Source organism: Streptomyces sp. NPDC048255 (assembly GCF_040652415.1).
In the GTDB taxonomy this organism is placed as follows: domain Bacteria; phylum Actinomycetota; class Actinomycetes; order Streptomycetales; family Streptomycetaceae; genus Streptomyces.
The window spans coordinates 54531-110549 of the sequence record NZ_JBEZMA010000013.1 but is presented as its reverse complement, the minus strand read 5'-3'; the positions used below and the strand labels follow the sequence as shown (position 1 = coordinate 110549).

Here is a 56019-nt window from a genome sequence, read left to right as displayed (position 1 = left end):
CGGGCCCAGTCGCCCTCGGGCAACTCCCCTACCAGCCAGTCGAGTTCCCGCCCCTCCTCACGCAGATCGACGAAGACGGCAGCGGCGTCGGTGGCATCGGAAGCAACGGCATCGACTGCGGACGGATCGGGCACGGGTGCGCTCCCCTCTCGGCGTGAGGGGAAGAGTGGCAGCCTCCACCAAAACAATCAAGCACGCTTGCATGATTTGGCGGGGATCCGGCGCGTTCCCGCCACCGCCACCAACACCCGTACGGCAAAACCGACTTGGGGCGACGCACGACGACCGCAGGTCCCGCCCCACTCCGTCCACCCGGTACGGAGGGGGCGATTCAGGCCGTAACGGCGAAACTCGCGATACGTCACCGGATGTCCCGTCGATACTGGACGTTCCGCTCCGGGCCCGGGCGAGCACACCACGTTCATGTCACTCGACACAGAGGATGAACCGACGTGACCGCAGCCGGACGAACCCCCTCCTCCCTCTACCCCGAACTCGACTCGACCGCCCTCGGCGCCTTCGTCGGCGCCCTGGAGAGCGGCGACGTCACCGGCCTCTCCCCCGCCCGCGCCGCCGAGGTCGCCGAGTCCCGCGCCGGCGTCGTCTTCACCCGCGGCAAGGTGACCGGCGCCGACGGCGACCTCCTCGACGCCGCGCTGTGGCGGCACACCGGGGTCCAGCCGCGGCCGGTGATCATCATGCCCTCGCCGTGGACCGACCTGGGCTGGCTGGCGTACGCCGTCCAGGCCACCCTCTTCGCGATCCGCGGCTACGACGTCCTCGCCTACTCCGCTCGCGGCTTCGCCGGCTCCCAGGGCCAGGTCGACGTGGCGGGCCCGCTCGACGTCGCCGACGGCAGCCGCGCCCTGGACCACCTCGTCGAGCGCAGCGCCGGCCCGGTGACGAAGATCGGCTTCCTCGGGGACTCGTACGGCTCCGGCATCAGCCAGCTGGTCGCCGCGCACGACACCCGCGTCGACGCGGTGGTCGCGCTGAGCAGCTGGGGCGACCTCGGAGAGGCGTTCTACGAGAACTCCACGCGCCACGTCGCGGCCGTACGGGCCCTGCTCGCCGCCGCCGCGAAGGCCCGGCTGAGCCCGCAGACGCAGAGCGTCTTCGACAACGTGCTGGCCGACCGCGACATCCGCGGCACCCTGCGCTGGGCGGAGCCGCGCTCGCCCTTCACCCACATCAAGGAGCTCAACCGCCGCCAGGTCCCGGTCTTCTACTCGCACGCCTGGCACGAGACGCTCTTCCCGTCCAACCAGACCCTGAAGGTGTTCAACGAGCTGACCGGCCCCAAACGCCTCGCCCTCTCCATAGGCGACCACTCCGGCCCCGAGGCCTCGGGCATGCTCGGCCTGCCGAACCGGATCTGGACGGACGCCCACCGCTGGTTCGACCGCCACCTCAAGGGGATCGACAACGGCATCGAAGCCGAGGGCCAGGTGCTGAACGAGGTCATGTGGAACAAGACCCTGGAACCCCGCCCCACCTGGCACTCCGTCACCGAGGAGGTCCGCAGGCTGCACCTGGCGGACGGCGGCGAGCTGACCGAGGAGCCGGAGGCCGGCTGGACGGCGGGCGTGCTGTGCGGGATGGACACCCCGGCCACCGTCGCCGACTCGGTCGTCACCTCCGGCTACCCGGAGATGGCCGGCCGCCCGAAGGTCTACCCGACCGCTGACATCGACCGCTCCGTCGCCGCGGTGTGGGCCTCGGCCCCGGGCCGCGAGACCACCCGGCTACGGGGCACGCCCCGGCTGCGCGTCACCTACCGGGCGGCGAACCCGGGCTCCACCTTCGTCGCGTACCTGCTGGACGTGGCACCCGACAACACCGCCCACATCGTCACGCACGCCCCGTACACCGACCTAGACTCCCCGCCGGACAGCCTGATCAGCGCGGACATCGACCTCCAGGCGACGGCGTACGACGTCCCGCGCGACCACCGCCTGATGCTGGTGATCGACGCCCGCGACCCCTTCTACGGCGACGCCAACCTCCCCCGCGCGACGCTGGCGTTCACCTCGCCGGAGGCGACGCCTTCGTACCTGGACCTGCCGCTCGGATAGGCCGGACAAGTCGAACAGGCCGAACAGATCGGACAGTCGGACAGAGGTCGTACGCCCGCCCTGCCGGACCCCCGTGCCGGCGGGGCGGGCGTACGTGCGTGGGTCACCTCAGGGGCGAGGGCGGAAGTCCATCGTCCAGTTGTGGATCCAGGTGTCACCCGCGTCGGCGGAGAAGAACTGCTCCCAGCGGGGAGAGCCGGTCTCGATGTCCGACCACACGAACCGCACCCGGACCGCTTTCCCGTCGTGCGTGTCCGCGCCCTCGAACACTCCGCGGTGGCCGTCGAACCGGCCGACGACGGGCGGGAAGAGGACGCCGGTGCGGCGGCTCGACCAGTACAGCGACCACTCCTCGCGCTCGGGGTCGTAGAGACGCAGCGTCAGACCGCCGAAGCCCTTCGTCGGGAAGTCGATCTCGTCGAAGCTGGCGCCGCCGTCGAAGTGACGGGAGGCGCGGGAGACGGCCGGGAACTCCTCCCACGCGCTGTCGGAGTCGAGGAAGTCGGTGCGCCAGCGGTTGGTTACGTCCCAGCTGCCGACGAGGAAGTCGAAATCGTTCATGGAAGGACGGTAGGAGCACTCCACTGACACCATGTGTCAGTGAAGTCGAGCCGCTTGCTGTCGATCCTGCTCCTCCTCCAGACCCGGGGGCGGATGACCGCCGCCGAGCTCGCGGGCGAGCTGGAGGTGTCCGTCCGTACGGTCTACCGCGACGCGGAGGCGCTGGCCGCGGCGGGCGTCCCGCTGTACGGGGACGCCGGGCACAGCGGGGGCTACCAGCTGCTCGCCGGCTACCGGACCCGGCTGACGGGGCTCAGCACGGGCGAGGCGGAGGCCCTGTTCCTGACCGGGATGCCGGGGGCGGCGGCGGAACTGGGCCTCGGACGGGCCCTGTCGGCGGCCCAGCTGAAGCTGCGGGCGGCGCTGCCGCCGGAGCTGCGCGCGCAGGCGGACCGGATGCGGCTGCGGTTCCACCTGGACGCGCCGGGCTGGTACGCGGAGCACGAGGAGACCCCGTACCTCGCGCAGGTCGCCGACGCCGTGTGGCGGGGCCGGGTGGTCGAGGTGCGCTACCGCAGGTGGAAGGAGCCGCGGGAGGTCGAGCGGCGCCTCGCCCCGTACGGTCTGGTCCTGAAGGCGGGCCGCTGGTACCTGGTGGCGGGCCCGGACGGGGCCCGGACGTACCGGGTCGACCAGATCCTGTCGGTGACGGAGACGACGGAGACCGCGGACCTCCCGGAGGGTTTCGACCTGGCGGCGCACTGGCGCCGGTCCCAGGAGGACTTCCACGCGCGGCTGTACCCGGAGGAGGCGGTGGTACGCCTCTCCGCGCGGGCGGCGGACCGGCTGACGGGCCCCCAGGCCCGCGCCCTGGCGGCCACCGGCCGCCCGGACCCGGAGGCTCCCGGCTGGACCCGCGCGACCCTCCCGATCGAGTCGGCGGACCAAGCGGAGGCCCAGTTCCTGGCCCTGGCCGCGGACGCGGAGGTCCTCTCCTCGCCCGCCCTCCGCGCCCGCATCAGGGCCGCACTGGCCGCCATGACGGCCGTGTACGACGACCGCTAGGCCCTGGCCCTCGTCCTGGTCCTGGTCCTGGTCCTGGTCCTGGTCCTCGTCCTGGTCCTGGTCCTGGTCCTGGTCCTGGTCCTGGTCCTGGTCCTGGTCCTGGTCCTGGTCCTGGTCCTGGTCAGCAGACCTTGCCCGGCTCGGCCTGAGCCGTGGCGCGGAGGAGGTCGCGCAGGAGGGTGAAGTCGACCCTGGCGGGGTTGCGGAAGCGGAGGCAGGCTTTGCCCATGTCGTGTGCGGCCAGGCGGTCCGCGAAGGCGTCGCGGATGTCCGTACGCATCAAGTAGAAGGAGATGTACTGCTTCTGGTTCGCCCAGGCGATCTCCCCGGCCTCGGCCCCCGGCCGGACGTACGCGGGCATGCCGTAGGCGATGTGCTCCTCGAAGCCCGTCAGCTCCGACAGGCACAGCTCCCGCAGCCGGGTGAGGGCCTCGCGGCGCTCGTCGGGGACTCCGGAGAGGTACGTGGTCACAGGGTCAACGGGGTCCATCAGGCAGCCTCCGCCTTCTTGCCGATCTGGGAGCGGACCGCGCCCATGCTGGCCGCGATCACGAGGGCGATGGCCAGGGCGTCCAGGGCGGACATGGCCTGGTTCAGGACGAGGAAGCCCGCGGTGGCCGCGATGGCCGGTTCCAGGCTCATCAGGACGGCGAAGGTCGGGGAGGGCATCCGTCGCAGGGCGAGCAGTTCCAGGGTGTAGGGCAGTACGGAGGACAGTACGGCCACGCCCACGCCCAGGGCGAGGGTGCTCGGGACCAGCAGGTCGGAGCCGGCTTCGACGATGCCCAGCGGGAGCGAGAGCACCGCGGCCACCGCCATGGCCAGGGCCAGGCCGTCCGCCTGCGGGAAGCGGCGGCCGGTCCGCGCGCTGAAGACGATGTACGCGGCCCACATCGCGCCCGCGCCGAGCGCGAAGGCCGCGCCCAGCAGGTCGAGGCCGCCGAAGCCGCCCCCGCCGTGGCTGGACAGCAGCACGACCCCGGCCAGGGCCAGGCCCGCCCACAGCAGGTTCACCAGGCGCCGGGAGACGATGACCGACAGGGCCAGCGGGCCGAGGACCTCCAGGGTGACGGCCGGACCGAGCGGGATCCGGTCCACGGCCTGGTAGAAGAGGCCGTTCATGCCGGCCATGGTGAGGCCGAAGACGACGACCGTGCCCCAGTCGGCGCGGGAGTAGCCGCGCACCTTGGGCCGGCACAGGAGGAGCAGGACGAGCGCGGCGGCCGCGAGGCGCAGCGTGACCACGCCCGCCGCGCCGGCCCGCGGCATGATCATGACCGCGAGGGCGGCGCCGAACTGCACCGAGATGCCCGCCGAGATCACCAGCGCGACCGGCCCGAGTCCGCGGCCGCGGACTCGGCCGCCGCCGAGGTCAGCGGCGGGGCTGCCCACGGGGAGCGGAACGGAGGCTTCCGCGGAAGGGGCGGCGGTCGTCGAGGGCGAGGAGGGTGCGGGCATTTATCCAGATTACGGGGTGGGTAAGGGCCGTACTCCCGTGTTTTGCCTTACATGTTCGCTACGGCTGCGTGTCGGCCCCGCCCTCCGCCCCCGCGTCGAGTGCCTGATCCAGCCCCTCCGCCAGCAGTTCCGCCAGGTGCCGGGGCCGGTGGCCGCCGCCGCCCAGCTGGGTGATCTGGGTCCGGCAGGAGAACCCGTCCGCCTGGACCAGGGCGTCCGGCGGGGCCGCCCGCAAGGACGGGAGCAGCTGTTCCTCCGCGCAGGCCACCGAGACCTCGTGGTGGCCCGGCTCGAAGCCGAAGTTGCCCGCCAGGCCGCAGCAGCCGCCGCTGAGCTCGCCCACCAGCCCGGCGCGCTCGCGCAGCCGCCGGTCGGCGCCGTCGCCGAGGACGGCGTGCTGGTGGCAGTGGGTCTGGCCGACGACCGCCCGGTCCAGGCGCGGTGGCCGCCAGGCCGGGGCGTACTCCTCCAGGGTCTCGGCGAAGGTCCGCACGGCGGCCGCGAGGCGGGGTGCGCGGGGGTCGTCGGGGAGCAGGGCGGGGAGGTCGCCGCGCAGGGCCGCGGCGCAGCTGGGTTCCAGGACCAGCACGGGCCCGCGGGTCCCGCCCGGGGCGTTCGGCCCGGCCGGCGCGTCCAGTTCGTCCAGCGCGTCCAGGGTGCGGCGCAGGACCTTGCGGGCGCGGTCGAGGCGGCCGGTGGACACGTAGGTCAGGCCGCAGCACACCCGGCCCGGGGGGACCGCTACGCGGAGTCCGGCCGCCTGGAGTACGCGTACCGCTGCGCGGCCGGTGGCGGGGCTGAGGTACTCCGTGAAGGTGTCGGGCCACAGGGTGACGGTTGCCTCGCCCCTGCGGGGAGCCTGGCCCGTGGGCGGAGCCTCGCCCCTGCGGGGAGCCTGACCGTTGGGCGGAGCCTCGCCCTCGGGCGGAGCCTGGTCCCTGCGGGGCGCCTCGCCCGGCCTCATCTGGCCCTGCGGGCGGCTCCCGGGCTCTGCCCGGACCCGCGCCTCAAACGCCGGCGGGGCTGGGTTCGGCCCTGGCTCCGCCCCCGGCTCAGGCCGTACCGGCGGGGCTGGGTTCGGCCCTGGCTCCGCCCCCCTTCGCCACCACGTGCTGAACGTCTGGTCCGCCAGGGGCGGGAGGGTGCGGGGCGGGGTGCGGGTCAGGCCCGGGACGGGGAGGTGGCGGGCCAGGGCGTTGGCCGCGCGCGGCCCGCGGAGGGCGGTGATCAGGCGCAGCCAGGCCGGGAGGCCGCCGAGGGTGTAGTGGGACAGCGGGCGGATCCGGCCGGCCCAGTGGTGGTGCAGGAACTCCGCCTTGTACGCGGCCATGTCCACGCCCACCGGGCAGTCGCTGCGGCATCCTTTGCAGCCCAGGCACAGGTCCAGCGCCTCGGCCACCTCCGCCGAGCGCCAGCCGTCGGTGACGACCTCCCCGGCCAGCATCTCGTGCAGCAGCCGGGCCCGGCCGCGCGTGGAGTGCTGTTCCTCGCCGGTGGCCCGGTAGGAGGGGCACATCACCCCCGGCCCGCCCGGCTCGGCCGTACGGCACTTCGCGACCCCCACGCACCGCGCGACCTCCCGGGCGAAGGGCGTCGGCGGGAGCACGGCGAAGCGCAGGTTCTCGTCGAGGCGCCCCGGCCGGACCAGCATGCCGGGGTTCATGCCGCCCGCCGGGTCCCACACGTCCTTGTAGGCGGCGAAGAGCCCGACCACCTCCGCCCCGTACATCCTCGGCAGGAGTTCCGCGCGGGCCTGCCCGTCCCCGTGCTCCCCCGACAGCGAGCCGCCGTGGGAGATCACCAGGTCGGTCAGCTCCTCCGAGAACGTCCGGAAGCGGGCCACCCCGCCCGCCGACACCAGGTCGAAGTCGATCCGTACGTGCACGCAGCCCTCGCCGAAGTGCCCGTACGGGGATCCGCGCAGCCCGTGGGCCGCCAACAGACCCCGGAACTCGCGCAGGTACGCCCCCAGCCGGGCCGGCGGCACGGCGCAGTCCTCCCATCCCGGCCAGGCCATCGAGCCGTCGGGCATACGGGTCGCCGTGCCGGCGGCGTCCTCGCGGATCCGCCACAGCGCCCGCTGCCCCGCCGGGTCGGTGACGACCACCGCGTCGAGCGCGTCCGCGGCCCGTACGAGTGACCTCGCCGCGCCCTCGTCCCGCATCTCCACGAACAGCCAGGCCCCGCCCCTCGGCAGCCCCGCGGCCCCGCGCACCAGATCCTGCGCCATCCCCTCGACCGTCAGCGGGCCGAAGGGCAGCAGCCCCGCCGCCGCGTCCGCCGCCGCGCTCTCGTCGGCGTACCCGAGCACCGCGAGCACCGGCGCGCGCGGCGCCTCCACCAGGCGCACCACGGCCTCGGTCACCACCCCGAGCGTGCCCTCGCTCCCGCAGAACGCCCGGGCCGTCTGCACGCCCCGCTCGGGCAGCAGGGCGTCGAGGCCGCCGTAGCCGGAGATCCGCCGCGAGAAGCCGCCTCCCATTCCGGTCCGGAGCACCGCCAGGTTCCCCGCGACCAGCTCCCGCAGCCCCGCCGGGGTCCCGGCCCAGCCGGTGGAGATCCGGTGCGAGGAGCCCCCGTACGCGGTCACCGCGAGCTCGGCCACGTTGTCGGCTGTGGTGCCCCAGGCCACCGAGTGGGCCCCGCACGCGTTGTTGCCGATCATGCCGCCGAGGGTGCAGCGGGAGTGCGTGGAGGGGTCGGGCCCGAAGGTCAGCCCGTACGGGCGCACCGCGTCCCGCAGCCGGTCGAGGACCAGACCCGGCTGGACGACCGCGGTGCGGGCCGCCGGGTCCACGGAGACCAGGGCGTTCATGTGCCGGGTGAGGTCGAGGACCACGCCCAGGCCCGTGGCCTGGCCCGCGATGGAGGTGCCGCCGCCGCGCGGGACGACCGGGACCCCGGCCTCGGCGCACACCCGGAGCGCGGCCGCCACGTCCTCCGCGTCCCGCGGGGCGACCACGCCGACGGGGACCCGGCGGTAGTTCGAGGCGTCCATGGTCACCAGCGCCCGCGCGGCGGCGCCGAAGTCCACCTGCCCGCGCAGTTCCGCCCGCAAGGTCCGTTCGAGTTCACCGGGTGACGTCACGGTGCAAGCCTCCCACCGCGGCCGTTCGTCTCATCGGGTGGACGCGCCTCCGGAGCCCGGTCCGCGACCGGCTACGCTCCGCTCGTGGCCGAGATCCAGATTCCCGCTGACATCAAGCCCGCCGACGGACGCTTCGGCGCGGGCCCCTCCAAGGTGCGGACCGAGGCGCTGGACGCCCTCGCCGCCACCGGAACCTCCCTGCTCGGAACCTCGCACCGCCAGGCCCCGGTCAAGAACCTGGTCGGCTCGGTGCGTCAGGGCATCCGGGACCTCTTCTCCCTGCCCGAGGGCTACGAGGTGATCCTGGGCAACGGCGGCTCCACCGCCTTCTGGGACATCGCGACGCACGGGCTGATCGAGCAGAAGTCCCAGCACCTCACCTTCGGTGAGTTCTCCTCCAAGTTCGCCAAGGCCGCCAAGCTCGCGCCGTGGCTGGACGCGCCCAGCGTGATCTCCTCCGAGCCGGGTACGCACCCCGAGCCGGTCGCCGAGGCGGGCGTGGACGTGTACGCGTACACCCACAACGAGACCTCGACGGGCGTCGCGGCGCCCGTCAAGCGCGTTGCGGGCGCGGACGCCGGGTCCCTCGTCCTGGTGGACGCGACCTCGGGCGCCGGCGGTCTGCCGGTGGACATCACCGAGACGGACGTCTACTACTTCGCCCCGCAGAAGTCCTTCGCCTCGGACGGCGGGCTGTGGCTGGCGGCGTTCTCCCCGGCCGCCCTGGAGCGCGCCGCGCGCGTGCACGGCTCCGGCCGGCACATCCCGGAGTTCTTCTCGCTGCCGACGGCGATCGACAACTCGCTGAAGAACCAGACGTACAACACCCCGGCGCTGTCCACCCTGTTCCTGCTGAACGAGCAGCTGGAGTGGATGAACAGCAAGGGCGGTCTGGAGTTCACGACCGGCCGTACGGCGGCCAGCGCGCGCAACCTGTACGGCTGGGCGGAGGCGTCGAAGTACGCGACCCCGTTCGTCGTGGACGCCGACAAGCGCTCCGCCGTCATCGGCACGATCGACTTCTCGGACGACGTCGACGCGGCGGCCGTGGCCAAGGTGCTGCGCGCCAACGGCATCGTGGACACCGAGCCGTACCGCAAGCTCGGCCGCAACCAGCTGCGCATCGCGATGTTCCCGGCGATCGACCCGGCGGACGTGCAGGCGCTCACCGCGTGCATCGACTACGTCATCGAGAAGCTCTAGCACTCATACTCGCGGCCCCCGGTGACGTGAGTCGCCGGGGGCTTCGGCTTGCCCGGCCCCCTTGCGGCGAGACGGTGCGTCCGCAGGTGGTGATCGCACGACTACGACACGCTGCCGGCCCTTGTCTTGGTATGCGTCAGTCTGACGTGAATCGGCCGGAACCTGGCTGCCGTTCGGCTCATCTCTGCGATGCTGGAGGCCGATCGAGAGGGGCCGCAGCGATGCAGTGGAAGATCCACGGGGAACGTCCGATCTACGAAAACAAGTGGGTGAACCTGTGGCTCACCGACATCGAAACGCCGGACGGCCACCGCTGGGAACACCACGTCGTCAAGCTCCGCCACCTGGCCGTGGCCGCCGTGCTCAATGACCGCCAAGAGGTCCTGATGATGTGGCGCCACCGCTTCATCACGGACGCGTGGGCCTGGGAGCTGCCCATGGGCCTGGTGGAAGCGGACGAGACCCCGGGCGAGGCTGCCGCCCGTGAAGTCCTCGAAGAGACCGGCTGGCGTCCGGGTCCGATGAAGCCTCTGATCTATGCCGAACCGGCGAACGGCATCACCGACTCCCAGCACCACCTGTTCCGCGCCGACGGTGCGACGTACGACGGGCCGCCGACAGAGAAGAACGAGTCGGACCGCGTCGAGTGGATCCCCCTGGCGGACATCCGGGGCATGATCGACCGCCGCGAGATCGTCAGCAGCGGCTCACTGGTCGGCCTCCTCTACGTCCTGATGGACGAAGGGGTTCGCTGACCCTGCGGGGGAAGCATCGCTCGTAGACGTGCCTCGAAGGCAACCGCGGCCGGCACCTCGCGATAGGGCGCAAGCTGCTCGTAGAACTCGCGAAGGTGCCCGGCCACCCGCTCGGACGACACCGCTGCGGCAGGCACCAGGGCCTCTATCGCCGTGTGGCACGCCTGGTCGAGCTTGCCCCGCTGGAGCTGCGTGCGGGCCAGCCAGAAGGCATGGAACGCCCGGCCGCGCTGGTTCGCGGGGTCCTCCCGCTCCAGCGCATCCGTGATCAGCGGTTCTGCAATCGCTGCCTCGCCAAGACGGCCGTGTGCAATGCCGGTGTCCACGATGAGCTTCGGCTCATCGAAGTACGTCACCCATGCCGGGTCCATGTCACCCTCGCGGATGCGCTCGAACTGACTGTGGGCCTCGGAGATCGCGTTATGCGTCGCCTTCCGGTCCCCCAAGGCCGCGTGGGCGAAGGCTTCGCGCATGGCCAGCATCGCCCGTACTCTCGGCGTCGCCCCGCTGGCGGCACGGGCCTGGTCCTGGGCAGCAGACACCAGTGCAAGCGCGTCCGCCGGCTTGTCCTGGTAGGTCGCTTGCAGACTCATGCAGGCCAGCACGTTGGCCATGAACGGATGGTCGTCAATCTCCCTGGCCAGTTGCAGAGCTTCCGAGAAGTACGCGCGGGCCTGCTGGTACTGCCGGGCGTCGAAGTACGTCCAACCCGTCAGCCGCGCCAGCTCCGCCGCGATGCCGTAGAGGCCGTTCTGTATCGGCGTCGGCCGCTGTCCCTTCAGCAGCCCTTCGACGTATCGCAGCTGGCCGACGACGGCCGGTCGAAGGGGCTCCCCGCCGTGCTCGTCGTCGCGTCGCCAGTAGTCCTCGATCGAGGACCGGAGCGCCTGGAGAGTGGAAGGGCTCGGCTTGGTCCCGGCAGCCAGGGCAAGGATGCTGTCCACCTCCACCCCGGGTAATGCTGCAAGCGGCCTGAGCCCGGCAGGTGGGTGCACCGACGCCGGTGGCTCTCGCTCTGCCACGGCAAGCGCGACCGGCGTTTCCCACTCCCGTCGGGCAAGCCCGAGCATGTGCCCCGGGATGCGCAGCCCGTCTGCAATCCGCTCGATCACGTCCATGTGGAGTAGCTGCCGCTGGCCCGCAATTACCTCCCCCACCCGGCTCGGCGTCAGCTCACACTGGCGCGCGATCATCGACGGGTAGATGCCTGCGCGTGCCTTGACCAGGCGAAAGACCCTCGCGAAGTCGCGCACACGGCACGCGTCGATCATCTCGGGATCGGTGAGCAGACTTGCCGGTAGTTCCTTCGTGCGACGTGACTCGGGCATCGGGCACGCTCCGGAGGAAGACTACGGATCGCTTCAAGGTCTCAACGGACTGTGATGTTACCCAAGTTGGGTAATCCGCTGGGCCTTTCTGGCCCGTCGTACTGATCGCGATGCTTCTGGACATGGCGAAGCGACCGAGGACGACCGCCTTGAACGATTCGGCGGGCACTCCTGACACAGAGCGAACGGCCCTCGAGAGATCCCCTGACCTGGGCATAGAACCCCGCGTCCTGATGAGCATCCGGGTATCGCGGGACTCAGGCCGGACGTGGTCGCCGAGCACGCGGGTCCTGGAAGGCGACCCGTTCGACCTCCTCTCCAACCCCGGCCGCTACCCCCCGTGCGAGTGCCCCCGCTGTGGCGGTACGTCGTCGTCGGCCGGTGCCCTTCGGCCGGCATCCAACCGGATTCCGGCACGAATCCGGAGTTCGCTCGATCCGTGGCCTCGCGCCACCTCCCGTCTCCTCACCGGCCCCGAACAACAGGGCTGGTGAGGCACGCCCCATCGGGGCTGGGCCGGCACCCGTCGGCCCTGGACTTCCAGGAAACGGAGACACACATGGCAGCGCAGAAGGAAGACCTGCTGATCGGCGTCGAGAGCCTGATCAAGGTCCAGGACCGCTTCACCGCTGCGGCGGCGGAGTCCGACTCCACCGGCACCTCCGCGGGCGACGACGGCGAGAACCGCGACGGCCTGAACCTCCCGCAGGAGTAGCACCACCAGCACGCCACAGCACCAACCGGGGGCTCGTCATCACGGCGGGCCCCCGACCCTCACGCCCATGACGCAGACCGGAGGAACACGTGGACCACCACTTCGTCACCGCGATGGAGAAAGCCCTTGGCTGGGACGGCCCCAGGGAACTCGGAGCCGCTTTCGCCCGGGGAACGATCGAGGATCTCGATCTGCTCGATCGCCTGCTCAACCCCAAGAAGCTGCTGGACCTGGTGATGCGCCGCAGCGTCACCACCCCCCAGTTCCGCATCTTCCAGGACGGCGCCGAACTGCACCCTGGCCGCTACATCCACCCCTCCGTCACCCGGCGGGGGCAGGCCATCCCCATGGCCGACATGCACCAGGTCGGCACGCTGATGCGCGAGGGCTGCACCATGGTTCTGGACGAGGTCGACTTCTTCGACCCGGTCATGGAAGCCACATGCCGCGCGCTCCAGTGGTGGGCCCGTGAGCTGGTGCAGGTGAACGCCTACCTGACCACCCAGGACGCCAGCGGCTTCAATCTCCACTGGGACGACCACGACGTCGTGATCGTCCAGCTATCCGGCCACAAGAGTTGGGAAGTCCGCGGCGCCTCCCGCAAGGCTCCGATGTACCGCGACTCCGCCCCCAACTCCGAGCCCAGCGACGAGATCGTGTGGCAGGGCGTCATGGAGCCCGGCGACGTGATGCACATCCCCCGCGGCTACTGGCACCAGGCCACCCGGGACGACCAGGGCGACGGCTACAGCCTGCACGCCACCTTCGGCATCGTGAAGCGCGTCGGAGTGAACTGGCTGGCCTGGCTCGCCGACCAAGCCCGCACGCAGGAGCTATTCCGGTACGACCTGGACCGATGGAACTCGCCTGGCCAGTGGGAGAGGCAGCAGCGGCTCCTGGCCGACGCCGTCGCCGGGCTGCCTGCGAAGCTGACTCCGCAGGACTTCTTCGATGCCCGCGAGCGGGAACGCCTAGCCGCCCGGCATGTCCCGGCCACCGGCCTGTTCGGCAAGCCCGCGGCCGTCGTGTGCGTCACCGACTTCGAGCCCGCGATCGAGCGGCACACCGAAACCGTGGACGTCCTGGCGGCAGGCAAGAAGCTCTCCTTCTCCGGCAAGGCGTACCCCGCGCTCACCCTGCTGCTGAGCGGCCACCCCGTCGACATCGCCGACGCTGCCGAGAAGACCGGCCTGGACGTGGAGCAGCTCGCCGAGATCTTGTTGAAGGAGGAATTGTGCACGGAGCTGACCCCCGCCTTGTCCTCGGCTTACACCGGTCTCGTCACCACCGCGACATCCTGACGGCCGCACTCGACCTCGGCGTCACGGCTCTGGACACCGCGGCTGCCTACCTCGGCTTCCGCTCGCACGCGGTGCTGGCCGAGACGGCTGCTGATCTGCTGCCGAAGTTCGCCCTGTCCACGAAGGTGGGCTTCTTCCCGGGCGCCGGAGGTGCTGAGCACTCCCTCGATCCGAGCCGGCTACGCCTGGCCATCGAGAAGACGGCCCGGGAACTCGGCAGGGAACCTGACACCGTGCTCCTCCACAACCCCGAACAGAGCCTCGCGGGCATGTCCCCGGCCGACGGCCATGCCCTCCTCGGCAGCGCTTGCACCGCCCTGGTCGACGCGGCCCGCGACGGCCTGTGCCGCACTTGGGGTGTGTCTTCCTGGGACACACGGCCGCTCGGCATGGCCGGGGTGGAAGACCTGCCGTCTCCGGACGTCCTCATGGTCCGGGCCGGGTTCCTCGTAGGCATCGACCTCCTCGACACCATGGCCGTCCTGCGCAATGCCTGGCAGGCAGGCGAGACCTGGGGCATGAGCCCCTTCGGGGGCGGCAACGGGAAGGTCTGGGAGGACTTCGACCCTCGCCCGTTCCTCCGACCGCCCCACGATGGCTTGTCCCGCGTACAGGCAGCATTTCGTACGGCATTCCACCTGCCGAGCGCTGCCGCGGTGGCGGTCGGCACCGACGACCCCGCTCACCTGGCCCAGCTGCTCCAGGCCCTGGGCGCGGAGGTGGACACCACCGCCGTCAGTCAGTACCTGCGCGCCCTCCATGGGCTCCGTCAGAGCTGAAGCTCGGCCACCAGGCGCTCGGCCTCCTTCCGGGCCGGCACCAGCAGCGGATCCTCCTCGTACGCGTGGGGTCCGACGATCTTCGACAGGAAGAACAGCGACATCAGCTTGCCGTCCCGGCCCTCCAAGTCCGCACCTCGCTCCCGGTGGACGCGGTCCGCGAGCGCCGGGACGGCCAACGCATTACCCCACAGCGTCGCGGCGTCCAGGCCCCGGGGCGCCATGCCCCAGTCCTCCCAGTCGATGATGGAGAACTCCGGTCCCATCACGTTGGCCCAGGTCAGATCCGCATGAGCCGGCGCCCACCGCTCGATCCGCGTATCGGCAATCCCGGGGAAGACCTCGCCGAGTGTCTGCGTCACCTGCTCCTGGGTGATCGTCACCGTGTCCGGCGTCGCGATCCGCGGTGTCTGCTGTTCAGCGAGGGCGTCAAGCGAGGCGTTCAGCGCCTCCCACCACGCGTCCGGCAGCCCCGGGTCTTCGAGCACCAGGGCGCCCTTGGCGACAGACGGCGACGCAATCAGCTCCAGCTCATCCGCACGCCACATCACCGGCTCGCCCCGCTCACGCCACGCCACGCCCTGGTACCACTCGGGCATCGCGACCCCTTGCAGCACGGCGGCAGCCTCCGTCCCGTTCCAGCCCTGCGGGCCGATCCGCTCGAATCCCCGCCGCTCGATACGCACCCACGTATCCCGTTCTGTGCGGCCACCCAAGGAACGGCGCTTACGTACCAGCGCCTGCCTATCCAAACGCACGTGCAGGGCCTCTTCCACGCGCTCCAGCACGTCTTCGACCGGCTGACGACGCAGGTCCACTCGGGCAGCGGCAGGCAGGGAAACAGCCATCACGACCTCCTCGGCGAACGAAAGACCGTAGCAGCAGACGGCCCGGAGACTTGCCCGGTCCGCCAACACTGACCGCCCGGCAATGTCTGAGTCCGCGAGCGCAACGCCCCGCTGGGGCCGCCGAGCGGCCGCCCCGACGGGAGCTTCGACCCTCGCCTCCGGCTATTGGCCGGGCAACTCCGGGAAGGCGAACGACCCCCGGTCCGCGCGGCCGCCGCATCCTCCCTCGCACCGCCCGTCCCGGACCGCGGCAAGACCCCCGACATCGGCACCCCGGGCCGCCACCGGGACGCCCGCGTCGTCGTGTTCGTCCACCTCACGGGCAAGGCACGGGCCGTCACGCGATACCTTCAGGAGGTTCGGGGCAGGTTCGAGGGCCCGGCATTCTTGAAGGCGGCACAGCATGGAGGCAGCGGCGTGAGCGTGCGAGTGACGGCGGCCCAGAGCGGCGTGGACCCCTTCGGCACGGCCCGGCTGCGGCGCGGGGTGCTCGACGCCTGGGGCGCGGGCCCGGCCCGGTTCCGCGAGGACGCCAACGCCGAGGAGGACCTGGCGCTCGGCGGCTACCGGGACCGGCTCGTCGTCGAGCTGGCGCAGAACGCCGCCGACGCCGCGGCCCGCGCCAAGGTGCCCGGCCGGCTGCGGCTCACCCTGCACGCGGCAGGGGCCGGCCACGCGGTGCTGGCCGTCGCCAACACCGGTTCCCCGCTGGACGCGACGGGCGTGGAATCGCTGAGCACGCTGCGCGCCTCCGCCAAGCGCGAGCCCGCCGCGGCGGACGGCCCCGCGGGCGTGGGGCAGAGCGTCGGCCGGTTCGGCGTCGGGTTCGCCGCCGTCCTCGCCGTCTCCGACGAACCCGCCGTACTGGGCCGCCACGGCGGGGTCCGCTGGTCGCTGGCCGAGGCCCGGGAGCTGGCCCGCGGCGCCGCCGTCGGCAGCCCCGGCCTCGGCGACGAGCTGCGCCGCCGCGACGGCCACGTCCCGCTGCTGCGCCTCCCGTTGCCCGCCGAGGGCACCGCCCCCGACGGCTACGACACCGTCGTCGTGCTCCCGCTGCGCGACGCGGCCGCCGCGGACCTCGTCGAGCGGCTGCTGGCCGGCATCGACGACGCGCTGCTGCTCACCCTGCCCGGGCTGCGGGAGATCGTCGTGGAGACCCCCGCGGCACCCACCCGTACCCTGCTGCGCCGCGACGAGGGCCCGTACACCGTCGTCGAGGACTCCCTGACGGGCACGAACCGCTGGCGCACCGTCCGCCACGGCGGCCCCATCGAGAAGGCGCTGCTCGCCGACCGGCCGGTGGAGGAGCGGCTGCGGCCCGCCTGGGCGGTGTCCTGGGCCGTGCCCGTCGACACCGACGGCGCCCCGCTGCGCCCGGCCACCGCGCCCGTGGTGCACGCGCCGACGCCCACAGACGAACCGCTGGGCATCCCCGCCCTGCTCATCGCGACCCTGCCGCTGGACACCAGCCGCCGCCACCCGGCGCCCGGTCCGCTGACCGACTTCCTCGTGGAGCGCGCCGCCGACGCGTACGCCGAACTCCTCGGCGCCTGGGACCCGGTGACCACCGCGCTGGTGGACCTCGTCCCCGGCCCGCTCGGCAAGGGCGAGCTGGACGGGGCCCTGCGCGCCGCCGTGCTGCGCCGGCTTCCCCGTACGGCCTTCCTCGCCGCCGCGGCCCCGCCCGAGCACGCCGAGGAGCGGGCCGCGCTGCGCCCCTTCGAGGCCGAGGTGGTGGAGGGCGCGGGCGCCGACACCGTACGGGTCCTCGCCGAGGTCCTGCCGACGCTGCTCCCGGCGGGCCTGGAGCGCCGCCCCGAGCTGCGCACGCTGGGCGTGGGCCGGCTCCCGCTGGGTGACGCGATCGAGCGGATCGCGGGCATCGAGCGGACCCCCGATTGGTGGCACCGGCTCTACGACAGCCTCGCCGGGGTCGATCCCGACCGGCTGTCCGGGCTGCCCGTGCCGCTGGCCGACGGCCGCACCGCGATCGGCCCCCGCCACCTGCTGCTGCCCGACGCGGACCTGGCCGCGGCCGCCGGCACCGACCTGGCCCGGCTGGGCCTGAAGGTGGCGCACCCGGAGGCGGCGCACCCGCTGCTGGAGAAGCTCGGCGCCCTGCCCGCCACCCCGCGGGCGGTCCTGACGACCCCGCAGGTGCGGGCGGCCGTCGCGGCCTCGCTGGACGCGGGCGAGATCTGGGACGAGGACGCCCTCGACCCGGAGGAGCTGGCCGAGGTGGTGCTGGGGCTGGTCCGCGACGCCGAGCTGGCCCCCGGGGACGAGCCCTGGCTGGGCGCGCTGGCCCTGCCCGACGAGGACGGCGAACCGACCCCGGCGGGCGAACTGCTGCTGCCCGGCTCCCCGCTGGCCTCCGTTATCCGCGAGGACGAGGTCCCGCACGTGGACGCCGAGCTGGTCGAGCGCTGGGGCCCGGGCCCGCTGACCGCCTGCGGGGTGCTCGCGGAGTTCCAGCTGGTGCGCGCCACCGACCTGGTCCTGGACCCGGATGAACTGGAGCCCCGCGAGGGCGACTTCGCGGAGCCGGACGACGCGGGCCTGCTGGACGCGGTGGACGTGTGGTGCGAGGACGTACTGGACCAGCTGCCGGAGCTGCCCGTGCCGCCGGTGGCGACCGAGCTGGTGGCCGTACGCGACCTCGACCTGGTCGACGACGACTGCTGGCCGCAGGCGCTGGCGATGCTGGCGCAGCCCCCGCTGCGGGACGCGCTGACCCAGCCCGTGCGGATCCTGCTCCCGGACGGCACCACCCAGTCCGTGCGCCCGTACACCGCGTGGTGGCTGCGCGACCACCCGGTGCTCGACGGCCGCCGCCCGGCCGGCCTGCGCGCGGCGGGCGGCGACCCGCTGCTGGAGGGCCTGTACACCCCGGCGGACGCCACCGGCTTCGAGGACGAGCAGGTCCTGCGGGCGCTGGGCGTACGGACCACCGTGGCCGCCCTGCTGGAGGAGCCCGGCGGCGCGGCCGAGCTGCTGGGCCGGCTGGCCGACCCGGACCGGGAGGTGACGGGCCGCCAGCTGTACGGCCTGTACGGGGCGCTGGCCGACCTGGACCCCGAGCAGGTCACCCTGCCGGACGAGCTGCGGGCGGTGGTGGACGGCGAGGTCACCGTGGTGGACGCGGCCGACGCGGTGATCGCCGACGCCCCGGACCTGCTGCCGCTGACGGCGGGCCTGCCCCTGCTGCCGGTCACTCCGTCCCGCGCGGCGGACCTCGCGGAGCTGCTCCAGGTGCGGCGCCTGTCGGAGACGGTCCCGGCGGAGGTCACCACCCCGGGCGAGGAGCACGAGGTCCCGGAGCCGGTGCTCCTGCTGCTGGGCCCGTCGGCGCCGCTGACGTACGTCGAGCACGAGGAACTGATCGCGGGGGGCATCGAACTGGACTGGCGCCGCACCCCGGACGGCACCCTCCACGCCTCCACCCTGGAGGGTGTGGCGGCGGGTCTGGCCTGGTCGGCGGGCCAGTGGCCGCGCCGCTTCGAGGTCGCGGCCCTGCTGGAGGACCCGTCGCGCACGGCGGAACTGGCCCGCGACCGCTGGTTCGACTAGGAGGGCGGCGGGCGGCGGCGCGGGCGACTGCTCGCGGCGCCGAGGGGCGGCGGGGAGCGGCGAGGGGATACGGCTAATCCATGACGGCCGTGGCCTCGACCTCGACGAGGAGGTCCGGTTCCCCCAGCGCCGCGACGCCCAGCAGGGTGATCGGCTTGACCGGGTCGATCCCCAGCTTCGCCGCCGCCCGGCCCACTCCCTCACCGAGCAGCGGCATCTTCTCGGCGCTCCAGTCGACGACGTAGACGGTCAGCTTCGCCACGTCGTCGAACGAGCCACCGATCTCGGTCAGGGCGGTGTTGATGTTGAGGTAGCACTGTTCGACCTGTGCGGCGAGGTCCCCTTCCCCCACCGGCCGGCCGTCGGCGTCGCGGGCGACCTGTCCCGCGAGGAACACCAGCTTCGATCCGGTGGCGATCGACAGCTGCCGGTAGACATCGGGCTTCGGCAATCCCTCAGGATTGACCAGCGTCACGGACATGACTCCTCCTCGGCATCCAGGGCGACAAGATCAGCCGCTTAAGCATAGCGATGCTATGTAATATGGCGCCATGGCGAGGGCGAAAGATCCGAAGGTCCGTTCCCAACTGCTGGACCGGGCGGCGCAGATGCTCCGGACGCGGCAACCGGTCACGCTCCGCTCACTGGTCGCCGATACCGGTGTGTCGACGATGGCCGTCTACACCTACTTCGGCGGCATGGACGGCCTGTGGAAGGCGCTGCGGCAGGAAGGCTTCACCCGCCTCGCCGTCAGGCTCGCCGCCGTATCGATGTCCGCGGACCCGGTACGGGACCTCGCCGCCCTGGGAGCCGCCTACGTCTCCAACGCCCTGGAGAATCCCGACCTCTACCGCGTCATGTTCGACGCGGACTTCGAACTCGAAGACGCAGCCGCGGCGGACGAGTCCCTGCACTGCCTGGTCCGCGCCGTCGAACGGGCCAAGGAGAGCGGCCGCTTCCGCGAGGACGTCGACCCGTTGGAGCTCGCGACGCAGAGCTGGACGGTCGGCCACGGCCTCGCCTCGCTCGTCGCCACCGGCCCCTTGCCGCGCGAGGCGCTCTCGAACGGCGTCCCCGTGCTGACCGCCCTGTACATCAGCGCGGGAGACGGCCCCGACCGGTGCCACCGGTCGGTCGAGGACGGCTGGCGGCCGGGCACCCGGGCGAACCCGCCCTCCTAGGGCACCGCCACGGGGGTGAGGAGCGCGTCGGCGACGGCCGTCCGGGCGTAGAGCACCGAGCGGCCGTTGCGGTGCCCGGTGATCAGGCCCGCGTTCCGCAGGGCCGTGAGGTGCTGGGACACGGCGGCGGCGGACAGTCCGCAGTTGCGGGCCAGCTGCGTGGTCGAGGCCGGGGTGTCGAGTTCGGCGAGCAGCTGTGCGCGGGAGCGGCCGAGGACCCCGGCGACCGCTTCGGCGGCGGCCCCGGTCGTACGGGGCTCCCACAGGCCGCCGATGCCCCGTGCGGGGTAGGCGAGCTGGGGCGGGTCGGGCGCCACCGAGCGGGTCAGCACGCGGGGCCAGGCGAAGGCCGAGGGCACCAGCAGCATCCCGGAGCCCGTCTGGTCCCGGGTCAGCTCGCACTGCCGGCGGACCAGGCGCAGGGTGCCGTCGTCCCAGCTGACGGTGTCGTGCAGCTCGTTCAGGACGTACGCGGAACCGTGCTCGGCGACCTGCCGGGCGCGGTGGAACAGGTCGGCCTCCAGAAGCTGGCGGATCCGGGGCCAGTAGGGGGCGAGCGCGAGCTCCCAGTAGGTCTCGATCTCCTCCGCGACCTTCTCCAGCGCGGCCCGCGGCTCCTCGTGGAGCAGCCTGAGCCGGGGCGAGGGGCCGGAGGACTTGCGCCGGATCATGTCGAGGTCCGCGCGGACCTGTTCCGGGCTGCTGCGGCGGATGGCGTCCAGTTCGGCGGGGAGTTCGGGGAAGGGCCCGGCCGGGGCCGGGTTGAGGAAGTCCGCGAGGTAGCCGTTGCCCGGGATCAGCGCGGCCAGCCAGCCCCGGTCCAGGCCCGCCCGCAGCACGCGGGGCCGTACCTGGGCGGCCCAACGGCGGTGCAGGGGCGGGTCGGTGTCCTCCCTGAGCAGCCGGAAGCTGGTCACGACCTCCCACATCGGGGAGACCGCGAACCTGGTCTGCGCCAGGTCCGCCGCCGAGAATGTCAGTCCGTACTCCATGAAGAACGCCCCCCGGGATCTGCTGGATTCGGTCTGAGCTTAATCAATTCGGGGTCGGGGGTGGAGGGGCGCACGCTCCTCGCATGCCCTCCACCTTCCGCGGTCTCCCGCCCACCGTCTGGACCCTGTTCGCCGGCACGATCGTCAACCGGCTCGGCCACCTCGTCACCCCGTTCCTGGTGTTCCTGCTGGCCGACCGCGGTGTCAGCGGCACCGAGACCTCGTACGTCCTCGGCGCTCTGGGCGCCGGCAACCTGCTGGGCCCGGTGCTCGGCGGGGTGCTCGCCGACCGGATGGGCCGCCGCCCGACGATGCTGATCGGGCTGATCGGCGCCGCGGCGGCGCAGGGCGCCCTCTTCCTCGCGCCGGGGGTGTGGACGATGGCGGCGGCCGCGCTGCTGCTCAGCGCCGCCTCGGCAACGGTCGGTCCCGCCTCGTACGCGCTGATGGCCGACGCGGTGGACGGGGAGCGCCGCCAGCGGGCGTACGCGCTCTTCGGCTGGGGCGTGAACATCGGCACGGCCGTCGCCGGGGTGCTGGGCGGCTTCCTCGCCGCGCACGGGTACTGGCTGCTCTTCGCGGTCGACGCCGGGACCATGCTGGTCTACGCCGCCGTGGTGGCGGCCCGGCTGCGCGAGCCGGAGCGGGCTCCGGCCGCGCCGGGCGAGGACGCGGGCGTGGGCTACGGGGTCGTCCTGCGCGACCGGCTGATGCTCCTGCTGCTCCCGATCTTCGGCGTCCAGTTGTTCGTGTACTCGCTGACCGAGGTCGCGCTGCCGCTGGCGGTCCGTGACAGCGGGCTCTCGCCGGCCGTCTACGGTTCGCTGGCCGCGGTCAACGCGGTGCTGGTGGTGGGGCTCCAGCCGTTCGTGACGGCCCGCCTCGCGAAGCTGCCGAAGCTGCAGGTCCAGGCCGCGGGCAGCGCGCTGATCGCCGTCGGGGTGGCGCTGACGGGTCTGGCCGACGGGATCGCCGGCTACGTGGTGTCGGTGGCCGTCTGGTCGCTCGGCGAGGTCGTCGTGGCCGGGCTCGCGGCCACGGTGGTCGCGAACCTCGCCCCGGCGCATGCCCGCGGCCGCTACCAGGGCGCCTTCAGCTGGACCTGGGGCGTGGCCCGCTTCACCGCGCTCACCCTGGGCGTGACCGTCTACACCGGCCTCGGCGCGGCGGCCCTGTGGTGGATCGCCCTGGGCGCCGGCCTCGCCACGGCGGTGGCCACCCTGGCCCTGCGCAGCCGCGTGGCCGCCCGCGAGGAAGCGGACCACACCCTCGCCGCCTGACCACCATGCCGCCCGGGCCCTGCACAGGGGTCAGGGCCCGGGCGGCATGGTCACGAACAGGGGGCGGGCCGGGTGTCGGGCCGGGTGTCGGGCCGGGTGTCAGGCCGGGTGTCAGGCCGGGTGTCAGGCCGGGAACTTGCGGTCCACCCAGCGGAAGGTGAACTCGATCAGGGTCGCCGCGGCCGCCGCGACGGCCACCGCGATCCACGGCATGGTCGTGCCCTCCAGCTTGAGCTGGAAGAAGTCCTGGAGCCACGGCACGACCAGGACGATCAGGAAGGCTCCGCCCATCGCGCCGACGAGGCCCACCCGCCACCAGGTGTACGGGCGGGCGATGATCGCCAGGACCCACATCGAGGTCAGGAACAGCGCGAGCGTCGCCGCGCTGGTCTCGGCCTTCAGGGCGTCCGGGCCGGTGTAGTAGTGCCGGGCGACCAGGTACGTCACGAAGGTGGCCGTCGCCGCGATCACGCCGCCGGGGATCGCGTACCGCATCACCCGTTTCACGAAGTGCGGCCTGGCGCGTTCCTTGTTGGGGGCCAGCGCGAGGAAGAAGGCCGGGATGCCGATGGTCAGGGTGGACAGCAGCGTCAGGTGGCGGGGCAGGAAGGGGTACTCGACCTGCGAGCAGACCACCAGGATGGCCAGCAGCACCGAGTAGACCGTCTTCGTGAGGAAGAGCGTGGCCACCCGGGTGATGTTGCCGATGACGCGGCGGCCCTCGGCGACCACCGAGGGGAGGGTGGAGAAGCTGTTGTTGAGGAGGACGATCTGTGCGACCGCGCGGGTGGCCTCGGAGCCGGAGCCCATGCTCACGCCGATGTCCGCGTCCTTGAGGGCCAGGACGTCGTTGACGCCGTCACCGGTCATCGCAACGGTGTGGCCGTTGGACTGGAGGGCGCCGACCATGTCCCGCTTCTGCTGCGGGGTGACGCGGCCGAAGACGGAGTTCTCGTCGAGGACCTTCGCCATGTCGGCCCGGTCGGCCGGCAGCCGGCGGGCGTCGACGGTGTTCTCCGCGCCCGGCAGGCCCAGCTTGCCGGCGACCGCGCTGACGGAGATCGCGTTGTCGCCGGAGATGACCTTCGCCTTGACGTCCTGGTCCTCGAAGTAGCGCAGCGTGTCGGCGGCGTCGGGGCGCAGCCGCTGTTCGAGGACGACCAGGGCGGTGGGCCTGACCCCGGTGGCGACGGCGTCGTCGTCGAGCTCGCGGGCGGAGCGGGCCAGCAGGAGGACCCGTAGGCCCTGCTCGTTGAGGTCGTTGATCTCTTCGAGGGCCGGGTCCCCGGCCGGGAGGAGCACGTCGGGGGCTCCGAGCAGCCAGGTGTTGTTCTCGCCGTCGCCCTCGCTGAAGCTGGCGCCGCTGTATTTGCGGGCGGAGGAGAAGGGCAGGGACTCGGTGCAGCGCCACTCCGTGCTGTCCGGGTAGGCGTCGATGATGGCCTGGAGGCTGGCGTTGGGGCGGGGGTCGGACTCGCCGAGCGCGCCGAGCACCTTCTTGACGTACGCGGTGTCCGCGCCGCCGAGCGGGCGGAGCTCGGTGACGTCCATGCCGCCCTCGGTGAGGGTGCCGGTCTTGTCGAGGCAGACCACGTCGACGCGGGCGAGGCCTTCGATGGCGGGGAGTTCCTGGACCAGGCACTGCTTGCGGCCGAGCCGGATGACGCCGATCGCGAAGGCCACGGAGGTGAGGAGCACGAGCCCTTCGGGGATCATCGGGACGATGCCGCCGACGGTCCGGGCGATGGAGTCCTTGAGGTTGGTGTCCTTGACGATCAGCTGGCTGATGATGAGGCCGATCGAGGTCGGGATCATCATCCAGGTGACGTACTTGAGGATGGTGGAGATGCCGGAGCGCAGCTCGGAGTGGACGAGCGTGAAGCGGGAGGCCTCCTCGGCGAGCTGGGCGGCGTAGGCCTCGCGGCCGACCTTGGTGGCGGTGAAGGCGCCGCCGCCGGCCACCACGAAGGAGCCGGACATGACCTGGTCGCCGGGCTTCTTCAGGACGGGGTCGGCCTCGCCGGTGAGCAGGGACTCGTCGATCTCCAGGCCGTCGGCCTCGCCGACGGAGCCGTCGACGACGACCTTGTCGCCCGGGCCGAGTTCGATGACGTCGCCGAGGACGATCTCGGACGTGGAGATCTCGGCCGTCCTGCCGTCGCGGCGGACGCTGGGTTTGGCCTCGCCGATGACGGCGAGGCCGTCGAGGGTCTTCTTGGCGCGCAGTTCCTGGATGATGCCGATGCCGGTGTTGGCGATGATCACGAAGCCGAAGAGGCTGTCCTGGATCGGCGCGACGATCAGCATGATCACCCAGAGGACGCCGATGATGGCGTTGAACCGGGTGAAGACGTTGCCGCGGACGATGTCGGCGGTGGAGCGGCTGCTCCGGACGGGGACGTCGTTGACGTCGCCGCGGGCGACCCGTTCGGCGACTTCGGCGGTGGTCAGGCCGCCCGGCTTGAATTTCGGTGCGGGCGGCTGCACCGGGTGTACGGGGTCCAGCTCCGCCCCTGCGTCGATGGCGGTCGAGGCGGACCCGCCGCCCGGCTCCGGCCCATCGGATTCGGTCTTCGCCCGCTGCGTCATGCATCCGACGTTAAGCGGGGTTCGAACGGTTCACCCCCCGAGCGGTCGGAAGATCCGACTTCGGGATGACCCGGATCGTCCCCTGGTAGCCGTTCGCCGTTCGCCGGGTGCGGGGTGCGGGTGCGGGTCCGTTCCCGGGGCTCCGCCCCGGACCCCGCGCCTCGAACGCCGGCGGGGCTGGATGTCGCTACGCCTCGTCGGACCGCTCAGGCTGCTCCGCCTGCTCGGCGGCGTGCCGCTTCAGGGCCGCGTCGCGGCCGCGGACGTACCAGATGCCGATCAGCCCGAGGAAGCCGCCGGCCGCGCAGGTCCACACCCACCACAGCTGGCCGCGGTCGGCGAACCACCCGTAGAAGGGGAGCTGGACCAGGAAGAGGACGAACCAGATGATCGTGCCGCCGGTGATGGTCGCGACAACAGGGCCCTCAAGGGGCGCGGGCGCCTCGTGCTTCGCAGTCCATTTCGCCATGCGCCAAGTCTAGGCCCGCCATTTCGGGGTCTACGCGCGGAGATGGACGCCCCTTCGCTCATGTGTTCATACTGAAACGGTTTGGGCGAGGCCCACTTTCTTCGTATGAACCACCCAATGAGGACCGTATGAGCACCCCGGCCCCCGCCCCCACCGCCACCGCCCCGGAGCCCGCCCCCCGCGAGGCCTCCGCGGTGGACCGCTACTTCAAGATCTCCGAGCGCGGCTCCACCGTGGCCCGCGAGGTCCGCGGCGGGCTGGCGACCTTCTTCGCGATGGCGTACATCATCGTGCTGAACCCGATCATCCTGGGCAGCGCGAAGGACATGTACGGGCACCAGCTCGACGGCGGCCAGCTCGTCACCGCCACCGTCCTGACGGCCGCCTTCTCCACCCTCCTCATGGGTGTCATCGGCAACGTCCCGATCGCGCTGGCGGCCGGCCTCGGCGTCAACACCGTCGTCGCCCTCCAGCTCGCCCCGCGCATGAGCTGGGCCGACGCCATGGGCATGGTGGTCCTGGCCGGCTTCGTGGTGATGCTGCTCGTCGCCACCGGCCTGCGCGAGCGGGTCATGAACGCCGTCCCGGTGGGCCTGCGCAAGGGCATCGCCATCGGCATCGGCCTGTTCATCATGCTGATCGGCCTGGTCGACTCGGGCTTCGTCTCCCGCATCCCGGACGCCGCGCACACCACGGTCCCGCTCCAGCTCGGCGGCAACGGCCACCTGCACGGCTGGCCGGTCCTGATCTTCGTCGTCGGCGTGCTGCTGACCCTCGCCCTGCTGATCCGCAAGACGCCGGGCGCGATCCTGATCTCCATCGTGGTCATGACCGTCGTCGCGGTCGCCGTCCAGCTGATCACCGAGCTGCCGGGCGAGGCCTGGGGCCTGACCGTCCCCGAGTGGCCGGGCAACCCGGTGGCCGCGCCCGACTTCGGGCTCGTCGGCCAGGTCAGCCTGTTCGGCGGCTTCGAGAAGGTCGGGATGCTGACCGGCGCCCTGTTCGTCTTCACGGTGCTGCTGTCCTGCTTCTTCGACGCGATGGGCACCATCCTCGGCGTCGGTGACGAGGCCAAGCTGATCGACAAGAGCGGCAACTTCCCCGGCATCAACAAGGTCCTGCTGGTCGACGGCCTGGCCGTCGCCTCGGGCGGCGCGACCTCCTCCTCGGCCACCACCTGCTTCGTGGAGTCCACGGCCGGCGTCGGCGAGGGCGCCCGTACCGGCCTGGCGAACGTGGTGACGGGCGGCCTCTTCGCCGTGGCGCTGTTCCTCACCCCGCTCGCGACCATGGTCCCGTCCCAGGCGGCCACCCCGGCGCTCGTGGCGGTCGGCTTCCTGATCCTGGCGGGCTCGGTCAAGGACATCGACTGGAGCGACTTCACCATCGCCGTCCCGGCCTTCCTGGCCATGGTGATGATGCCCTTCACCTACTCGATCACCAACGGCATCGGCATCGGCTTCGTGAGCTTCTGCGCGCTGCGCCTGGCGACCGGCCGGGGCCGCGAGGTCCCGGTGGCCATGTACGTCGTATCGGCGGTGTTCGTCTTCTACTACGCGATGCCGGCGCTCGGCCTCACGTGACGATGCTCGCCCTCATGAATGGGGGCGATTCCCTTCAGCTCGCGTGGGCAGGCTTCGATGCTTCACGCATCCGCCTCCGGCCGGTGGCCGGGACTCGCACCCTGGGGATGCTGCGCGTGCTGTTGATGTCCGAGCCACCCGTCCGGCGGGCTCGGGCCTCGATCTCGACCGAGGCATTGTGGTCGGCATCGTCCTCGTGCCCGCAGCGGGTACAGGCGAACAACCGGCCGCATCCCTTGCGGGATTCGGGATCAACCTGGCCACATGCGGCGCAGGTCTGAGAGGTGTGGAACGGTGGCACCGAGACGAGTACGGACCCGTACATGCGGGCCTTGTACTCAAGCTGCCGCCGCCGCTCCCCAGGGGTGTTGTCGAGGATCGACCGGTTCAGCCCGGCCTTCTGGCGGACGTTCTTTCCGGGCTTCTCTGCGGTGCCCTTGGCGCACTTGGTCATGTTCTTCACGCGCAGGTCCTCGATACCGATCAGGCCGTGGTTTTTGGCTAGGTCGGTGGTGAGCTTGTGCGTAAAGTCATGGCGCCGGTTGGCCTGCCGGGTGCGAAGTCGGCCGATGGCGGCGATCGTCTTGCGCAGCCGGGTCCCGTACTTCCCTCCGTTGTATTTCTTCGCGTAGGTGACCTGGCGGGCCTTGCGCTGCTCCAGCGCCTTGAGACGCCTCTTCTCGTGGGCGGTGAGCGTCGGCCGCATGAGCCGGGGCGTGGTCTCGGTGGAGACGAATGCGGACGCGGCAACGCCGAAGTCCACCCCGCATGCGGGCTTCCCGTTCGGGGCGTCCGGCTTCCGCTCGGCGTGGACGCCGAAGGAGATGTGCCAGCCGTTGCCGTCCCGGGACACTGTGGCGTTGCGGATCGTGCCGCCGAGCGCGCGGGAGAGCCGGAAACGCAGCCATCCCAGCTTCGGCAGACGCACCTCGGCCCACTCGCGGTTCAGCTTGCGGACCTCCACCCACTGGCCGGGAAACGGGATCGACAGGCGGTTCCCGCGCTTCTTCCGTGCCGGATACCCCGCCGGATGCCCAGGGTTCCAGAAGTTGTCGTACGCCCGGTCAAGGGTGCGGAGGATCTGCTGCCCGGTCTGCGCGGGGAGTTCCCCGATCCAGTCCAGCTCTTTGCGGGCAGCGGTGAGCTGCTTGCACTGCTCGGCGGAGCGCAGGGTGTACCGGCGCTGCTCCCACAGGTACACGCGCTGTTCCAGAGCCACGTTCCACAGAGCACGCACCGTATGACCCCACCCGGTCAGGACCTGGTCCTGCCCTCTGGTGGGGTATGCACGGTACTTGCGCCCCGTGTCCGCCGTCACCCCAGGCGAGATCACCGGTAGAACTTCTCCGTCTCGTCGACGGCCGCCTTGAAGCGCTCGTCGAAGTCGTCGCGAATGAGCGTCCGGACCACATAGTCCTGGACGCTCATTCCGCGTTTGGCGGCATGAGTCCGGAGCCGTTCGAGGAGCTCCCCGTCTATGCGCATGCTCAGCACATGTGTCCCCATGCCGAAAGGGTCGGGGCAGCGGGTGCGGACGCGTGTCACTTTCCGGCGCCGACTCACCCGTACGAGTGACGAGATATATCGGTTGTTCTTTAGAGAGGGTAATGAGTTACTCTAAGGACATGCATGACCTCTCCCATGGCGACGACGCTGCCGCCGTGAACGACCTCCGCTCCGCCGTCATGCGACTGGGCAGGCGTCTGAAGCACCAGCGCGTCGACGAATCGCTGAGCCCGACCGAGATGTCGGTCCTCGGCACCCTCGCCCGGTGCGGCCAGGCCACCCCCGGTGAGCTGGCCCGGCGCGAGCACGTCCAGCCGCCGTCGATGACGCGCATCGTCGCACTGCTGGAGGCCAAGGGACTGGTCACGCTGGAACCGCACCCCGACGACCGCCGCCAGAAGGTGGTCCGCCAGACGGAGGAGGCCGAAGCGATGCTCGAAGAGAGCCGCCGCAAGCGCAACGCCTTCCTGGCCGGGCTCGCGGCCGAGCTGACCGAGGACGAATGGGCCAAGCTGCGCGCGGCCGCGCCCGTCCTGGAGAAGCTCGCCCACCTGTAGGAACGACGCCAGGAGGCGAACGCTTTTGAGTACGGGAAACGGAGCAGACTCCGCACCCGGCCACACATCCACCCCCTCTACCGCCGCACCCGCGGGCAAGAACTCGATGTTCAGCTCGCTGAAGATACGGAACTACCGGCTCTTCGCCACCGGCCAGGTCGTCTCCAACACGGGCACCTGGATGCAGCGCATCGCCCAGGACTGGCTGGTCCTCTCCCTGACCGGCTCCGCCTCCGCCGTCGGCATCACCATCGCCCTGCAGTTCCTGCCGATGCTGATGTTCGGCCTCTACGGAGGCGTACTCGCCGACCGGCTGCCCAAGCGGCCCCTGCTGATCGCCACCCAGAGCGCGATGGGCCTCACCGGCATCGCCCTCGCCGTACTCACCCTCGCGGGACACGTCCAGGTCTGGCACGTCTACCTCGCCGCCTTCCTGCTCGGCCTCGTCACCGTGGTCGACAACCCGGCCCGGCAGACCTTCGTCTCCGAGATGGTCGGCAAGGACCAGGTGGCCAACGCCGTCAGCCTGAACTCGGCGAACTTCCAGTCCGCGCGGCTGGTCGGCCCGGCCATCGCAGGCGTGCTGATCACCGCCGTCGGCTCCGGCTGGGCCTTCCTGCTGAACGGACTGTCCTTCGCCGCGCCCATCGCCGGCCTGCTGCTGATGCGCACGCACGAACTGCACCCGGTCGAACCGCAGCCCCGCGCCAAGGGGCAGCTGCGCGAGGGCCTGCGCTACGTCGCCGGCCGCCCGGAGCTGATCTGGCCGATCGCGCTGGTCGGCTTCATCGGCACCTTCGGGTTCAACTTCCCGATCTGGCTGTCGGCCTTCGTCAACGACGTCTTCCACGGCGACGCGGGCACCTACGGGCTGTTCAACACCCTGATCGCGGCAGGCTCCCTGGCGGGCGCCCTGCTCGCCGCCCGGCGCGGACACTCCCGCCTGCGGCTGCTGGTCGCCGCGGCCGTACTGTTCTCGGCCCTGCTGCTCGTGACCGCCTTCGCACCCGGCTTCTGGCTGTTCGCCGCGCTGCTCGTACCCATCGGAATCTTCGGCCTGACGGTCAACGTCACCGCCAACTCCAGCGTGCAGATGGCCACCGACCCCGAGATGCGGGGCCGGGTCATGGCCCTGTTCATGATGGTGTTCACCGGCGGCACCCCGCTGGGGGCTCCGCTGCTGGGCTGGATCACGGACACCTACGGCGCCCGCGTCGGCATGGCCGCGGGCGGGTTGGTTTCCTTGGTCGCCTCTGCGACGATCGCGGTGGTCCTGGCGCGTGTCGGGAACCTGAGGCTGAGCGTGAACCGCCATGGCGTCACTTTCGTCCCGGCGGTGCGCAGCCGCGAGCTGGTGGCCGCCGCCTGACCCTGCGGGGCCGCTTCCTGGGGCTCCGCCCCAGACCCCGCGCCTCAAACGCCGGCGAGGCTGGATTTGCCGCTGCGCGGCAACCAGCCCGCCGCGCGGCAGGCGCAAACGCAGCGCAGCAAAATCCAGCCCGCCGGCGTTTGAGGCGCGGCGGTCCGGGGGCAGGGCCCCCGGCAACGGCGCCGCACCCGGGCACCCCGGCTAGGCTCGGCGGCATGAGACTGTTCGCCGCCGTACTGCCGCCGGACAACGCCATCGCCGAACTGGCCGCAGCCGTACGCCCGCTGTACGACGACCGGCTGCGCTGGACCGCGGAAGCGGGCTGGCACTTCACGCTCGCCTTCATGGGCGAGGTACGCGACGAGGTGCTCCCGGACCTGTACGCCCGGCTGGCCCGGGCCGCCGCCCGCACCGCACCCTTCGCGCTGCGGCTGCACGGTGCCGGGCACTTCGGCGACCGCGCCCTGTGGACGGGCGTGGCCGGGGACCTCGACACGATGCGGCTGCTGGCCGAACGAGCCGACGCCGCCGCCCGGCGGGCCGGCGTACCCATGGAGCAGCACCGCCGCTACACCCCGCACCTCACCCTGGCCCGCAGCCGCGACGGCGCGGACCTGCGCCCGTACCTGGAGGGCCTCGGCTCCTACGAGGGCACTTCCTGGCAGGTCACCGAGCTCAGCCTGGTCCGCAGCAACCTGCCCGTGAGCGGGGTCCCCGGGGAGCAGCCGCGCTACGAGACCGTCGGGGCCTGGCCGCTGGAGGGCTGACGCGCGGAGCGGCCCGTCCTGCAGGGACGGGCCGCTCCTTCGTCGTGCGCCGGGACTACCAGCCGCCGGTGCCGATCTCCTTGCGGGCACCCAGCTGGCCCGCGCCGGTTCCCGGGTAGAGGAACAGCTTGCCGGTCGAGTTCTGGACCGCGATCAGGTCGTCCGACAGGCTGGAGTTCAGCAGGTCGCCGCCGATCAGGTCGGACATGCCGTTCCAGCCGCCCGAGCCGATCGTGATGCGCGGGCTCAGGTAGCCCTTGTCACCGGGGTACATGAACAGCTTGCCGGTGGACTTCTCCACGGCGACGAGGTCCTGGCGGCCGCTGTTGTTCAGGTCCATGCCGGTGAGGTTCGACATGCCGTTCCAGCCGCCCGAGCCGATCTCCTTGCGGGCGCCGACCTGGCCGCTGGTGGTGCCGGGGTAGAGGTAGAGCTTGCCGGTGGACTTCTCGACCGCCGCCAGGTCGGCGATCTTGTCGCCGTTCAGGTTGAGGCCGGTCAGGCTGGACATGCCGTTCCAGCCGCCGCTGCCGATCATGATCCGGGCCGCGAGGGTGGAGTTGTCCGCGCCCTTGTAGAGCCACAGCTTTCCGGTGGACTCCTCCACGGCGACGACGTCGTCCTTGCCGTCGCCGGTGAAGTCGCCGCCGGTCAGGTTGGACATGCCGTTCCAGCCGCCGCTGCCGATCATGACGCGGCCGGAGCCGCTCGCGATGGTCCCGTTCGAGCTGCCCTTGTACATCCACAGCTTGCCCGAGGAGGCCTCCACGCCCACCACGTCCATGACGTTGTCGCCGTTCAGGTCGGCCGAGGCCAGGTCGGTCATGCCGGCCTCGCCGCCGGTGCCGCCGCCGGGGCCCTCGGGCTTCGGGTCCGGGGTCGTGGTGGCGCAGTTCTTGCTGGTCAGCGACTTGGACCAGCGGCCGCTGCCGGAGAAGACGGTGTCGTTGAAGACCGTGCGCTGGTCGTCGCGGTTGTAGCGCTGCTCGTAGTGCAGGTGGGCGCCGGTGGAGTTGCCGGTGCTGCCCACGATGCCGATCTGCTGCCCGGCCTTGACCTGCGCGCCGTCGGAGATGTTGAAGCCGTTGAGGTGGGCGTAGACCGTGGACCAGCCGCCGCCGTGGTTGATGACCACGTACTTGCCGTAGCTGCGGCCGCCGAGGTCGGTGACCTTGGCCGTACCGGCGGCGCTCGCCACCACCGGGGAGTTGACCGTCGAGCCGCCCTGCGTCCAGTCGACGGCGTTCGGGCTCGGGCTGTGGCCGGAGCGGGAGGCGCCCTGCCAGACCTCGCCGCACTTGAACGGCATCTGGAAGTCGGGCCGGTTGTCGCCGGAGGCCATGGCCATCATGGTCGGCGCGCCGTCCTCGGGCAGGCCGAGCTCGGCGGCGGTCAGCTCGTGCAGGTCGCCGTGCGGGTCCTCCGGGGCGCCGTCGGCGTTCGCCCCTCCGGCGGAGAGGGCCACGGCGGCGACGGTGGCGCAGACCAGGCCGGTGGCGATGCGGACCCGGCGGGTCATGAAGCGGGAAACAGCGTAGGAGGACGAGGAAGAAGACATGGGGAAGCGTCCAAACCGGCACGGGGTGCCAAGAAGAGTTCAGGAAAGGGGAGTTGCGAAGGAACGCGGGGTACGGGCGGTGCCGGACGGGGCTACCAGCCGCCGGTGCCGATCTCCTTGCGCGCCCCCAGGCCCGTGCCGGTGCCCGGGTAGAGGTAGAGCTTTCCGGTGGACTTCTCGACGCCGACGAGGTCGTCGTTCGCGTTGGAGGTGAAGTCGCCGCCGGTGAGGTCGTTCATGCCGTTCCAGCCGCCCGAGCCGATCTCCGTACGGGAGTTCAGGCCGGCGCCGTTGCTCTTGTAGAGCCAGAGCTTGCCCGTCGAGGACTCCGCCCCGACGATGTCGGACTTGCCGTCGTTGTCGATGTCCATGCCGACCAGGTCGTGCATGCCGTTCCAGCCGCCGGTGCCGATCAGCACGCGGCTGCTGCCGCCGCCCACGGCGCCCGCGCCGTTGCCCTTGTAGAGCCAGAGCTTGCCGGTCGAGGTCTCGACCCCGGCGATGTCCGCCTTGCCGTCGCCGGTGAAGTCGCCGCCGACCACGTCGTGCATGCCGTTCCAGCCGCCCGAGCCGATCTCCTTGCGGCTGGCGAGGCCGCTGCCCGTGCCGGGGTAGAGGTAGAGCTTTCCGGTGGACTCCTGGACGGCGATGATGTCGTCCTTGCGGTCGCCGGTGAAGTCGCCGGCGGCGAGGTTGGACATGCCGTTCCAGCCGCCGGTGCCTATCTCGACGCGGGCCGCCCCGCCCGCGATGGTCCCGTTCGAACTGCCCTTGTACATCCACAGCTTGCCGGTGGAGGCCTCCACGCCGACCACGTCGTCCACCGCGTCGCCGTTGAGGTTGGCCGCGACCAGGTCGGTCATGCCGGAGGGGACGACCGGGGGCGTGACGACCGCGTCGTCGGCGATGTTCTTGTAGCGCACCGGGGCGTACGGGCCGTAGCCCGGGTAGTACGGGTAGTCGTAGACGCGGTGGTGGACCCCGCTCGGGGTGAAGTCGAAGCCCCAGTACTTGGTCTTGCCGGCGTCGACCCACTTCTCGAAGAGGACGACGTGGCCGCCGGCGCCACTGTCGTTGTCCAGCAGGGCGTCTCCGGGCTTCAGCTCCGACTTGCTGATCGACTCGACCACGCCCCGGGACTCGAAGGTGTCGGTGGTCAGCGAGGAGTCCAGGTCCCAGGCCATCGAGACGAAGCCGGAGCAGTCGGTGCGGTACCCGTTGTGCTTGCCGCCCCAGCTGTAGTCGAGCCCGATGCCGACCCAGCTCTTGGCCCGGGCGATCACCGCGCTGCGGCTGATCGTGGTGCTCGCCGCGGCGTACGACGATCCGCGGAGCACCTCCTCGACCGGGGACTCGGGGCCCTGGCCGGTGCTGCCCCAGTCGGGGTGGGGCGCCGGTTCGGCGGTGACGGCGGCGGGGGCGGCGACGGCGGTGGACTGGACGGCCACCACCAGGCCGGAGGCGACGGCTCCGGCGAGGAGGGCGGCGACGGCGGTACGGCGGCCGCTGGTCAGGGATCGGGACATGGCTGTGCTCCGGTTCTGGTTCACGAGGTTCGGGGGGTGGCCGGGAGCGGGGGCTCGACCGGCGGCACATCGAAGTGCGTCGTGCGCGGTGCGGGGTGCGGTGCGCGGCGGTGCGGGGTGCGGCGGTGCGGTGCGCGGCCGTGCGGACGGACAGCTGTCCTGCAGGTACAGCGGTCCTGTGGAAGGCGGCGCGGTGAGAGGTGGTTCTTCCCCCCTTTTCAGAGTCGGAGTTCGGGCTTTCCGTGCTGGTCACCGGGGTTTCCCTCGCTGACAGGCAATAGATTCGCCGCCCGCCGCACGCAGCGGAAGAGAGATCGGCTGGCCCGAACGGGCCATGGCCCGACCCGTCCACGCAAAAGGCCGCCCGGCCGGATCACCTGCGTGATCCGGCCGGGCGGCCTGAGGGGCGAAGGGACCTAGGGACGTACGGGCAGCCAGCCCTGCTGGACGGCGCGTGCGCCCGCCTCGAAGCGGCTGCGGGCACCGAGCCGCTCCATCAGCTCGTTCGCGATGCGCCGGGCCGTCCGCGAGGACACCCCCAGCCGCTTGGCGATCGCGTCGTCCGTGTGCCCCTCGGACAACAGCCTTACGGCGGCTGCTTGTTGGGCGGTGAGCCCGTTCGGGCCCAGGACCGGCACCTCCGCCAGCGGCTGCGCCGACTCCCAGGTCGACTCGAAGAGCGCGCACAGGGCGACCAGCATCCCGTGGCCGGTCAGAACCACCGCGCCGGCCGACGAGTCGTCGCTCACCGGGATCAGCGCGGTCGAGCGGTCCACGACGAGCATCCGCGTCGGCAGCGAGGCCACCGTGCGGACCTGCCCGCCCAGCTGGGTCAGCCAGTTGGCGTGCTCGATGGAGGGCCGGCTGTTGCGCACGCTGTCCAGGTAGAGCGTGCGCATCCGCACGCCGCGCTCCAGCAGGGCCTTGTTCAGCGGCCGCGAGGCCGCGAGGGCCGACTCGCTCAGCGTGGCGTCGGGCGAGAAGGCCAGCAGCTCCTCCCTCGTCTCCCGGGTCAGCGCGACGAGCCGGTCGCGCACCGCGTCGAGGCCGATGAGCTGCTCGACGCCCGGATGGCTGGCGGCCGGGCGCAGCTCCGAGTACTCGGAGATCAGCCGGGCCGCGGCCGCCCGGGAGGCCTCCAGCCGCTGCTGCTGCGCGGCGAGCTCGGCCTGCCCGCGGGCCATCAGGATCTCCATCCCGATGTCCGGGGAGACCGCGCGCAGCCGCCCGCTGTCATCGGCGGACGGCTGGACCAGCGCCAGCTCGCTCAGCAGGTCCAGCGCCTCGCGTACGTCGTCCTCGTCGGCCCCCACCGCTGCGGCCAGCGCGGCCACCCCCGACCTGGGCTGCACCAGCATGGCCCGGTAGACGGCCTCGGCTCTCGCGTCCAACCCCAATTCGGTCAACACCTGTGTCCCCCAACCCCCATTGGTACTTCGGTACGCTCATGATCATCTCAGAGGGGCGGTCCGTTCGGCCCGATCCGGCCCCGTCCTGAACCGGCCAGCCCCTCGGACACGTACCGGCGGCGGGACGGGGCACGGTTGGGGCATGTACCTCGTCCACGCCCGTCTGCGTACGGTGCCTCCGCAGGAACTCCCCGACGATCTGCGGGAAGCGGCCCGCGCGGGCCTGAAGCCCGGTGACCGGGTCGAGCACCTGGCCGTGCACCCGCAGCCGGCCGGGCACTTCACGCTCGGCTTCTACTTGCTGGCCGACTCCCTGGAGGCGGCGGAGGGGCGCGCGGAGTCCGTCTGCCGGCGTCTGCTCGGGGCGCGTGCGCTGCCCGTCGCGCAGCTGCTGGACGTCGGCGTCCCGCTGATGCCGGTGTCGCTGTTGGACAGCAGGGCCGTCTGAGGGCCGGCCGTGTCCGTAACCGTCCAGGGACGGTTTGGGCCAGCGGAGATCCCTTCTCCGCCCGGCCGGCGGCGGCTTAGCTAGGTCTCACCGGAAGGGCCCACGCCACCGCGGGACGCGGGACCACCGGGAGCCAGCAGTCGCACCTGCCCCAGGGCACTCCGAAGGGAAACCGGACCTCATGAACATCACCCGCATCTTCCAGGCCGCCGCGGTCGTCGCCCTCACCCTCGTCGTCGGCACCCCGGCCGTCGCCTCCGCCGCCTCCCTGCCCGCCGCGAAGCCCCCGGTCGCCGCCGCCGACGACATGAGCTGGCAGTAACGGCTCCGCGCAGCCGCCTCCCGGCCGGGCGGCCGTGACCGACGGCACACCGGCCCCACCCGTTACGGCACAGCCCCTGCGTCCACGATGCAGGGGCTGCCGCGTTAGTCTCGACGGGTGGATCCCAAGACCAGAAACCGTGTCATGGCCGGTGTGCTCGTGCTGATGTTCGTCGTCGTCGCCGTGGCGGCTGCCGTCGGACAGTAGCCCCGCCGGCCGCCCCCGGCCGCCCGCACCGGCCGCCCGTCGCGCCCGCTACCAGGCGAACGCCTCCGGCGAGGGCCCGGGCCCGGGGAAGACCTCGTCCAGCCCCGCCAGGAGCTCCTCCGAGAGCTCCAGCTCCACCGCCCGCAGCGCCGAGGCCAGCTGCTCCGGGGTGCGCGGGCCGACGATCGGCCCCGTGACACCGGGACGCGTCAGCAGCCAGGCCAGGGCCACCTCGCCCGGCTCCAGCCCGTGCTTGTCCAGCAGGTCCTCGTACGCCTGCACCTGCGCCCGTACCGAGCTGCTGGACAGCGCGTCCGCCGAGCGCCCGCTCGCCGTACGCCCCGACTCCGCGGACTTGCGGATGGCGCCGCCCAGCAGGCCCCCGTGCAGCGGGGACCACGGGATGACCCCGAGCCCGTACGCCTCGGCGGCCGGGATGACCTCCATCTCCGCACGCCGCTCGGCGAGGTTGTAGAGGCACTGCTCGCTGACCAGGCCGAGCCGGCCCTGACGGGCCGCGGTCTCGTTGGCCTGGGCGATCTTCCACCCGGGGAAGTTGGAGGAGCCCGCGTAGAGGATCTTCCCCTGCTGGATCAGGACCTCGACGGCCTGCCAGATCTCCTCGAACGGGGTCTGCCGGTCCACGTGGTGGAACTGGTAGAGGTCGATGTGGTCGGTCTGGAGGCGCTTGAGGCTCGCGTCGACGGCCCGCCGGATGTTCACGGCCGACAGCCGGTCGAAGTTGGGCCAGGTCTCGCCCTCGCGGGACATGGAGCCGTAGACCTTGGTGGCGAGCACCGTCTTCTCGCGGCGGCCGCCGCCCTGGGCGAACCAGGTGCCGATGATCTCCTCGGTACGGCCCTTGTTCGCGCCCCAGCCGTACACGTTGGCCGTGTCCACGAAGTTGACGCCCGCGTCGAGCGCGGCGTCCAGGATGCCGTGGCTGGTGGGTTCGTCTGTCTGGGGACCGAAGTTCATCGTGCCGAGAACGAGTCGGCTGACCTTGAGTCCCGTGCGTCCGAGCTGCGTGTACTTCATGGAGCCCAAGCCAACTGCTTCGAGTCCACTCGAAGCAAGACCCCGCCGTGAAGGGCGTGTTACGGGGCCCGCTGCGCGCGGTAGGGGCCGCCGATGCCCCAGGCCTGGTGGAGCACTGCCGCGAACTCGCCCGCCAGCCGGTGCTCGCCGGAGGCGTTGGGGTGGGTGCCGTCGTAGGTGTCGTGGTGGATGTCGTACGAGGCCGGACGCGCGGCCAGCAGGATCGGCGAGGCGTCCGTGGTCAGGTCGGCGACCGCCTTCGCCAGGAGCTCGTTGAACCGTGCGACCTCCGCCGCGAAGGGTTCCTCGTCCTCGGCGCGGATGTTCGGGATGACCGGGAGGAAGACCATCCGGATGTCCGGGCGGGCGGCGCGCGCTTCGGCGACGAAGCGGCGGGCGTTGTCGGCGGTCTGCTCGGCGCGGGTGTAGAAGCCGAGGTCGATCAGGCCGAGGGAGACCAGCAGGACCTCGGCGCCGGTGGCGCGCACGGCGGGGCCGACGAGGGGGGCCATGTGCTGCCAGCCCTCGCCCCAGCCGGCCAGGTGGCGGCGGGCGTGCTCCGGGAATTCCGGATCGGCGTACGCGTGGCTGACGGGCGCGTCCGCGCCGGTGTCGTACAGCTCGCGGCGCGGGCCGACGATCTCGTGGGGGCCGTCGGGGGCGGCGCTCAGGTGCTGCCACATCCGGTAGCGCCAGGTCCAGTCGCCGGCGCGTCCGATGGTCATGGAGTCGCCGACGAACATGAAACGCATCCGGTCATCATCGCGGATCAAGGGGCGGGCGCCCCTGTGATGCCGGACACCCGGCGCGGGCTGGCAAGCTGGGGAGATGCGCCTGCTGCCGTTGCCGTCCGCCGTTGTTGCCGCCCTCGTCCTGCTGCCGGGCGCCGTCCTCGCGCTGCCGCCGGGCGCGGCCCTCGCTGCGGAGGCCGCCGGGGCGGCGTCGTTCACCATCTCCGACCCCCGGATCAAGGAGTCGAGCGGGCTGGCCGCCAGCCGGATCCACCCCGGGGTGTACTGGACACACAACGACAGCGACGACGGCCCGTACATCTACGCGGTGGACTCGGCGACCGGGAAGACGGTGGCCCGCGTGACGCTGACGGGGATCGGCAAGCCGCGCGACGTCGAGGCGATCTCCCTGGGGCCGGACGGGCAGTTGTACGTCGGTGACATCGGCGACAACCTGGACGGGAGCTGGGACCACGTGTGGATCTACCGCTTCCAGGAGCCGAAGCAACTGGGCGATGCCACCGTCAAGGCGACGCAGTTCACGGTGCGGTACGCGGACGGGGCGCGGAACGCGGAGGCGCTGATGGTGCATCCGGTGACGGGCCGGGTGTACATCGCGAGCAAGAGCGAGGACAAGGGCGGGCTGTACGAGGGTCCGGCGGAGCTGTCGGCGGGCGGCCCGAACGTGTTCCGGCGGGTCGCGGACCTGCCGTGGGTGACGGACGGGGCGTTCTCGCCGGACGGCGGGCGGCTCGCGCTGCGCGGGTACTTCTTCGCGAAGACCTACCCGTGGAAGGACGGGCTGCCGCAGGGCGGGGGCGAGCGGGTGGACGCGCCGTGGCAGGGGCAGGCGGAGTCGGTGACGTACACGGCGGACGGCTCGGCGCTGATGTTCGGCGCGGAGGGCGCGTCCAGCCGGGTCCTGGCCGTCCCGACGGGGCCGGCCCCGTCGGCTGCGCCTCCGGCGAAGCCGGGTTCCGTGCCGGAGGCTCCCGTTTCGGGTGCACCGGAGGCGCCGGGCAGCTTCTCCAAGGGGGCGCTGGTCCTGGCGGCCGCGCTTGGCCTGGGCTTTGTGGCGAAGCGCCTCTTGCCGCGCCGCCGGGCGGACTAGCCTGCCGGTCCGCTGCTGGGGCTCCGCCGGGCCGCCTCCGGCCGGCTCCGCGGAACAACCTGCGGGTGCGCTGCTGGGGCTCCGCCCCAGACCCCGCGCCTCAAACGCCGGCGGGGCTGGATGTGGCCCGTGCCGCCCATCAGAGCTGGATTTGGTCTCGCCCTCAGACGCCGGCGGGGCTGAGTTTCTCGTCCGCCGGGGCAGAGGCTCGGGGGAAGGTCAGCCACAGGGAAGCCGCCATGCCGATGACCGCGGTGAGGGCGGCGAGGGTGTAGGCGAGGCATACGCGGGTGGCGACCTCGCCGGGGAGCAGGGTCACGCCGAGCAGGACCAGGGTGGCCACGGCCCAGCCGAGCAGCTGGAGGTTGTGCTTGCGCAGGACCATCAGGGCCTGGCCGAGCACCATGGCCAGCATGTAGAAGAGGGTGCCGGCGGAGATCCAGAAGAACACCGCCTGGCCCAGCCCGTCCTCGGCCTTGAACAGCACCTGGATCAGCCAGGGGCCGAGCAGGGTGGCGGGCAGACCGCCGGCCACGCCGAGCGCGGTGACCACCAGGCAGGTCCGGCCGAGGAGCCTGGAGAAGCCGGTCCGGTCGCCGGCCGCGGCGGCCGCGGACAGCCCCGACAGCAGCGAGGCCTGGAGCGAGCCGAAGACGAAGAGCGGTACGCGGGCCAGCACGATGGCGTTCAGCAGACCGGCGACGAGCGCGCCCTCGGCCGGGGCCAGCAGCTTGGTGCTGACGACGGCGGCGTTGACGACGACCTGGGAGAGCAGCGTCGAGGCGATCAGCGGGCCGAGGCCGCCGAGCAGCCCCGTCCAGGTGTCGGCCGGGCCGGGCCCGAGGCCCTGGCGTACGGGGCGCAGGGTGACCAGGACCGCGACGAGCGGTGCGATGACGAGGATCAGCGCGAAGGCCAGCGGGGAGCGGACGCCCGCCAGGGCGAAGCCCACGGCGAGGCCGATGCGCAGGACGCCGTCGATGCCCAGCTGCCAGCCGAAGGGCGCGAAGCGGCCGAGGCCGGCCAGCACGCCGCGGGTCACGTTGCTCGCGGCCAGGGCGACGAAGGCCACGCCCAGCGCCATGACCATGTCGGTGCGGCCGTAGAAGAAGGTGTCGGCGAGCGGGCGGGCGGCGATCGCCATGCCCGCCAGCAGCAGGCCGGCCATGGCGACGGTGAGGACCGTCACACGGCGCAGCACGCCGGAGACGCCGTGGCCGCCGACCCGGTGCGCGGCGACGATCCGGGTGAGTTCCTGTTCCACGGGGAAGAACAGGCCGATGCCCACCGACATGAGGATCGTCCACAGCACGGACAGCGAGGCCATGCCGTCGGTGTCGAGGCTGTGGCCCGCCGCCATCAGGTGGACGTACGAGGCGGCCCCGAGCACGACCGTGCCGCCGATCACCAGCAGGGTGCCCGGCGGCAGGGTGTCGGACAGTCTGGCCAGCGGCGACCTCTTCACGGTCGCCGCGGCATCCGACGTGTTCACGACTGCTGGGCGGCCTTCACCTTGAGCGGCTCCCACCAGGCGCGGTTCTCGCGGTACCACTCGATGGTGGACTTGATGCCGTCCTCGAAGGTGACCTGCGGCGCGTAGCCGAGCTCCGCGCTGATCTTGCTGATGTCGATGGAGTAGCGCAGGTCGTGGCCCTTGCGGTCCTCGACCCGGTCGACCATCTCCCAGCCGACGCCCGCGGCCTCCAGCAGGACGCCGGTGAGCTCCTTGTTGGTGAGCTCGGTGCCGCCGCCGATGTTGTAGACCTCGCCGGCGCGGCCCTTGCGCAGGACGAGGTCGATGCCGCGGCAGTGGTCGGAGACGTGCAGCCAGTCGCGGACGTTGCCGCCGTTGCCGTAGAGCGGGACGTGCTTGCCGTCCATCAGGTTCGAGACGAACAGCGGGATGACCTTCTCGGGGAACTGGTACGGCCCGTAGTTGTTGGAGCAGCGCGTCACCACGACGTCCATGCCGTGCGTGCGGTGGTAGGCCAGCGCCAGCAGGTCGGACGAGGCCTTGGAGGCGGAGTACGGGGAGTTCGGCGCGAGCGGCCACTCCTCGGTCCAGGAGCCCTCGCTGATGGAGCCGTAGACCTCGTCGGTGGAGACGTGGACGAAGCGGCCGACGCCGTGCTTGCGGGCGGCGTCCAGCAGCACCTGGGTGCCGACCACGTTGGTCATGACGAAGGGGCCGGCGCCCGCGATGGAGCGGTCCACGTGGGACTCGGCCGCGAAGTGCACGACGGCGTCGTGGCCGGGCATCACCTGGTCGACGGCGTCGACGTCGCAGATGTCACCGCGGACGAAGGTGTAGCCGGGGTGACCCGCGACGGGGGCGAGGTTCTCCTCGACGCCGGAGTAGGTCAGCTTGTCGAGGACCGTGATCCGGGCCGCGGGGTCCTGCGACAGGAGAGAACGGACGAACTGCGAGCCGATGAAACCGGCGCCACCGGTCACGAGAATGCGCATAGTGCGTTCAGCTTACTGTGCGACCGGCCGGCGGCTCACTGGGCGGCCCGGCGGCGGTCCTCGCGGGTTACCTCACCCGAAGGGACGCAACGTATGGTGGCATCCATGCGTGGAATTCTCCTTGCGGGCGGCACCGGCTCCCGCCTCTGGCCCTTGACCCGAGCCGTGTCGAAGCAGCTCCTCCCCGTCTTCGACAAGCCCATGATCTACTACCCGCTCTCCACGCTGGTCATGGCGGGGATCCGCGAGATCCTGATCATCACCACGCCGCAGGACCAGGAGCAGTTCCAGCGGCTGCTCGGCGACGGTTCCCAGCTCGGCCTGGACCTCCAGTACGCCGTGCAGGAGCGCCCGGAGGGCATCGCCCAGGCCTTCGTGCTCGGCGCCGACTTCATCGGTGACGAGCCGGTCGCGCTGATCCTCGGCGACAACATCTTCCACGGCAGCGGCCTCGGCACCCGGCTCGCGCAGCGGACCGACCCCAAGGGCGGCATGGTGTTCGCCTACCCGGTGGCCGACCCGACCGCGTACGGCGTCGTCGAGTTCGACGAGGACGGCCAGGTCATCTCCATCGAGGAGAAGCCGGAGAAGCCGAAGTCCCGCTACGCGGTGCCCGGCCTGTACTTCTACGACAACCGTGTGGTGGAGATCGCCCGCACGATCGAGCCCTCCGCGCGCGGCGAGCTCGAAATAACGGCGGTGAACGACGCCTACCTCCAGTCCGGCGACCTCCAGGTCACGGTCCTGGACCGCGGTACCGCCTGGCTGGACACCGGCACCTTCGTGTCGATGGTCCAGGCCTCCGAGTTCGTGCGCGTGATCGAGGAGCGCCAGGGCTTCAAGATCGGCTGCATCGAGGAGACCGCCTGGCGGTCGGGCTTCGTGAACGACGAACAGCTCCGCGAGCTCGCCGAGCCGCTGCTCAAGAGCGGTTACGGCCAGTACCTGCTGGACCTGCTCGACGAGGAGAACGCCCGATGAAGTTCCGCGAGCTCTCCATCGAGGGCGCCTGGGAGATCACCCCGGTCCAGCACGGCGACCCGCGCGGGCTGTTCATGGAGTGGTACCGCTTCGACCACCTCGCCGAGGAGGTCGGGCACCCGCTGCGCCTGGCGCAGGGCAACCTGTCGGTGTCGGCCAAGGACGTGGTGCGCGGCATCCACTTCGCCGACGTCCCGCCCGGCCAGGCCAAGTACGTCACCTGCGTGCGCGGCGCCGTCCTCGACGTGATCGTCGACCTGCGCGTGGGCTCGCCCACCTTCGGCACCTACGAGTTCGTCCGCCTCGACGACGTGGACCGCCGCGCGGTGTACATCTCGGAGGGACTGGGCCACGGCTTCTGCGCGCTGAGCGACGACGCCACCCTGTCGTACCTGTGTTCGGAGACCTTCAACCCGACCGCCGAGCACTCGGTGCACCCGCTCGACCCCGACCTGGGGATCGACTGGCCGGCCGGCACCGCCGCACAGCTGTCGGCCCGGGACGCGGCCGCCCCCTCGCTGGCCGAGGCCATCGCTTCCGGCCTGCTGCCCGATTACGAGGAATGCCTGCGCTACCGCCGGTCGCTGCGCGACGGCAGCTGAGCCCCGTCCCGTCCCTCCCGAACCCCCTGGTGCGCCCCTCATGACAACTCTCGACATCATGCTGCCGTACTACGGCAACGTCGCCCTGATGCAGGCCGCCGTACGCAGCATCCTGGCCCAGAGCGACCCCGAGTGGCGGCTGGTGGTCGTCGACGACGGCAAGGAGCCGGACGTCCCGGGCTGGTTCGCGGAGCTGGACGACCCGCGGGTCTCGTACCAGCGCAACGAGCAGAACCTCGGCGTCACGGGCAACTACCGCAAGTGCCTGGGCCTGGTCCGCGAAGAGCACTTCGTGATGATGGGCACCGACGACATCATGCTGCCGAACTACGTGGCCACCGTGCGGGCCGCCCTCGCCCGCCACCCGGGCATCGGCATGGTCCAGCCCGGTGTCCAGGTGATCGACGGCAACGGCAAGCCCACCGAGGGACTGGTCGACCAGGCCAAGAAGCGGCTGTACGCGCCCCGCGTCAAGGGTGAGCTGCTGATGGGCGGCGAGCGGCTCGCCACCAGCCTGCTGCGCGGCAACTGGCTGTACTTCCCGTCCATCTGCTGGCGCACCGAAGCGGTCCGCAAGGCGGGCCTGCGGGACAACCTGGAGGTCACGCAGGACCTCGCGCTGGAGATCGACCTGGTCCAGGCCGGCGAGCAGATGCTGATCTCCGACACCCAGTGCTTCCAGTACCGCAGGCACGCGGTCAGCATCTCCTCCCAGCAGGCCTTCACCGGCCGCCGCTTCGAGGAGGTCAACCGCTTCTTCATGGACGTCGCGGACCGGCTGGACGCGCAGGGCTGGACGAAGGCCGCCAAGGCCTCCCGGCTGCACCTGTCCTCCCGCATCCACGCGGCGACGATGCTGCCCGGCGCGCTGAAGAACAAGCAGAGCGAGGGTGCCCGCACCCTGCTGCGGCACGTCACCGGCAACGACCACCGCTGACGCAGGCCCCGTACGCCCACCCCTCCGACCGCCGGGAGCCCACGCCCATGTCCGTCACCAGCCCCTCCCTGCCCCGTGTGGCCGTCCTCGGTGCCACCGGGTTCATCGGCCGCAGGCTGTGCGCCACGCTCCACGAGCGCGGACACGGGCTGCTCGCCGTCGCCCGCAAGCAGCCCGCCGAGGCGCTGCCGGGCGAGTTCGCGGCCTTCGACCTGACCGTCGACGCGCCGGCCGCGCTGGCGGAGCTGTTCACGGAGCACCGCATCGACGTGGTCGTCAACGCGGCGGGCGGCATGTGGGGCCTGACGGACGAGCAGATGGTCCCGGCCAACCTCGGCATGGTCAGCCGTCTGCTGGAGACCCTCGCCTCCATGGCGAAGGCGCCGCGGCTGGTGCAGATCGGCACCGTGCACGAATACGGCCTCTTCCCGGTCGGCGAGACCTACACCGAGGACTCCCCCGCCCGCCCCTCGATGCTCTACGGGCAGCTGAAGCTCCAGGCCACCGAGCTGATCGCGGCGGCCGTCCGCGAGCAGGGCCTGGACGCCGTCGTCCTGCGCCTGGGCAACGTCGTCGGCGCCGGACAGCCCTCCCACAGCCTGCTCGGCGTCATGGCCGGCAAGCTGGCCGACGCGCGGGCCGCGGGCACCGTCGCCGAGCTGTCGCTGATGCCGCTGACGGCGCAGCGCGAGTTCCTCCACCTCCAGGACGGGGTCGACGCCATGGTCGCCGCCCTCGCCCCGGCCGGGCCCTGCCCGCCGGTCCTCAACCTCGGCCTCGGCCGGGCGACCTCCGCCCGCGAACTGGTCGAGCTGCTGATCGAGGAGAGCGGGGTCCCCACGCGGATCACCGAGGTCCCCGCCCCGGACGGCGGCGGCCCGGAGACCGAGTGGCACCAGCTCGACATCAGCGCCACCGAGCGCGCCCTGGACTGGAAGCCGGTCCGCAGCCTGCGCGACGCGGTCGCCGAACTGTGGACGGCCGCCGCCGCTGCCCGCGACTGACCTCCCGGTCCGCCGGTAGGATCCCGCGAGGCCTCCGGGCCCCTCGTACAGGCCCTACGCCGAGCCGGCGCTCCCGGCGCTCCCCTCTCAGGAAGTCTGACCCCTCCTTATGTCACGCAGAGCACCTGTCCTGCCCGGCCGTCGCGGAACCCTCGACGAGCTGTACTCCTCGCGGGCCAACAGCTTCGGCGTGCTGAGACTGGTCCTCGCCTCCTCCGTCGTGCTCTCGCACGTGTGGCCGCTCGGCTGGGGTCCCCTGGACCCGCTGTGGCGCTGGAGCGGGCAGCAGACCGACGTCGGGAAGATGGCCGTGATCGGCTTCTTCGTGCTCTCCGGCTTCATGATCACGGGCAGTGGGGCGCGGTCCACCTCCGGCCGCTACGCCTGGCACCGCGCGCTGCGCATCCTGCCGGGCCTGTGGGGCTCGCTGCTCGTCTCCGCGCTGCTGATCCTCCCCGCGCTCCACTACTGGCTGCACGGCTCGGTGAGCGGCTACTGGAACCACCCCGAGGGGCCGTTCAGCTACCTCAAGGGGACGTGGAACACCTCCATCAGTACCCACTGGGACATATCCGGGGTGGTGGCCGAAGGAAGGGCCCGCGGGACCAATTTCGACGGGAGCGTCAACGGCGCCCTGTGGTCGCTGAAGTACGAGATCTTCTGCTACATCATGGTCGGCGTGCTGGCCGCCGGCGGAGTCCTGCGCCGGGCCCGTAAGTTCGTCCCGCTGCTGGCCGGGGCCCTGGGCCTGCTGATCCTGCGGGACTGGATCACCGCCCCCTCCCTGCGCGGCATCCCCGGTGACATGTCGGCCGCGGTGCAAGTGCCGTTCCTGGGCAGCATGTCGGTGCACTTCATCGTCCACCTGTGCTTCGTGTTCCTGATCGGCGCCAGCTTCCAGCTGTACCGCGACCGGCTCCCGATCCACGACGGACTGGCCGCGCTGTGCGCCGTCGTCCTCGGCGCCACGATGCTCTTCGGCGGCGTCTTCGTCTTCGGCTACCCCGCCTTCGCGTACCTGCTGCTGTGGCTCGCGGTGCGGCTGCCGCGCCCCTTCCAGAAGGTCGGACGCAAGCGCGACTACTCGTACGGCATCTACATCTACGGCTTCACCGTCGAGCAGGCGCTGGCCCTGATGGGCTACGCCAAGTACGGCAAGCCCGTCTTCCTGCTGCTGGCGCTGGCCGGGACGGTGGTCCTGGCGGCCCTGTCCTGGCACCTGATCGAGTCGCCGGCGATGAAGCTGAAGAACTGGACGCCCTGGTTCGTACGCAAGCTGCGGCGCGACCCGGCCGTCCCGGCGCAGCAGCCCGGCACCCCGGAGGCCGTCCCCGCGGCGGACGGGGCGAAGCCCGAGCAGTCCTCCACGGTGTCCGCCTGACCCGCATCCCCGTACGCGTCCCGTACGCGTGCCCGTACGACCGCGCCCGCCCGGGTCCTGCCCGGGCGGGCGCGCTCGTACGGGGGGGGCGGAACGGCTCAGGAGTGGCCGAGGTCCGGGGGCGGCAGGTCCGTGACCGGCACCGAGCCCGTGTCCGGGGCCGGGCGCAGCGGGAACTCGTCCGAGGCCATGGAGTCGAGCACCGGCGGCGCGGGCCGCAGCGGCGCCGGCATGACCGCGGCCTCGGAGTGGCCGCCGCAGCCGTAGGACAGGGACACCAGCCGGCCGTCCGCCGGGCTGAACTCGTTGGCGCAGACACCGAAGGCCTGGCCGAGCGAGCCGCCGATGGCGACGAGGAATCCGCAGGACACGCACGAGGCGGGCGCCGCCTGCGCCATCGGGGTCTTCGCGCCGAAGGACTCGTCCCAGCGGTCGGCCGCGGTGTGCAGCCCGTACCGCGACAGCACGCGGGCGCGCCGCATGCCGAGTTCCTCGGCGACGGAGGTGATGGAGCCGCGCACCGGGACCACGGTGCGGTCGGTGACGTCGGCGTCCTCCGCCTCGACCAGTTCGGCCATCTCGGCGGAGACCACGGAGTTCGGCGGCGGGGTGTCCTCGCCCGACCAGCCCTGCTCCAGCCGCAGGTCCTCGGCGTCGGTGGGCAGCAGGTCGCCGGGGCCCATGTCGCCGGGGCGCAGCCGCTCGCTCCACGGCACCCACTCGGGGGCCAGCAGGGCGTCGTCGCCGGGCAGCAGCACCGTTTCGTCGAGGGTGACGTTCTTCGCGCGGGAGGCGCGGGTCACGGTGACGGCCCAGCGCCAGCCCCGGTAGCCGGGTTCCTTGCACTCGAAGTAGTGGGTGACGACCCGGTCACCCTCCGCCACGACGGAGGCGTGCTCGCCCACCACGCCGGGGAAGGCGGCCTCCTCGGCCGCCGCACGGGCGAGTTCTACCGCCTCGACGCACAGGCGGTCGGGGGTACGCGGGGTACGGCTTCGCGTCGTCGCAGCACTCACTGGTCTCGTTCTCTCCTACGCCGTCTCACGTGTGCGCCGTCCGTACTGTCGTCCACAACGACCCGTCGGTGCTGTCCGTACGTGGCGCGGGCGGAGCGGACCAGAGGGCCGCGTCGACGTCCGCACCCGATCGGCCTCGGGCGCACCTTCCTGCAATCCATTCTGCGGGATCGCGAAGAGGCGCGCGGCCGAGAGCAACCGCCGGTGGCGCGCTACGCACGCTACCTCCTCCGAAGCCTTGGGCCCACATGCAAGGTCCGATTCGCGGAACGAACGGGCGCCGGGCGGGCTCCGGGCCGTGCACGCCCGGGCGTCCGCGACGCGCCGGTAGGCGTCCGCGGGGGCCCCGTGGGGCACTATGGCCAGGTGGCACCCGTACGGTCGTCCGATGACGGCTCGGGACCGGCCAGGCGGGCCGGCCGGGCCTTCGGGCGTGCCCTGCACCTTCCCATCACCGGTACGGCGCGCGGGATCCGGCGGGCCACCCACGCACACGGGGCCGGCGAGTCCGGGCTCGGCAAACTGATCGAGCTGCACGCCATCAACGGCGCCGGCGACATGATGATCACGGTGGCGCTGGCCTCGACGGTGTTCTTCTCCGTCCCCACGGACGAGGCCCGCGGCCGCGTCGCCCTGTACCTGGCGATCACGATGGCCCCCTTCACCCTGCTGGCCCCGGTGATCGGGCCGCTGCTGGACCGGCTGCCGCACGGGCGGCGGGCGTCGATGGCGGCCGCGATGCTGACCCGGGCGCTGCTGGCGGTGATGATGTCGGGCGCGGTGGCGACGGGCGGACTGGAGCTGTATCCGGCCGCGCTCGGCGTGCTGGTCGCGTCCAAGGCGTACGGGGTGGTGCGCAGCGCGGTGGTGCCCCGTCTGCTGCCGCCGAACTTCTCACTCGTCAAGGCGAACTCCCGGGTCACGCTGGCCGGTCTGCTCGCCACGGGCGCCGCGGCGCCGGTGGGGGCGGGCCTGCACGCGATCGGCCCCCAGTGGCCCCTGTACGGGGCCTGCGTGGTCTTCCTCTGCGGCACCTTCGCCGCCTTCACGCTGCCGCACAAGGTGGACGAGGCCAAGGGCGAACGCCGGGCCCGGCTCTCCACCCACGAGGCGCACTCGAAGCGGCCGGGGCTGCGCACGGTCAGCCGCTCGGTGCTGTGCGGTCTGCTGGCGAACGCCTCGATGCGCGCACTGTCCGGGTTCCTGATCTTCTTCCTGGCGTTCCTGCTGCGCGAGCACCCCCTGGCCGGTCAGAGCGCGGCGGTGTCGCTGGGCATCGTGGGCGTCTCGGCGGGCGTCGGCAACGCGTGCGGCACGGCGGTGGGCGCGTGGCTGCGGGCGCGGGCGCCGGAGGCCATCATCGCGGCGGTGCTGTCGGTGACCCTGGGCGTGGCGATCCTGGCGGCGGTCCTGTTCAGCGGCCTGTTCATGGCCGTGCTGGCGGCGACGGCGGGCTTCTGCCAGGCGCTGGCGAAGCTCTCGCTGGACGCGATGATCCAGCGGGACGTCCCGGAGACCGTGCGCACCTCCGCCTTCGCCCGTTCGGAGACCCTGCTCCAGGTGGCCTGGGTCCTGGGCGGCGCGATCGGCATCGCCCTGCCGCTGAACGGCGTCCTCGGCATGTGCGTCGCCGCGACCGTGGTCGCCCTGGGCACGACCATGGCCGTCCGCGGCCTCCTGGGCGCCCCGCGCCACCACCCGGGCACCTCCCGCCCCCGCGTGGCGTAGCCGTCTGCCCTGCGGGCGGCTCGGCGGTCCTGGTTCGGCTGCGCCGGGGCTCCTGGGGCTCCGCCCCAGACCCCGCGCCTCAAACGCCGGCGGGGCTGAGTTTGGCTTCGGCTGCGACGGGGCCCTGCGGGCGGCCCGGCCGGGGTGGGGCTCGCTTTGACGGGGCCTGGTCGGTTTGGTCGGTCCGCGGTGCCCCTCCGGGCTGTCTCCTCGGCTCGCGCACTGAGCCCCCGCTACGCACGTGGAACCCGGGTTGCGCGCTCGTCCTGCGGGGACAGCCCTGCGCGGCACCACTCCCCTCCACCCCGAGTCCCGCAACGGGCGCAAGGTCTGGCTTCCGGAGCCTGGGCGTGGGGCGGGGACGCGCAGGAGGGTCCCCGCAGGACGAGCGCGCAACCCGGGCCGAGACTCTCGAAGCCGGGGCCAAGTGCGCGAGCCGAGGAGACGCTCCGGAGCGGCCCCGGCCCACACCCAGCAACCACGCCAAGCACGGCGAGGGCCAAATACAGCCCCGCCGGCGTTTGAGGCGCGGGGTCCGGGGCGGAGCCCCGTGCAGCCGCGCCGCAGACGCACGCCGCGCCGCAGGCGAGGGGACCCCGTGCAGCGGCGCAGCCCAGCGGCCCGATAGCCTTCGGCTCATGACCGCACCGCTTTTCTCGGGTAGGGCCCGCCGCAGCGTCGCGGCCCTCGGAGCCGTGTCCGCCGGCCTCCTCCTCCTCTCGGCCTGTGACAAGCCGACACCGCTGGCGACCGTCACGGTCGGCACCTCGTCGGTGTCCGCAGAGTCCGCCTGCCACGACGCCACGGAGCTCTCCACGGACAAGGTCCAGGAGTGCCTCACCAACCTGAAGGACGCCAAGTCCGTCGACTACGCCCGCGGCGACACCCTGCGGCTCGGCGTCGAGCCGGACGTCGTCGAGGACGGCAAGAAGTGGCAGGCGGTCCTGGACGGACAACCGATCACCGAGCCCTCCTCCAACACCTACCGCAGCTTCCCCGGCGCCGACGTCTTCGCGACCGGCGGCCAGGGCGAGGCGCCCAGCTCGAAGAAGCTGGCCATCGTCCAGGTGGCCGAGGACGGCAAGCCCCTCGCCGTCTGGTCCTTCAACCTCAAGCTCAAGTAACCGGGCGGCACCCGTGCGCGTGCTCGTCGTGACCGCGGTGGCGGCGGAGGCAGACTCCGTCGTGACCGGTCTGACCCCTCATCCGGACGCCCCCGGTCCTGAGCCGCGCACCCTTCCCGGCGGGTACCTCATCACCCGCCGGGACCTTCCGGGCGCCGCCTTCGACGTGGTCGTCGCGGGCGTCGGGCCGGCGGCGGCCGCCGCCGGCACCGCCACCGCGCTGGCCCTCGCCGATTACTCGCTCGTCGTCTCCGCGGGCATCGGCGGCGGTTTCGCCCCCGCCGCGCCCGTGGGCTCCCTCGTGGTCGCCGACGCGATCGTCGCCGCCGACCTGGGGGCCGAGACCCCCGAGGGCTTCCTCGACGTACAGGCCCTCGGCTTCGGGCGCAGCGTGCACCTGCCGCCCGCCGAACTCGCCGCCCGCGCCGCCGAGGCGACCGGCGCGCTGCTCGCGCCCGTCCTGACCGTCTCCACCGTCACCGGGACCGCCGGCCGGGCCGCCGCGCTCGCCGCCCGGCATCCGCTGGCCGGCGCCGAGGCCATGGAGGGGTTCGGGGTGGCGGAGGCGGCGGCCGCGCACGGGCTGCCGGTGCTGGAGGTCCGGGCCGTGTCCAATGCCGTGGGTCCGCGCGACCGCGCCGCCTGGCGGATCGGGGACGCGCTCGCCGCCCTCGCCGACGGCCTGCGCGTACTGGGACCCGTACTCGCGAACTGGGGAGAACGCCATGAGCACCGGTGACCGTGAACCGCTGGGCATCGCCTATTCGCCGTGCCCGAACGACACCTTCGTCTTCGACGCCTGGGCGCACGGCCGCGTCCCGGGCGCGCCCGCCCTCGACGTCACCTTCGCCGACATCGACCTCACCAACGGCATGGCCGAGCGCGGCGAGCTGGACGTGCTGAAGGTCTCGTACGCCGTCCTGCCCTGGGTGCTGGAGGAGTACGCGCTGCTGCCCTGCGGCGGGGCGCTGGGGCGCGGCTGCGGGCCGCTGGTGCTGTCGCGGGAGCCGGGCCTGGAGCTGGCCGGCAAGACCATCGCCGTGCCGAGCGAACGCTCCACCGCCTACCTGCTGTTCCGGCTGTGGGCGGCGGACGTGCTGCCCGAGGGCGTCGGCAAGGTGGTCGTGCTGCCCTTCGACGAGATCATGCCGGCGGTGCGCGACGGCCGGGTGGACGCCGGACTGGTCATCCACGAGGCCCGGTTCACGTACCGGGACTACGGACTGCACTGCCTGGCCGACATGGGCGAGCACTGGGAGTCCACGACGGGCCTGCCGATCCCGCTCGGCGCGATCATCGCCAAGCGGGCGCTGGGCGCGGACCGGCTGCGCGCGCTGGCCGAGGCGGCCCGTACGTCGGTCCGGATGGCCTGGGAGGACCCGGAGGCGTCCCGCCCGTACGTGCGCGCCCACGCGCAGGAGCTGGACCCGGCGGTCGCCGACCAGCACATCGGGCTCTACGTCAACGAGTTCACCGCGGACCTCGGCGACGCCGGCTACGCGGCGGTGCGGGGGCTGCTGACCCGGGCCGCGGCCGAGGGCCTGGTGCCGGCCCTGGCGCCGGGGGCGCTGGACTTCCCGTGACGGCGAAGCCCCGCCGCTCGGAGTGAGCGGCGGGGCTTCACCGTCGTGGGTTTGACCGCCGTGTGTCCCTGAGGGCGGGCGCTGCGGTCAGACGTCGAGCTGGTCGGCCACCGCGCGCAGCAGGCCGGCGATCTTCGCGCCGTGCACCTTGTCGGGGTACCGGCCGCGCTCCAGCATCGGGGTGATGTTCTCCAGCAGGGTCGTCAGGTCCTGCACGATCGAGGCGAGCTCGTCGGGCTTGCGGCGCTGGGCGGCCGCGACGGACGGCGCCGGGTCCAGCACCGTCACCGACAGCGCCTGGTCCCCGCGCTGGCCTGCGACGACTCCGAACTCGACGCGCTGACCGGGCTTGAGGGACTCGACGCCGCTGGGCAGCACCGACGAGTGGACGAAGACGTCGCCGCCGTCGTCGCGGGAGAGGAAGCCGAAGCCCTTCTCGCTGTTGAACCACTTGACCTTGCCGGTAGGCAAAGCACGCACCCCGTCTCACATACCCGAAACCGAACCAACATGTCTCAGCAGGTCAGGGTATCCATGTACCTGGGCCGTGACTGCCTGCTATTGCTGTGAAGAGTCTCCCCTCACAACCACCCCGTCAAGCATGGCCGAAGGCCCTCTGCCCGGAACTCGTCCATGGGCAGGACGGACCCCCGGGCGGGAGGGGACCGGGCCGTGGCGCGGCGGGAACTACCCTGGTGCGGTGACTGACACTTCTCGCGTCGACGAAGCGCGGCCCGGCGACGCCCTGGTCAAGGCCGGCGGCATCGTGTTCATCGCGGGCGCCGTGGCCACGCTGGCGACCATGGCCCCGCTGTTCCTCGACATCGACCCGTTCCCCTCGTACGCCTGGGCCGTGTGCATGCTCATGGGCGTCGGCTTCGCCATCTCGGCGGCGGGCGTGCTCCGCTCGGCCGCGGCGCAGCGCCGGGCGGCCCGGGAGTCCCAGGCCTGACCCGGGCGGACGCCTGACCGGGGCCCGCCCGTGCGGACCGGTGCGCCGGGCCGCCTGCTGCCTAGGCCGCCTGCGCGGCCACGTACTGCGCCAGCCAGTCCGGCAGTGCGGTCAGGTCCGGCAGGACCACGTCGGCGCCCGCCGCCCGCAGTTCCGGCTCCGGGCACGGACCGGTCGGCACCGCCACCGACAGGGCGCCGGCCGTACGGGCCCCGCGTACGTCGCCCACATGGTCGCCGACGTAGACCTGGGCCCCGTACTCGCGCAGCGCACCGGCCTTGGCCTCCGCCCAGAGCCAGCCGATGACGGCGTCGGGCTCGATGCCGAGGTGCGCCAGGTGCAGGCGGGCGTTGGGCTCGTGCTTGGCGGTGACGACGATCGCGCGGCCGCCGAGCGCCTGGACGGCCTCGACGGCCTCGCGGGCGCCGGGCATCGCCGGGGTCGGCTCGATGGCGTGCGTGGGATAGATCTCCCGGTAGCGGTCCGCCATGGCCGGGATCTCGGCCTCCGGGAACCAGTACGCGAGTTCCTGGTCCAGCGGCGGCCCGAGCCGCGTGACCGCCTCGTCGGCGTCGATGTACGTACCCGTCTCCGCCGACAGGGCCAGATATGCGGCCTTGATGCCCGGGCGCGAATCGATGAGGGTCATGTCGAGGTCGAAGCCGACGGTGAGGTTCATACCGGCCATTGTGCCGATCCGGGCCGCCGGAAGGAGAACGTAGACTTAGGTCCGCCTTACCAGATCATGAAATAGGTGACATGTCTGCCCCCGCCCTCCGACGCGCCCTGACGACCCGTCGTATCGGGTGGACGGCAGCCGCGTTCGCCGCGCTGATATGCGCGGTGCTGCTCTCCCTCGCCGTCGGCGCGCGGCCCGTGCCGCCCTCCGAGGTCTGGGACGCCCTCTTCCGCGGCGCGAGCGGCCCCGATGCCGAGGTGGTGCGGACCCTGCGGGTCCCCCGCACCCTCGTCGCCCTGATGGTAGGGGCGGGCCTGGCCCTCGCCGGCACCGCCCTCCAGGGCATCACCCGCAACCCGATCGCCGACCCCGGCATCCTCGGCATCAGCCAGGGCGCCGGGGTCGCGGTCGTCTGCGCCATCGCCTTCGCCGGGGTGCACACCCTCAACGGGTACGTGTGGTTCGCCTTCGCCGGGGCGGCGGCCGCCTCCATCGCCGTGTACGCCGTCGCCTCCGGCGGGCGCGGCGGCGCGACCCCCGTGAAGCTGGCGCTCGGCGGGGCCGCGATCAACGCCCTGCTGGTGTCGGTCACCACGGCGGTGCTGACGACGAAGGCCCGGGCGCTGGACGAGTTCCGCTTCTGGCAGGTCGGCTCGGTGGCCGGCCGGGACCTGGAGGTCGTCCACCAGATCTGGCCCTTCCTGCTGATCGGCGCCGTGCTGGTGCTCTCCGTGGCCCGCGGGCTCGACGCCCTCGCGCTCGGCGAGGACGTGGCCAAGGGGCTCGGCCAGAACGTGGCCGCCGTACGGATCGTCGGCGGCCTGGGGGCCACCGTGCTGACCGGCGCCGCCGTCGCGGCGGCCGGGCCGGTCGCCTTCATCGGCCTCGCGGTCCCGCACATCGCGCGCGCCGTCGTCGGCGGCGACCACCGCTGGGTGCTGCCGATGGCCCTGCTGATCGGTCCGGTGATGCTGCTGGTCGCGGATGTGATCGGGCGGGTCGTGGTGCCGCCCGGCGAGGTCCCGGCCGGGGTGATGACGGCCCTGATCGGGGTGCCGTTCCTGGTCACGCTGGTCCGCCGGAAGGCGGTCGCCGCATGAGCGCCCCCTCCCCCTCGGTCCCGGCAAGGACCTCCTCCCCCTCGGCCCCTGCAGGGGCCTCCCGCGCCGTGCCCTACGGCTACCGGCTGCTGCGGGCCGGCGGCCGGGGCTCGTTCCTGCTGCACCGCCGGGCGGCTCTCGTGGCGGCGGTCCTCACCGTCCTGCTGGCCGGGACCTGCGTCGCGTACCTGTCCCTCGGCGAGTCCACCGTCGCGCCCGGCGAGGTCGTCAAGGTGCTCCTCGGGCAGCCCTCGCCGGACGAGCTGGTCGTCGGCACGCTGCGGCTGCCCCGGCTGACGGTCGGACTGCTCGTCGGCCTCGCCTTCGGGGTCGCGGGCGCGCTGATCCAGACCGTGGCCCGCAATCCGCTGGCCTCCCCCGACATCATCGGGATCAGCCAGGGCGCCAGCGCGGTCACGGTGGCCGCGCTGACCTTCGGACTGACCTCGTACGCCGTCCTCCCCTACCTGTCCGTGCTCGGCGGTGTCCTCGCGGCCGTGCTGGTCTACGTCTTCGCGTGGCGCGGCGGTCTGCACGCGGCCCGGTTCGTCCTCATCGGCATCGGCTTCGCCATCGCGCTGAAGTCGGTGACCACCCTGCTGATGACCAAGGGCGATTACCTCGTCGCCCAGCAGGCGCAGATCTGGATGACCGGATCCCTCAACGGCCGCGGCTGGGACGTGGCCGCACCCCTGGCGTGGGTGCTGCTGCTCCTGCTGCCCGGCGTGCTGTGGGCGGCGCGGGCGCAGCGCACCGTCTCCCTCGACGACGACACGGCCACCGCGCTCGGCGTCCGCCTGGGCCGGGTCCGGCTCGGGCTCATCGCCCTCGGCGTCGTCCTGGCGTCGGTGGCCACGGGAGCCGCCGGGCCCGTGGACTTCGTCGCGCTGCTCGCACCGCAGATCGCGCGGCGCATGACGCGGACCGCGCAGATCCCGCTGCTGTGCTCGGCACTGACGGGCGCCGTGATCGTGGTGTCCGCCGATCTCCTGGCGCGCAGGCTGCTGTCGCCGACCGAACTCCCCGTGGGCGTGCTGACCGCCGCCGTCGGGGCCCCGTACCTGATCTGGCTGATCGTCCGCAGCCGTACTGGAGGCAAGTCTTGAGCGCCGCGAGCCGGCTTTCCGCGAGCGCGCT

At 72.2% G+C, this 56019-nt stretch carries 53 protein-coding genes (2 of these 53 running past the window's edge); 30 read left to right on the top strand and 23 right to left on the bottom strand.

Going from position 1 to position 56019, the window contains the following annotated elements:
* Positions 1-134 carry the 5' portion of a TIGR03084 family metal-binding protein gene (locus AB0D94_RS13895; RefSeq protein WP_362050644.1) on the bottom strand. 703 nt of this gene lie to the left of the window's left edge, so only the first 134 of its 837 coding nucleotides appear in the window; the start codon lies at positions 132-134; its stop codon lies off the left edge, out of view.
* 318 nt (positions 135-452) lie between these two features.
* Here AB0D94_RS13895 and AB0D94_RS13890 point away from each other — a divergent pair, with 318 nt between their 5' ends.
* Positions 453-2075 carry an alpha/beta fold hydrolase gene (locus AB0D94_RS13890; protein WP_362050642.1) on the top strand — a complete coding sequence of 541 codons (1623 nt, stop codon included), beginning with the start codon at positions 453-455 and terminating at the stop codon, positions 2073-2075.
* A 108-nt stretch (positions 2076-2183) separates the two neighbouring features.
* Here the strand turns inward: AB0D94_RS13890 and AB0D94_RS13885 are convergent, their stop codons facing one another.
* On the bottom strand, positions 2184-2636 hold the full coding sequence (locus AB0D94_RS13885) for a hypothetical protein (protein ID WP_362050639.1): 453 nt from the start codon (positions 2634-2636) through the stop codon (positions 2184-2186).
* A gap of 39 nt (positions 2637-2675) precedes the next feature.
* Between AB0D94_RS13885 and AB0D94_RS13880 the strand changes: the two genes are divergently transcribed.
* Positions 2676-3641 (top strand): WYL domain-containing protein, encoded by a 966-nt coding sequence (locus tag AB0D94_RS13880; RefSeq protein WP_362050636.1) that lies wholly within the window; start codon positions 2676-2678, stop codon positions 3639-3641.
* A 121-nt stretch (positions 3642-3762) separates the two neighbouring features.
* On the opposite strand, the gene AB0D94_RS13875 is transcribed toward AB0D94_RS13880, so the two are convergent.
* Genes AB0D94_RS13875 through AB0D94_RS13865 form a run of 3 tightly spaced genes read right to left on the bottom strand, consistent with a single transcriptional unit; the run spans position 3763 to position 8097 of the window.
* Positions 3763-4131, bottom strand: coding sequence for a DUF1801 domain-containing protein (locus AB0D94_RS13875; RefSeq protein WP_362050633.1), 369 nt, complete (start codon positions 4129-4131; stop codon positions 3763-3765).
* Positions 4131-5099, bottom strand: a complete 969-nt coding sequence (locus AB0D94_RS13870) for an EamA family transporter (protein WP_362050630.1) — start codon at positions 5097-5099, stop codon at positions 4131-4133. Before AB0D94_RS13870 ends, AB0D94_RS13875 begins: the two co-directional genes overlap by 1 nt.
* Positions 5100-5157: 58 nt before the next feature.
* Entirely contained in the window at positions 5158-8097 is a 2940-nt protein-coding gene (locus AB0D94_RS13865; RefSeq protein ID WP_362050789.1) for an FAD-binding and (Fe-S)-binding domain-containing protein, read from the bottom strand.
* Positions 8098-8271: 174 nt separating this feature from the next.
* On the opposite strand from AB0D94_RS13865, the gene serC reads away from it, so the two are divergent.
* Both serC and AB0D94_RS13855 read left to right on the top strand, forming a co-directional pair.
* On the top strand, positions 8272-9390 hold the full coding sequence (serC, locus tag AB0D94_RS13860; protein ID WP_362050627.1) for a phosphoserine transaminase: 1119 nt from the start codon (positions 8272-8274) through the stop codon (positions 9388-9390).
* A gap of 221 nt (positions 9391-9611) precedes the next feature.
* Complete coding sequence (locus AB0D94_RS13855; RefSeq protein ID WP_362050624.1) at positions 9612-10145, top strand: NUDIX hydrolase; 534 nt, start codon at positions 9612-9614, stop codon at positions 10143-10145.
* Here the strand turns inward: AB0D94_RS13855 and AB0D94_RS13850 are convergent.
* Positions 10115-11473: a helix-turn-helix domain-containing protein gene (locus AB0D94_RS13850; protein ID WP_362050621.1), complete on the bottom strand. Its 1359-nt coding sequence runs from the start codon at positions 11471-11473 to the stop codon at positions 10115-10117. The genes AB0D94_RS13855 and AB0D94_RS13850 overlap by 31 nt on opposite strands.
* Positions 11474-12032: 559 nt before the next feature.
* Here AB0D94_RS13850 and AB0D94_RS13845 point away from each other — a divergent pair.
* The 3 genes from AB0D94_RS13845 (at position 12033) to AB0D94_RS13835 (ending at position 14268) form a co-directional block, all read left to right on the top strand.
* Positions 12033-12188, top strand: coding sequence for a hypothetical protein (locus AB0D94_RS13845; RefSeq protein WP_157853303.1), 156 nt, complete (start codon positions 12033-12035; stop codon positions 12186-12188).
* An 89-nt stretch (positions 12189-12277) separates the two neighbouring features.
* The gene (locus AB0D94_RS13840) at positions 12278-13489 is read left to right on the top strand and encodes a cupin domain-containing protein (RefSeq protein WP_362050617.1); all 1212 of its coding nucleotides are present in this window, start codon (positions 12278-12280) and stop codon (positions 13487-13489) included.
* Entirely contained in the window at positions 13423-14268 is an 846-nt protein-coding gene (locus AB0D94_RS13835) for an aldo/keto reductase (RefSeq protein WP_362050614.1), read from the top strand. Before AB0D94_RS13840 ends, AB0D94_RS13835 begins: the two co-directional genes overlap by 67 nt.
* Here AB0D94_RS13835 and AB0D94_RS13830 read toward each other — a convergent pair.
* Complete coding sequence (locus AB0D94_RS13830) at positions 14259-15116, bottom strand: hypothetical protein (protein WP_362050611.1); 858 nt, start codon at positions 15114-15116, stop codon at positions 14259-14261. The genes AB0D94_RS13835 and AB0D94_RS13830 overlap by 10 nt on opposite strands.
* 417 nt (positions 15117-15533) lie before the next feature.
* On the opposite strand from AB0D94_RS13830, the gene AB0D94_RS13825 reads away from it, so the two are divergent.
* Positions 15534-18686, top strand: coding sequence for a molecular chaperone Hsp90 (locus AB0D94_RS13825; protein WP_362050608.1), 3153 nt, complete (start codon positions 15534-15536; stop codon positions 18684-18686).
* A gap of 73 nt (positions 18687-18759) precedes the next feature.
* Here AB0D94_RS13825 and AB0D94_RS13820 read toward each other — a convergent pair whose 3' ends face one another.
* Positions 18760-19167 (bottom strand): RidA family protein, encoded by a 408-nt coding sequence (locus AB0D94_RS13820; RefSeq protein ID WP_362050605.1) that lies wholly within the window; start codon positions 19165-19167, stop codon positions 18760-18762.
* A gap of 70 nt (positions 19168-19237) precedes the next feature.
* On the opposite strand from AB0D94_RS13820, the gene AB0D94_RS13815 reads away from it, so the two are divergent.
* Positions 19238-19867: a TetR/AcrR family transcriptional regulator gene (locus AB0D94_RS13815; protein ID WP_362050602.1), complete on the top strand. Its 630-nt coding sequence runs from the start codon at positions 19238-19240 to the stop codon at positions 19865-19867.
* On the opposite strand, the gene AB0D94_RS13810 is transcribed toward AB0D94_RS13815, so the two are convergent.
* Complete coding sequence (locus AB0D94_RS13810; RefSeq protein ID WP_362050599.1) at positions 19864-20859, bottom strand: DUF5937 family protein; 996 nt, start codon at positions 20857-20859, stop codon at positions 19864-19866. The two genes, AB0D94_RS13815 and AB0D94_RS13810, sit on opposite strands and share 4 nt — an antisense overlap.
* Before the next feature lie 83 nt (positions 20860-20942).
* Between AB0D94_RS13810 and AB0D94_RS13805 the strand changes: the two genes are divergently transcribed.
* On the top strand, positions 20943-22139 hold the full coding sequence (locus AB0D94_RS13805) for an MFS transporter (protein WP_362050596.1): 1197 nt from the start codon (positions 20943-20945) through the stop codon (positions 22137-22139).
* A 123-nt stretch (positions 22140-22262) separates the two neighbouring features.
* On the opposite strand, the gene AB0D94_RS13800 is transcribed toward AB0D94_RS13805, so the two are convergent.
* A complete protein-coding gene (locus AB0D94_RS13800; RefSeq protein ID WP_362050593.1) occupies positions 22263-24728 on the bottom strand; it encodes a cation-translocating P-type ATPase in 2466 nt (821 codons plus the stop codon).
* Between the two features lie 187 nt (positions 24729-24915).
* Positions 24916-25197: a DUF2530 domain-containing protein gene (locus AB0D94_RS13795; protein ID WP_362050590.1), complete on the bottom strand. Its 282-nt coding sequence runs from the start codon at positions 25195-25197 to the stop codon at positions 24916-24918.
* A gap of 128 nt (positions 25198-25325) precedes the next feature.
* Here AB0D94_RS13795 and AB0D94_RS13790 point away from each other — a divergent pair, with 128 nt between their 5' ends.
* Positions 25326-26780, top strand: a complete 1455-nt coding sequence (locus tag AB0D94_RS13790; RefSeq protein ID WP_362050587.1) for an NCS2 family permease — start codon at positions 25326-25328, stop codon at positions 26778-26780.
* A gap of 34 nt (positions 26781-26814) precedes the next feature.
* On the opposite strand, the gene AB0D94_RS13785 is transcribed toward AB0D94_RS13790, so the two are convergent.
* Together AB0D94_RS13785 and AB0D94_RS13780 are read right to left on the bottom strand one after the other, a co-directional pair.
* Positions 26815-28098: a transposase gene (locus AB0D94_RS13785; RefSeq protein WP_362050786.1), complete on the bottom strand. Its 1284-nt coding sequence runs from the start codon at positions 28096-28098 to the stop codon at positions 26815-26817.
* A gap of 11 nt (positions 28099-28109) precedes the next feature.
* The gene (locus tag AB0D94_RS13780; RefSeq protein ID WP_362050584.1) at positions 28110-28286 is read right to left on the bottom strand and encodes a ribbon-helix-helix protein, CopG family; all 177 of its coding nucleotides are present in this window, start codon (positions 28284-28286) and stop codon (positions 28110-28112) included.
* Positions 28287-28405: 119 nt separating this feature from the next.
* Between AB0D94_RS13780 and AB0D94_RS13775 the strand changes: the two genes are divergently transcribed.
* The 3 genes from AB0D94_RS13775 (at position 28406) to thpR (ending at position 30979) form a co-directional block, all read left to right on the top strand.
* Positions 28406-28843, top strand: a complete 438-nt coding sequence (locus tag AB0D94_RS13775; RefSeq protein WP_030010566.1) for a MarR family transcriptional regulator — start codon at positions 28406-28408, stop codon at positions 28841-28843.
* Positions 28844-28868: 25 nt separating this feature from the next.
* Positions 28869-30212, top strand: a complete 1344-nt coding sequence (locus tag AB0D94_RS13770; protein WP_362050579.1) for an MFS transporter — start codon at positions 28869-28871, stop codon at positions 30210-30212.
* Positions 30213-30427: 215 nt separating this feature from the next.
* Positions 30428-30979 carry an RNA 2',3'-cyclic phosphodiesterase gene (thpR, locus tag AB0D94_RS13765; RefSeq protein WP_362050576.1) on the top strand — a complete coding sequence of 184 codons (552 nt, stop codon included), beginning with the start codon at positions 30428-30430 and terminating at the stop codon, positions 30977-30979.
* A gap of 55 nt (positions 30980-31034) precedes the next feature.
* Here thpR and AB0D94_RS13760 read toward each other — a convergent pair whose 3' ends face one another.
* The 3 genes from AB0D94_RS13760 to AB0D94_RS13750 all read right to left on the bottom strand — a co-directional run bounded on the left by AB0D94_RS13760 (position 31035) and on the right by AB0D94_RS13750 (position 35472).
* On the bottom strand, positions 31035-32498 hold the full coding sequence (locus AB0D94_RS13760; protein WP_362050573.1) for a VCBS repeat domain-containing M23 family metallopeptidase: 1464 nt from the start codon (positions 32496-32498) through the stop codon (positions 31035-31037).
* Between the two features lie 131 nt (positions 32499-32629).
* Positions 32630-34063, bottom strand: coding sequence for an FG-GAP-like repeat-containing protein (locus tag AB0D94_RS13755; protein ID WP_362050570.1), 1434 nt, complete (start codon positions 34061-34063; stop codon positions 32630-32632).
* A gap of 416 nt (positions 34064-34479) precedes the next feature.
* Positions 34480-35472: a helix-turn-helix transcriptional regulator gene (locus tag AB0D94_RS13750; RefSeq protein ID WP_362050567.1), complete on the bottom strand. Its 993-nt coding sequence runs from the start codon at positions 35470-35472 to the stop codon at positions 34480-34482.
* 142 nt (positions 35473-35614) lie between these two features.
* On the opposite strand from AB0D94_RS13750, the gene AB0D94_RS13745 reads away from it, so the two are divergent.
* Both AB0D94_RS13745 and AB0D94_RS13740 read left to right on the top strand, forming a co-directional pair.
* Positions 35615-35920, top strand: coding sequence for a hypothetical protein (locus AB0D94_RS13745; protein WP_362050565.1), 306 nt, complete (start codon positions 35615-35617; stop codon positions 35918-35920).
* 181 nt (positions 35921-36101) lie between these two features.
* Positions 36102-36242: a hypothetical protein gene (locus AB0D94_RS13740; RefSeq protein ID WP_362050563.1), complete on the top strand. Its 141-nt coding sequence runs from the start codon at positions 36102-36104 to the stop codon at positions 36240-36242.
* A gap of 255 nt (positions 36243-36497) precedes the next feature.
* Here the strand turns inward: AB0D94_RS13740 and AB0D94_RS13735 are convergent, their stop codons facing one another.
* Together AB0D94_RS13735 and AB0D94_RS13730 are read right to left on the bottom strand one after the other, a co-directional pair.
* Positions 36498-37487: an aldo/keto reductase gene (locus tag AB0D94_RS13735; protein WP_362050560.1), complete on the bottom strand. Its 990-nt coding sequence runs from the start codon at positions 37485-37487 to the stop codon at positions 36498-36500.
* A 59-nt stretch (positions 37488-37546) separates the two neighbouring features.
* Positions 37547-38239: a GDSL-type esterase/lipase family protein gene (locus tag AB0D94_RS13730; RefSeq protein ID WP_362050557.1), complete on the bottom strand. Its 693-nt coding sequence runs from the start codon at positions 38237-38239 to the stop codon at positions 37547-37549.
* Between the two features lie 76 nt (positions 38240-38315).
* Between AB0D94_RS13730 and AB0D94_RS13725 the strand changes: the two genes are divergently transcribed.
* On the top strand, positions 38316-39329 hold the full coding sequence (locus AB0D94_RS13725; protein WP_362050554.1) for a WD40 repeat domain-containing protein: 1014 nt from the start codon (positions 38316-38318) through the stop codon (positions 39327-39329).
* A gap of 163 nt (positions 39330-39492) precedes the next feature.
* On the opposite strand, the gene AB0D94_RS13720 is transcribed toward AB0D94_RS13725, so the two are convergent.
* Together AB0D94_RS13720 and rfbB are read right to left on the bottom strand one after the other, a co-directional pair.
* Entirely contained in the window at positions 39493-40821 is a 1329-nt protein-coding gene (locus AB0D94_RS13720; protein WP_362050551.1) for a hypothetical protein, read from the bottom strand.
* Entirely contained in the window at positions 40818-41795 is a 978-nt protein-coding gene (gene rfbB, locus AB0D94_RS13715) for a dTDP-glucose 4,6-dehydratase (RefSeq protein ID WP_362050548.1), read from the bottom strand. Before rfbB ends, AB0D94_RS13720 begins: the two co-directional genes overlap by 4 nt.
* Before the next feature lie 105 nt (positions 41796-41900).
* Between rfbB and rfbA the strand changes: the two genes are divergently transcribed.
* The 5 genes from rfbA to AB0D94_RS13690 all read left to right on the top strand — a co-directional run bounded on the left by rfbA (position 41901) and on the right by AB0D94_RS13690 (position 46700).
* Positions 41901-42776 (top strand): glucose-1-phosphate thymidylyltransferase RfbA, encoded by an 876-nt coding sequence (gene rfbA / locus AB0D94_RS13710; protein ID WP_362050545.1) that lies wholly within the window; start codon positions 41901-41903, stop codon positions 42774-42776.
* The gene (gene rfbC, locus AB0D94_RS13705) at positions 42773-43378 is read left to right on the top strand and encodes a dTDP-4-dehydrorhamnose 3,5-epimerase (protein WP_362050542.1); all 606 of its coding nucleotides are present in this window, start codon (positions 42773-42775) and stop codon (positions 43376-43378) included. The genes rfbA and rfbC overlap by 4 nt, the downstream gene beginning before the upstream one ends.
* A 40-nt stretch (positions 43379-43418) precedes the next feature.
* Entirely contained in the window at positions 43419-44315 is an 897-nt protein-coding gene (locus AB0D94_RS13700; RefSeq protein ID WP_362050539.1) for a glycosyltransferase family A protein, read from the top strand.
* A gap of 47 nt (positions 44316-44362) precedes the next feature.
* Entirely contained in the window at positions 44363-45319 is a 957-nt protein-coding gene (locus tag AB0D94_RS13695; protein WP_362050536.1) for an NAD-dependent epimerase/dehydratase, read from the top strand.
* 109 nt (positions 45320-45428) lie between these two features.
* A complete protein-coding gene (locus AB0D94_RS13690) occupies positions 45429-46700 on the top strand; it encodes an acyltransferase (protein ID WP_362050533.1) in 1272 nt (423 codons plus the stop codon).
* Between the two features lie 98 nt (positions 46701-46798).
* Here the strand turns inward: AB0D94_RS13690 and AB0D94_RS13685 are convergent, their stop codons facing one another.
* Positions 46799-47716, bottom strand: coding sequence for a DUF3027 domain-containing protein (locus tag AB0D94_RS13685; RefSeq protein ID WP_362050530.1), 918 nt, complete (start codon positions 47714-47716; stop codon positions 46799-46801).
* Between the two features lie 348 nt (positions 47717-48064).
* On the opposite strand from AB0D94_RS13685, the gene AB0D94_RS13680 reads away from it, so the two are divergent.
* From AB0D94_RS13680 to AB0D94_RS13665, 4 genes are all read left to right on the top strand, one after another.
* Positions 48065-49444, top strand: a complete 1380-nt coding sequence (locus AB0D94_RS13680; RefSeq protein ID WP_362050527.1) for an MFS transporter — start codon at positions 48065-48067, stop codon at positions 49442-49444.
* Between the two features lie 638 nt (positions 49445-50082).
* On the top strand, positions 50083-50568 hold the full coding sequence (locus AB0D94_RS13675) for a DUF2771 domain-containing protein (RefSeq protein ID WP_362050524.1): 486 nt from the start codon (positions 50083-50085) through the stop codon (positions 50566-50568).
* Between the two features lie 13 nt (positions 50569-50581).
* Positions 50582-51307 (top strand): futalosine hydrolase, encoded by a 726-nt coding sequence (locus AB0D94_RS13670; RefSeq protein WP_362050522.1) that lies wholly within the window; start codon positions 50582-50584, stop codon positions 51305-51307.
* Entirely contained in the window at positions 51294-52151 is an 858-nt protein-coding gene (locus AB0D94_RS13665) for a 1,4-dihydroxy-6-naphthoate synthase (RefSeq protein WP_362050519.1), read from the top strand. Before AB0D94_RS13670 ends, AB0D94_RS13665 begins: the two co-directional genes overlap by 14 nt.
* A gap of 87 nt (positions 52152-52238) precedes the next feature.
* Here AB0D94_RS13665 and AB0D94_RS13660 read toward each other — a convergent pair whose 3' ends face one another.
* The gene (locus AB0D94_RS13660; RefSeq protein WP_362050783.1) at positions 52239-52622 is read right to left on the bottom strand and encodes a cold-shock protein; all 384 of its coding nucleotides are present in this window, start codon (positions 52620-52622) and stop codon (positions 52239-52241) included.
* A gap of 229 nt (positions 52623-52851) precedes the next feature.
* Here AB0D94_RS13660 and AB0D94_RS13655 point away from each other — a divergent pair, with 229 nt between their 5' ends.
* Positions 52852-53103 carry a hypothetical protein gene (locus AB0D94_RS13655; protein ID WP_362050516.1) on the top strand — a complete coding sequence of 84 codons (252 nt, stop codon included), beginning with the start codon at positions 52852-52854 and terminating at the stop codon, positions 53101-53103.
* A 61-nt stretch (positions 53104-53164) separates the two neighbouring features.
* Here the strand turns inward: AB0D94_RS13655 and AB0D94_RS13650 are convergent, their stop codons facing one another.
* On the bottom strand, positions 53165-53791 hold the full coding sequence (locus AB0D94_RS13650) for an HAD family hydrolase (RefSeq protein ID WP_362050513.1): 627 nt from the start codon (positions 53789-53791) through the stop codon (positions 53165-53167).
* A 71-nt stretch (positions 53792-53862) separates the two neighbouring features.
* Here AB0D94_RS13650 and AB0D94_RS13645 point away from each other — a divergent pair, with 71 nt between their 5' ends.
* The 3 genes in view from AB0D94_RS13645 to AB0D94_RS13635 are tightly spaced (each overlapping or abutting the next) and all read left to right on the top strand, a layout consistent with a single transcriptional unit that may run on beyond the window.
* On the top strand, positions 53863-54882 hold the full coding sequence (locus AB0D94_RS13645) for an iron ABC transporter permease (protein ID WP_362050510.1): 1020 nt from the start codon (positions 53863-53865) through the stop codon (positions 54880-54882).
* Positions 54879-55988, top strand: coding sequence for an iron ABC transporter permease (locus AB0D94_RS13640; protein WP_362050507.1), 1110 nt, complete (start codon positions 54879-54881; stop codon positions 55986-55988). The genes AB0D94_RS13645 and AB0D94_RS13640 overlap by 4 nt, the downstream gene beginning before the upstream one ends.
* A protein-coding gene (locus AB0D94_RS13635) for an ABC transporter ATP-binding protein (RefSeq protein WP_362050504.1) crosses the window boundary here: on the top strand, positions 55985-56019 show its 5' end (the start). 772 nt of this gene lie beyond the right edge of the window; only the first 35 of its 807 coding nucleotides appear in the window; its start codon is at positions 55985-55987; the stop codon falls past the right edge of the window. The genes AB0D94_RS13640 and AB0D94_RS13635 overlap by 4 nt, the downstream gene beginning before the upstream one ends.

Coding starts and splice junctions, on each gene's coding strand:
- AB0D94_RS13745 (WP_362050565.1), top strand. CDS start 35,615: ATGTACCTCGTCCACGCCCGTCTGCGTACGGTGCCTCCGCAGGAACTC.
- AB0D94_RS13790 (WP_362050587.1), top strand. CDS start 25,326: ATGAGCACCCCGGCCCCCGCCCCCACCGCCACCGCCCCGGAGCCCGCC.
- rfbC (WP_362050542.1), top strand. CDS start 42,773: ATGAAGTTCCGCGAGCTCTCCATCGAGGGCGCCTGGGAGATCACCCCG.
- AB0D94_RS13650 (WP_362050513.1), bottom strand. CDS start 53,791: ATGGCCGGTATGAACCTCACCGTCGGCTTCGACCTCGACATGACCCTC.
- AB0D94_RS13800 (WP_362050593.1), bottom strand. CDS start 24,728: ATGACGCAGCGGGCGAAGACCGAATCCGATGGGCCGGAGCCGGGCGGC.
- AB0D94_RS13730 (WP_362050557.1), bottom strand. CDS start 38,239: ATGCGTTTCATGTTCGTCGGCGACTCCATGACCATCGGACGCGCCGGC.
- AB0D94_RS13855 (WP_362050624.1), top strand. CDS start 9,612: ATGCAGTGGAAGATCCACGGGGAACGTCCGATCTACGAAAACAAGTGG.
- rfbA (WP_362050545.1), top strand. CDS start 41,901: ATGCGTGGAATTCTCCTTGCGGGCGGCACCGGCTCCCGCCTCTGGCCC.
- AB0D94_RS13885 (WP_362050639.1), bottom strand. CDS start 2,636: ATGAACGATTTCGACTTCCTCGTCGGCAGCTGGGACGTAACCAACCGC.
- rfbB (WP_362050548.1), bottom strand. CDS start 41,795: ATGCGCATTCTCGTGACCGGTGGCGCCGGTTTCATCGGCTCGCAGTTC.
- AB0D94_RS13820 (WP_362050605.1), bottom strand. CDS start 19,167: ATGTCCGTGACGCTGGTCAATCCTGAGGGATTGCCGAAGCCCGATGTC.
- AB0D94_RS13870 (WP_362050630.1), bottom strand. CDS start 5,099: ATGCCCGCACCCTCCTCGCCCTCGACGACCGCCGCCCCTTCCGCGGAA.
- AB0D94_RS13675 (WP_362050524.1), top strand. CDS start 50,083: ATGACCGCACCGCTTTTCTCGGGTAGGGCCCGCCGCAGCGTCGCGGCC.
- AB0D94_RS13795 (WP_362050590.1), bottom strand. CDS start 25,197: ATGGCGAAATGGACTGCGAAGCACGAGGCGCCCGCGCCCCTTGAGGGC.
- AB0D94_RS13780 (WP_362050584.1), bottom strand. CDS start 28,286: ATGGGGACACATGTGCTGAGCATGCGCATAGACGGGGAGCTCCTCGAA.
- AB0D94_RS13845 (WP_157853303.1), top strand. CDS start 12,033: ATGGCAGCGCAGAAGGAAGACCTGCTGATCGGCGTCGAGAGCCTGATC.
- AB0D94_RS13810 (WP_362050599.1), bottom strand. CDS start 20,859: ATGGAGTACGGACTGACATTCTCGGCGGCGGACCTGGCGCAGACCAGG.
- AB0D94_RS13700 (WP_362050539.1), top strand. CDS start 43,419: ATGACAACTCTCGACATCATGCTGCCGTACTACGGCAACGTCGCCCTG.
- AB0D94_RS13830 (WP_362050611.1), bottom strand. CDS start 15,116: ATGGCTGTTTCCCTGCCTGCCGCTGCCCGAGTGGACCTGCGTCGTCAG.
- AB0D94_RS13815 (WP_362050602.1), top strand. CDS start 19,238: ATGGCGAGGGCGAAAGATCCGAAGGTCCGTTCCCAACTGCTGGACCGG.
- AB0D94_RS13665 (WP_362050519.1), top strand. CDS start 51,294: ATGAGCACCGGTGACCGTGAACCGCTGGGCATCGCCTATTCGCCGTGC.
- AB0D94_RS13645 (WP_362050510.1), top strand. CDS start 53,863: ATGTCTGCCCCCGCCCTCCGACGCGCCCTGACGACCCGTCGTATCGGG.
- thpR (WP_362050576.1), top strand. CDS start 30,428: ATGAGACTGTTCGCCGCCGTACTGCCGCCGGACAACGCCATCGCCGAA.
- AB0D94_RS13735 (WP_362050560.1), bottom strand. CDS start 37,487: ATGAAGTACACGCAGCTCGGACGCACGGGACTCAAGGTCAGCCGACTC.
- AB0D94_RS13865 (WP_362050789.1), bottom strand. CDS start 8,097: ATGGACGCCTCGAACTACCGCCGGGTCCCCGTCGGCGTGGTCGCCCCG.
- AB0D94_RS13775 (WP_030010566.1), top strand. CDS start 28,406: ATGCATGACCTCTCCCATGGCGACGACGCTGCCGCCGTGAACGACCTC.
- AB0D94_RS13805 (WP_362050596.1), top strand. CDS start 20,943: ATGCCCTCCACCTTCCGCGGTCTCCCGCCCACCGTCTGGACCCTGTTC.
- AB0D94_RS13695 (WP_362050536.1), top strand. CDS start 44,363: ATGTCCGTCACCAGCCCCTCCCTGCCCCGTGTGGCCGTCCTCGGTGCC.
- AB0D94_RS13755 (WP_362050570.1), bottom strand. CDS start 34,063: ATGTCCCGATCCCTGACCAGCGGCCGCCGTACCGCCGTCGCCGCCCTC.
- AB0D94_RS13640 (WP_362050507.1), top strand. CDS start 54,879: ATGAGCGCCCCCTCCCCCTCGGTCCCGGCAAGGACCTCCTCCCCCTCG.
- AB0D94_RS13740 (WP_362050563.1), top strand. CDS start 36,102: ATGAACATCACCCGCATCTTCCAGGCCGCCGCGGTCGTCGCCCTCACC.
- AB0D94_RS13690 (WP_362050533.1), top strand. CDS start 45,429: ATGTCACGCAGAGCACCTGTCCTGCCCGGCCGTCGCGGAACCCTCGAC.
- AB0D94_RS13725 (WP_362050554.1), top strand. CDS start 38,316: ATGCGCCTGCTGCCGTTGCCGTCCGCCGTTGTTGCCGCCCTCGTCCTG.
- AB0D94_RS13850 (WP_362050621.1), bottom strand. CDS start 11,473: ATGCCCGAGTCACGTCGCACGAAGGAACTACCGGCAAGTCTGCTCACC.
- AB0D94_RS13875 (WP_362050633.1), bottom strand. CDS start 4,131: ATGGACCCCGTTGACCCTGTGACCACGTACCTCTCCGGAGTCCCCGAC.
- AB0D94_RS13760 (WP_362050573.1), bottom strand. CDS start 32,498: ATGACCCGCCGGGTCCGCATCGCCACCGGCCTGGTCTGCGCCACCGTC.